Source organism: Thiorhodococcus mannitoliphagus, from assembly GCF_010915725.1.
GTDB classification, from domain to species: domain Bacteria; phylum Pseudomonadota; class Gammaproteobacteria; order Chromatiales; family Chromatiaceae; genus Thiorhodococcus; species Thiorhodococcus mannitoliphagus.
On the sequence record NZ_JAAIJR010000024.1, the window covers coordinates 1 to 57,671 of the forward strand.

Here is a 57,671-nt window from a genome sequence, read left to right on the forward strand (position 1 = left end):
GCCAGCTCGGGACTTTTCTTTGCGTCTCACCCAAAATAGGTCGCGACGCTCTCCCTAAATCAGCGCGGGACGTAACAATATCGACCAGCAACCAGACCCCGCCTGTATATTCGGGGGCGACCGCCAACGTCTCAAGCGGAGTCGGTGCCGGGATCTCCATGTCTTCCCCCTCGAAATAGAGTTCGACCGCCTCTTGGATCGCCCCTGGTAAAGCGTCCCAGGCATCTGCGGCGGAAAAGCACCCGGGGAAGTCCGGCAACGTCACGCTGTGCGCGTGCGCCTCGTCTCCCAAATGGACATACGCCGGATACAGCATCATTACCTCCAGTTCCAGCCAGCTTGCCGGTAGATGTTGCGCAGGGTGCCCACGGCCAGATCCTTGCGCGGATGCGGGACCACCACATGGCCAGGACGCTCGGGATGCTTGAATTTCTCGTGATCACCTTTACCGCCCACGCGGACCCAGCCTTGGGCCTTCAGCCGTCGAATTACTTCCGCGCTGTTCATGGTGTGTAGTCTTACAGGCTACCCCAAGGCGCGCCAGAAGAAGGATAGGTGACAAGAAGCAAGGGGCTGACATGTTTTGACCTGCAACAAGCTGTTTCGAAAGGGACTTCGGAACAGCTCTTGCCAAAAAATCAGACTTCATGTTTTGACTCGACAAAAGATCTGTAGCAGGTCAAAACATGTCGTTTAGACTCGAATGGCACCCTCAGGCCGCTGGCAGCACCTGGCGCGAGGTCGCCTCCGTCACGGGGGCTGCCTCGGGTGCCAGACTCGTCCGCAGCGTCTCGTAGCCCTTCCCTCTCTGCGCCGCGCGGTCTCGAAATGCCTTCAAAATCTCATCGTCCAAAAACAGCGTGATGCGGGTCTTGCCCGGCGCGTTCGCTAGGCCCTCCGTGTCCCCTGGAAAAATCCTAGTCGTCTTGCATGATCTCGCCCTCCTGATAGATGCGCCGTTCACGCGGCTCAGCCAACCGCGCGGAGAGACGGAACTGCCTTGAGAGACTGCACCGCCGACCGCGCGCCTTCAATCTCGCCGAGCGGATCATCGCTGTGGTGCCTGACGAGGATTTCCTCGACTGCAATCGCGAGTTCCTGATCGAGACCCTCCGTCATTGCGGCGACTGACTTTTGCTCGCGCTCCATTGCCCTCATGATCCCTGTTGGTTTTGGGTGCTTGTCGGCCATGCGACGATTGACAGTGCAGGGCCGGCAGCTTGCCGCTAACCTGAGCCAACCACACGCTATGGAGATTTATCATGTCCAACGAGGGCTACCACGAGCCAATCGATGAGCTGTCCGACGAAACCCGCGATATGCACCGCGCCATCGTTTCACTGATGGAAGAGCTTGAGGCCGTCGACTGGTACAACCAGCGGGTCGATGCCTGCAAGGATGATGCGCTCAAGGCCATCCTCGCCCACAACCGGGACGAGGAGAAGGAGCACGCCGCTATGGTGCTGGAATGGATTCGTCGCAAGGATCCAAGCTTCGACAAGGAGCTGAAAGATTATCTCTTCACGGACAAGGAGATCGCGCACCACTAGGCATCGCTGATCCAAGCCGGCGTCTTCACGCCGGCTGCCCCCTAGCGTCAAGCCCTTGCCTGGTTTCGCGATCTTCTCGGAACGGGTGTGGGGTGGTGTTCTGATCCTCATTATCGCGGCCAGCGTTTTACCGCTGGCCGCGATGATTCATTGCATGCCCTTCTCGCGAAGGCGCCACTGGAAGTGGCTCAGCAGCCTTGAGCGGACCTTCTTTTCCTTGTGCTTCGCGGATGCCGCCAAGCGCTTCTCGGCGACCCCGATCAGGGTTTCCTGGGCGCCTCGGGCGTTTTCATCGTCCGGGGTGCGCTGGGTATAGATGCCGTTCGCGTCCAGATCCCAGGCGGAGCGGGTGTCGGCGAACTGCACATCCAGAATGAGCCGAAGTTCCTGGCGTAGCTCGGGATTCTCGACCGGTGCGTGGACCTCGACCCGGCTGTTGAGGTTGCGGCCCATCATGTCCGCGGAGCCGATGTAGTACTCCTCCTCGCCGCCGTTGTGGAAATAGATGATCCGCGCGTGCTCCAGGAAACGCCCCACGATGCTGACCACACGGGCCTTCTCGCTGGTGCCCGGCAGCCCGGGGCGGAAGCGGCAGGTGTCGCGGATGATGAGGTCGACCTGAACACCGGCGCGGCTGGCCTTGTAGAGGGCGCGAGTGATGTCGGCGTCCTCCAGGGCGTTCATCTTCATCTGGATGAGTCCGTTGCCGGCGCGGTTCTGATGATCGATCTCGCGGTTGATCTTGTCGATGAGGCTGCGTTTGAGGTTGTAGGGCGCAGCCAAGATCTTGCGGTAGCTCGGCGGCGGCGAGTAGCCGGTCAGGTAGTTGAAGAGTTCGGTCAGATCCTGACCAATGTCCTCGTCACAGCCGAGCATGCCCAAGTCCGTGTAGAGCTTGGCGGTGCCCGCGTGATAGTTGCCGGTGCCGATATGGTAATAGCGGCGCAGCTGCGAATAGTCGCGGCGAACCACGAAGATCAGCTTGCTGTGCGTCTTGAGCCCCATGACGCCGTAGTTCACGTGGATGCCCTCGGCCTCCAATCGGCGCGCCCACTGGATGTTGGCCGCCTCGTCGAAACGCGCCTTGAGTTCGACCAGCACCGCGACCTGCTTGCCGTTGCGCGCCGCCTTGATCAGCGAGTCGAGGATGGCGCCGGCCGAGGTGCGGTAGAGCGTCATCTTGATCGCGAGGACCTTGGGGTCGTCGGCCGCGGTGCGCAGGAAGCGCTCGACCGAGGTGCTGAAGGGCTGATAGGGGTGCTGCAGCAGGATGGGGCCGTTCTCGCGGATGATGTGGAAGATGTTGCGGCGATCATTCGCCAGCAGTGGGTGGTCCACCGGGCGGTGCGGTTTGTCGTGCAGCTCGGGGATGTCGATGGAGGCGATCTCGAAGAGGTCGCGCAGCGCGAACATGCCCTCGACCTCGATGACGTCCTCTTCTTCGTTCAGTCCCAGCTCGGCGGCGAGCATGCCGCGGTGCGTCGGCTCCATGCCGGGTTGGACTTCCAGTCGCACGATGGGCGCGAAGTGGCGCTCGCGCAGCTCGCTCTCGATCATCTCAAGGAGGTCGTTCGCGACCTCCACGTCCGGCTCCACGATGGCGTTGCGGGTGACGCGGAAGAGACCGCAGGAGACGAACTCCATCCCGGGGAAGAGCATATCCAGGTTGTTGACGATGAGGTCTTCCAGGGTGACGTAGGTGTGGGTGCCGTCGACCGAGATGAGCCGCTTTGAGACGTCCTTGCTCACTGGAACCTTGACCCGCGCCATATAGACCTCGTTGCCGCCCGGGTAGCGCAGGGTGACGAGCAGGTTGAGCGCCAGGTTCGAGATGAAGGGGAAGGGGTGCGCCGGGTCCATGGCGAGCGGTGTCAGCATGGGGAAGATGTTGGCGCGGAAGTGTTCGCGCAGGCGCACGCGCATGTCCTCGTCCAGGTCCTTGTAGAGGACGAGGCGGATGTCGTGATCCGCCAACTCCTCCATCAGGGCGACATAGATGCGTCGTTGTTCGCTCTGCAGTTCGCGCACAGCGCTCTGACATTCCTTGAGCTGCTGGGTGGGCGTGCGCCCGTCGAGGCTCTGGGTGTGGACGCTCGCGGCGATCTGCTGCTTGAGACCGCCGATGCGCTTCATGAAGAACTCGTCGAGATTGTTGCTGACGATGGCGAGGAACTTGACCCGCTCCAGGAGCGGGTTGCGCGGATCATTTGCCTCGTGGAGCACTCGCTGATTGAACGCCAGCCACGTCAGTTCGCGATTCAGATAGAGGCTGGGGTCGTCGAGGCTGATTTCTTCCGGGACCGCCGCTGGGATGGCTGTTGCGGTGTCGTTCTCGACCTCGATCGATTCTTGCATTGCGCTTGTGCTCATGGCGGGTCTCCGGGCTCCTCGAGACGGGTGGCTGGCTACCTCTAGATTCTAACAACCGTTTGCTGTCTCCGATGGTGGTTTTGGGGCGACGGCCTCCATTGGGGCGACTACCGCGGTGCGGGGTAGAATGGCCGCCATGATTCAGAGCGATCCAGATGACCTTTTCGACCGGCCTGAAGTGTCGGTGCGACCGTTCGAGTTCGATGCCGATGTCGCCCGTGTCTTTCCCGACATGGTGCGCCGCTCGGTGCCCGGCTATGCCGAGCTGGTGGGGCTCTCGGGGCTGATCGCGCGCCGCGTGGCGCGGTCCGGGACGCGCTGCTACGACCTTGGGTGCTCGCTGGGGGCCGTGACGCGCTCCATCCTGCGGCAAACCGGCCCGGATGTCGTCATCGTCGCCGTGGACAATGCGCCGGCTATGGTGGATGGACTGCGCGTGCGGCTCCAAGATGTGCCAGGCGCGGATCGCGTGGAGGCGGTCTGCGCGGATATTCAGGCGGTTGCCATCGAGCAGGCGTCCGTCGTGGTTCTGAATCTCACGCTGCAGTTCGTTCCGGTGACCGAGCGGTTGGCGCTCTTGGCGCGGATTCGCGGTGGCCTGGTGCCAGGCGGTGTCCTGGTCCTGGCCGAGAAGATGGCGGTCCCGGACGATCGCGGCGGCGCCTTGCTCACGGCCCTGCACGAGGATTTCAAGCGCGCCAACGGCTACAGTGAACTCGCCATCAGCCGTAAGCGCTCGGCCTTGGAGCAGGTCCTGGTCCCGGAACGCATCGAGACGCACGAGCAGCGGATCGAGGATGCCGGGTTCGCGGGCCATTGTCGCTGGTTTCAGAGTCTCAATTTCGTCGCCTGGGTGGCATGGACCTAAGGATCTTTCAGCCTTTCCTCGAGCAGCTCTCGCGCACCCCTCTGGCGCCCTGGCGAGCCGACCTGGCCAAGGCAGTCGAGCGCCGCCTCGGACCGGGCGCGCACGGTGATCTCCCGCGCTGGGAGGCCGCCGTCGCGGCGCTGCCCGAACTGCCGGGGGGCAGTGTCACCCTCGATCAGCCCTGCGTCGGCCTTTGTTCCGCAGCCTCCGTGGACGCAGCGACCGAGTCCCGCCTGCGGGATGCCCTGATGGGGCTGCACCCTTGGCGGAAAGGCCCCTTCTGCCTGCATGGGGTGCGCATCGACACCGAATGGCGCTCCGACCTCAAGTGGGACCGGCTGGCCGGCGCGATCTCGCCCCTGGATGGACGTTTGGTGCTGGACGTCGGCTGCGGGAATGGCTATCACGCCTGGCGCATGCTGGGCGCTGGCGCGGAGCTTATCCTCGGCGTCGACCCAACCCTGGTCTTCGTGGTCCAGTTCCAAGCCATCAACGCTTACCTGGGGCAGGATCGACTGAGCGTGCTGCCGCTCGGAATCGAGGACCTCCCCGGCGATCTGACGGGGCTGGATACCGTCTTTTCCATGGGGGTGCTCTACCATCGGCGCTCGCCCATGGACCATCTCGCGGAGCTGCAGCGCCTGTTGCGTCCTGGCGGTGAGCTGGTGTTGGAGACGCTTGTTCTGGAGGACTCAGGACAGCAGCTCTTGGTCCCGCCCGGGCGTTATGCCAGCATGCGCAATGTTTGGTTCATCCCGACCGTGGATGCCCTCGCGGTCTGGCTGAGGCGCTGTGGCTTCAAGGGTGTCGAGGTCGTCGACGTCACGCGTACCAGTGTCCAGGAGCAGCGCGCGACCGACTGGATGCGCTTTCAGTCGCTTGCGGATCATCTGGATCCGCAAGACCCGAGTCGGACCCTGGAGGGGCATCCCGCGCCGACGCGCGCGATTCTAATCGCCACGAAACCTTGAGGTGCCGTTATGAAGACAGTCGCCGAGGCATTTAAACGCAAGGAGAAGGTTGAAGAGGACCTCTACTTCGCGAAGCGTGATCGTGAACTGCTGAAGGCTTCGAACAGCCAGCAGGTCAGGCCATGGGCCGGGGAGCCCATCGTGATTGTCTCAGGGGGGCAGACGGGGGTGGATCGGGCTGCGCTGGAGGCGGCGATGGCCTTGGGGCTTCCGGTTGGCGGCTGGTGTCCCAAGGGGCGTCGGGCCGAAGATGGGGCCATTGATGCGCGTTATCCGCTGCGCGAGACCCCGAGTCTGGACTATGCCCAGCGGACCGCTTGGAATGTCCGCGATGCCGACGCCACGCTCATTCTCTACCGTGAAGCGCTCAGCGGCGGCACCCTGCTGACCGCGCAGCTTGCGCGCCGAGCCGGGCGGCCCCTGCTGACCCGTGATCTCAGCGCGGGCTTCGATGAAGTCTCCGCAGCGAGATGGCTTACAACCAACCATATCGATGTGCTCAACTGCGCCGGCCCTCGCGAGTCGGGCGTTCCAGGCATTCAGGCCGAGGCCCTTGCTTGCCTCGGTCGACTCTTCAGCGCTTGGCGGGAGTGTCTTGCGGTCGTCGACTAGAATCCTTGAGGGCGCAAAATGCTTGCAGATGCGTCAAATTTTGATGAAGCGTCCGACCATCCAAGGCCGTCGGTATCGGTATCGGTATCGGTATCGGTATCGGGATCGAACCGACGATAGCGATCCCGCTAGCGATCCCGATGGCATGACTCGTCGGTCTGAGGCGAAGCCTCGCTAGAGTTTAAGACCCACCGCCAGTCCCGCAAAGAAGGAGGCCGCGCTCGTCAGGTTGTCTCCGACATAGCCGAAGAAGCTGCCAGCCGCGGCGCCCAGCCAAGTGGCTAAGCCGTCGTAGTGGATCTCCATCCCGCTCCAGTTGACGTCGATGACACCGGCGAGCTGCAGCCCAAAGAGCGAGAGCAGGAGCAAGCCGACGACGAAGAGCGCGATCTTAAAGGCGACCTTGAGCGCGAATCCCATGGCCAGTCCGACCATGAAGGAGAAGCCGAGCTTCAGGAAGAAGTATTGGCTGAAGAGCGCGCCGCCATCCGTTGATGCGCCAGCGCCCGGCATTGGCTGGGCGGAGACGCTCAGCGGGCCAAGGGTCATGAGTGCCGCGGAAGTGCAGCCGCGTCCTGGCCTGAAACGCGATCTTGTCCAAGCGGAAAGCCAGCAATCAAGCATGTGCGAAGGTCCCTCAATGAAATTTACGCGCAGGTTGCCAGGAATGGACGCTGCTGTCATGGGTGCAATGCCTTTTCAATCTCCAGTGGCGCTAAGTTCTGGTCCTAATCTTGCTCTGGACGCTTGCGTGCGTGTCGGGAGTCCGCGGTGCCGGATCTCGAATGGACGGGGTCGCGTAAGCCGGACGCCCGCTAAATCATTGCGTGGCTTATGGTCTTTGCTGCTGGCGCGCACCGAAAGAAGATGTCGTCGATGCCGAGTTGGCTGTGTCGCAAAGATGAGTTTGTTGCTAACACGACAATCGGGCCTGTCCGCACCCAAGCCAGCGGCTCCAACCCTTGGCGGCACTGAGGACGACGACGGCCATGATGACGATTTCGATACTTTGGAGATTCATTTGCGATGTTGCTCGACAACTACGAGAAAGAAGAACGCTTCTGGCTGAAGTCGGTGCTCGGCGCCACAAGCACGGATGGGCAGTATGCATTCCGGGGTGAGTTCGTCGTTTTGGAAGGCGAGCTGAAGGCGAGCGCGGGAAAGCGCGCACCGCCCAAGGCGATGATCAAGCAGGCCGTCATCCTGACTGAAGCGGACAAGTTGCGCATGGTCGCCGGCAACTTCGAGAGTGTCGATGAGCTTCCGGAGTTCGTGGCGCGCTTCAAGGATGATCTGGCGGAGAATTGCGTGCTGATCTTCTACATCGACAACCTGGCCGAGAGCTGTCAGGTGGAGATCGAGGGCAGCAACTATGTGCTCATCGAGTTCCGCGAAGGCATGGTTTGGAACGAGCTGATCGACGCCTTCTACGTCGAAAAGGCGGACCTGAAGGGGATGTCGGGCGAGGACAAAGTCGCTGTCCTTTGCGAAGCGAGTAAGGACTACAAACCTAGCTTCCCGACCAAGACCCTGGACGAGGTGCTGGCCTCCAAGACGGACGCCAAGCGCGAGGTTTGGGGGGCAGTCTGACCGAGGCGGCTAAAGGCATAGACGAGGTTCCGTCCTGGCGCTCTCGCGCCAGGACGGAGCCTCGAGGTCGCCCGGGACTTTGAGATCAGCGCGCTACCGCGCGGCGTCCCTCGTTGTCCCAGATGGCGTCGAGGGCAGCATGCCCTTTGTTACTTAGCGGGCCGGGGCTGCCTGGGGCTGAGCTGCCACAGGGGGCTGTGCAGGCATGCCGCCATAAGGTGCGCCGTAGGGTGCGCCGTAGCCATAGGGTGCGCCATAACCATAGGGTGCACCATAGCCATAAGGCGCGCCGTAACCGTAGGGGGCGCCATAGCCATACCCATTACCATAGCCGTACCCATTACCGCGGCCATAGCCACGCCCGTAGCCGCGTCCGCTGCCGCCGCCGCTCATGTTCATGTTGAAGTCGCCGTAGCCGTCGCCGTTACCGAACATGTCGCCCATGTTGTCCCACATTCCATTGCCGCCGCCCGGGCCACCCCACCAAGCACTCGCGGTGAAGGATGCTCCGGCGAGCATGGCGGTTGCAGCAAGACCAGCGAGCGTTTTGAGTGTTGTCATCGTTATGTCCTTCTCTGTGTGAGACGTAATAAATGGCGTTGGCCACTTTGGCCTAGGCGCCAGGGTGCGTGCCAGGGGTCGCGACGGTCGACGTGCGAATAGGATCATTGGGAGCGGGACGCTACTCCGATAGGAATCGGCAAAGCCTTTGCGTCGGTGCAGCTCGCCGGATGGGAAGGCCGCGCGGTGCGAGCCTCTGATCCGGACGGCTGCCTGGAGGGCGTCCGATTTGCGTCTCTTAAGGAATGTGAGTTCCGGGGCGAGACACCAAGACCGTTCGGATCCCGTATGGCACGCGCAGTATATGGGGCTGTCTCTACAGAACGCAAATCCTTGTCATTTCGCTCGATGCGTCCGCACCTGATGTCTGTCTCAGGCGCCTTTCTTGGCGGGCGTGCTTGGGGCGTGACCGTCGATGGACAGCCGACGCCCCGCAAGCCAAACCAGGCCGATCACCGGGATGCCGATGAGGCAGGTGAAGACGAAGAAGCCTGGGTAGCCGATGCCGTTGACGATGGAGCCCGAGTAGCCGCCGAGGAGCTTTGGCAGCAGGGTCATGAGTGAGCTGAAGATGGCGTATTGCACCGCCGTGAATGAGACGCTCGTGAGACTCGAAAGAAAGGCGACGAAGGCGGCACTCGCCAGTCCCGCGACCAGATTGTCAGCGCCCACGGCGATGTAGAGCAGGGCCAGGTTTGGACCCGCGAGCGCGAGGGCGACGAAGACCAACTGCGCGGCCGACGACAAGGCGGCTCCCAGCAGCAGGATGCGCATGACGCCGTAGCGGCTGGCGAGCAGCCCGCCCAGCAGCCCTCCGGCGATGCTGACGAAGACCCCGAAGGTTTTCACCGCGGTGGCGATCTGTGGCTTGGTGAATCCCAGGTCCTGATAGAAGACGTTAGAGATCACGCCCAGGACGATGTCCGAGATCCGGTAGAGCCCGATGAGTGCCAGGATGAGCAGTGCCGTCTTTAGACCATAGCGGCTGAAGAAATCGAGCACCGGCTCGATCCAGGTCTCGTGCGCCGTACTGCGATTGATGGCGCCGAGCTGGATCATGGACCAACCGGCGAGCACGGCCGCGCCGATGGCCAGGGCTAGATGCAGGATCTCAAAGACGAAGTTGGTGAGGTTTGCGTTGCCGGCGATGGCCTTGAGCTGAGTGAAGAGATTGTCGCTGAGGAAGAAGCCGGCGACGAAGGTGCTGGCCACGACGATAAAGGTCCCGGTCAAGCGCAGGTATTCCGACGTCGGATAGGTGTGGGAGCGGGTCGCATGCGTCTCTGGCTCGCGCACCAAGAGGGTGGTGAAGACGCCGATCAGCATGACTGCGGCCATGATGTGGTAGGTCGACTGCCAGGCAGCATAGCTGTAGCTGCCGGCCTCGGAGCCGAAGGAGGCGGCCAGAACGAGCGCGCCTGCGCCGGAGGCGACCATGCCGACCCGGTAGCCGGCGATGTAGGTCGAGGACATGAGGGCCTGCAAGCGCGGCGGCGCCGACTCGATCCTGAAGGCGTCGATGACGATATCCTGGGTCGCCGCTGAGAACCCGAGCATGCCGGCCGCCACGGCCATGCGGACCAAGCTGTCGGGGTCGGCGGCCGGATCCACGGCGGACATGAGCAGGACCGAGCCGATGATGCCGAGCTGTGCCGTGAGCATCCAGGCCCGGCGCCGCCCTAGCCACTGAGTGAGAAAGGGCAGTGGGAGCTTATCGATCAGTGGGGCCCAGACGAATTTGAAGGAGTAGGCCAAGGCCGCCCAGCTGAAGAAGGTCACCTCGTTGCGCTCGACGCCGGCCTCGCGCAGCCATAGGGAGAGTGACGAGAAGATTAGCAGCAGCGGGATCCCGGCGGAGAAGCCGAGAAAGAGCATGCTGATGACGCGGCGGTCGATGAGGTTCCGCGTGGTGCTCCGCCAACCGTCGTCGGCCTTGGTCATTTGAGTCATTGCTCGATGGGCTGTTGGGTCGCGATGGCCGTGGAGACGCCTCGGCACGGCGACGTGCTGGCCGGCGCATCAAACGGGGCCAAGCCACGGCTTGAGTCGGGGAAGGGCGCGAGCATACAGGGCGGGGTGGGGCAGCTCAAGCAGACATCCAGGTTGTCTCAACACCTATCGGTTTCCCGAAATCAACCGGAACAGCCGCTCCAAGCCTACGTAGCCAGGCCATCCTGGCCTGGTTTGCCAGGGCTGGAAGCCCTGGCTACATAAAACCGATAGGTGTTGAGCACAGCGACAATGCCGGTTGCAATCGAATGCGATTCATCCGCATCAGTGGATCCTCAGCAAACAGTGGTCCAATGTGGGCCATTTGTCGGCGAAAAACTGACTTGGCTGAAGAAACTTGCTAATCAGGAGCCGGGAAGCAATGGATGCACATCTGACTCAGCTGGATGACCGATGCGTACCGAACGATGGCAATACTCCAAAGATGAGCGCAATGATCTCCACGTCCTCCGCCAAGACCTCACCAAAATGGGTTGCCTTCGTGGTCGGGTGTTTGTTTTTCCTGGTGGTTGCCGTCTTCACGGCCCTGCTGGAGGACGTTTTCAGGCAAGGGAAGGTAGAGACCGCGCGGCAGCTGTCCGAGCGGATGGCGCGACAGATCGACCAGGATCTGGCGCGCAATCTGTCCGCGACCTACGCCCTGGCGGCGCTGGTTCGAGAAGGCAAGGGGACGATCCGGGACTTCGATGCGCTCGCCGCCGAATTCATCAAGATCAATCCAGGGGTCTCCGCCCTGCAGCTCGCGCCCGGTGGGGTGATTCGTCAGTGCGTGCCGCTGTCCGGCAATGAGGAGGCGATTGGTCACGATCTGCTCACCGACGAGCCGCGCAATCGCGAGGCCCGGCTGGCCCTGGAGACCGAAACACTGACCCTGGCCGGGCCTGTTGCCCTGATCCAGGGCGGCGTGGGGGTCATCGGGCGCCTGCCGGTCTTCCTGGACGCACCGCAGCCGCATACCTTCTGGGGCTTCACCAACGCCCTGATCAACTTCCCCGAATTCCTCGAGGCCGTGCGTCTTGCCGACCTGGAGGCGGAGGGCTACGGCTACGCGCTGTGGCAGATCCACGCCGATGGTGAACGCCACGTCTTCGCGGCCTCCTCGCGGCCCTTGAGCGCGACTCCAGTGACAGCGGTCATCGACGTACCCAACGACCGCTGGACGCTCGGCATCGCACCCGCCACCGGCTGGTTCTCCGTGCCGCGCCTGATCGCGGAGGCCATCGTCATCCTGATCCTGTCGATCCTGGTGGGGTGGATCCTGCAACGCTATCTGGAGCAGCAGCGTCAAATCGAAAACAACGCCGGGCTGTTCCAGGCGGTGATGGACGCCTCCCCCATTCCCTTTGCCATCACGGAAAGGGACGCGGTTCGCCATTTGAATCCGGCCTTCGTGTCATTGCTTGGCTACACCTTGAGCGACATCCCGACGCAGGAGGATTGGTTTCCCAGGGCCTATCCGGATCCGGCCTATCGGGAGCAGGTGGCGCAGGAATGGCGGCGCCGGATCGAGCAGGCAGCGCGCGCGGGCGAGCCGTTCGAACCCATGGAGGTGCGTGTTCATGGCAAGGATGGCAGCGTCCGCACCATGCTCGCCTCCGCCCAGCCCTTGGGAGCCGCCTTTGACGATCGCGTGCTGATTTCCATGGCCGACATCACCCAGGTCCGCGCGACGGCCGAGCGACTGAGGGTCTTGTTGGACAGCGCTAGCGACGGCGTTCACATCCTCGACACGGATGGCAATGTCGTTGATTGCAGCCAGTCTTTCGCCCGCATGCTGGGCTATTCCTTCGATGAGGCACTGCGTCTCAATGTCGCCGACTGGGAGGCCCAGCTTCCCCGCGACCAGTTGGTCCCCGAGCTGCGTCGGCTGATCCGCGAGCCATCGACCTTCGAGACCCTGCATCGTCGCAAGGATGGCTCCACCTTTGCCGTCGAGGTCAATTCGACCCGCGTCGTTCTCGATGGGCAAAGCTATCTCTATGCCTCCTCGCGCGATGCCTCGGAGCGGCGTTTTTATGAGTCGGCACTCAAGAACAGCGAGGCCCGTTTTCGCAGCATCTTCGAACGCGCCAATGCGGGCATTGCCTTCGGTGATCCAGTGGGCAATCTCATTGTCTGCAATGCGAGCTTCAGGGCGCTGATGGGCTACAGCGAAGACGAATTGAAAGGGATGAATTTCGCCGATTTCACCGACCCCGAAGACATTGAGCAGGAACAGGTGTTCTTTAACGACATTGTCGCCGGTACGCGCAGCGACTACCGCATGGAAAAGCGTTATCGGGTGCGCGACGGCGGAATTGTATGGGTCGACCTGGCCGTGACGGCGTTTCGTGACGACCAGGGCGAGGTGATCAACTTCGTTGGCCTGGTGGTGGACATCACCGAGCGCAAGGCGGCCGAGAAGTCCTTGCGCGAGAGCGAGGAGAAATTCCAGAAAGCGATGTTATACGCCCCGATCGGCAACGCGCTGGTTGCACCGGATGGCCGCTTTCTGGAGGTGAATCCGGCCTTGTGCCAGATCGTCGGCTACTCGCGGGACGACCTCCTGGCGTGCGACTTCCAATCCATCACACACCCGGACGACCTCGACGCCGATCTCGATTATTTTCACCAGTTAATTGCGGGGGAGATCGAGAGTTACCAGATGGACAAGCGCTATGTCCACCGGGACGGGCACCTTGTCTGGGTACAGCTCAATGTCGCAGTGGTGCGTGATGAGGGGAAGGCGCCGCGTTACTTCATTGCTCAGATCCAGGACATTACCGAGCGCAAGCAAGCGGTAGCGACCATCCAGGCGAGCGAACAGCGCTACCGAGCCCTGATCGATGCCTCCGCGCAGATCGTCTGGAGTTGCGATCCTGACGGGCTTGTCGCCGAGGACTCGCCCAGTTGGCGGGCCTATACCGGTCAATCCTTCGCGCAATGGAGCGAGCACGGCTACGCCGACGCTATCCATCCCGACGATCGGCCCGCAGTCATGGCGCGGTGGCGCGACGCCTTGGTCAAGGGGGATGTTTGCACCAACGAATACCGCCTCCGGCATGTCTCGGGTGAATGGCGTTGGAACCTGGCGCGCGGCGTGCCGATCAAGGACGAAGCGGGAAGGGTGCTGTCCTGGGTGGGCATCAACTCGGACATCCACGACCGACGCATCGTGGAAGAAGAATTACGTGATAGCCAGGAACGCTATGACCTCGCCGTGCGCGGTAGCAACGATGGTCTCTGGGACTGGAACATCCAGACCAATGCGCTCTACCTGGCGCCCCGCTTCAAGGAACTCATGGGATATCAGGATGACGAGTTCGAAGCCACCGTGGCGTGGTGGCGGTGCCGAATTCATCCCGAGGATCAAGACGCCGTCTTGGCCGCCGTCGAGGCCCATCTGATCAACGAAGCGCCCTTCGAAGAGGAATATCGCCTGCGCCACAAATCGGGCGACTACTTCTGGATCAAGGCACGCGGTGCGGCGATCTTCGACCCCGCGGGCCAGCCCCTGCGCATGGCCGGCTCGATTCGCGATATCACGGCGCAGAAAGAGGCCGAGCTGCGGCTCCAGGAGGCCTTGCGTTTCAACGAGTCAGTCCTGCTCAAGTCGCCGCTGGCGATGGCGGTGTATCGCGCGGCGGGTCCATGCGTGGTCGCCAACGAGGCACTCGCGATCCTCGTGGGCGCGACGCGCGAGCAACTGCTGACGCAGAATTTTCACCAGATCGACTCATTCCACGAGACAGGGCTGTACGGCGATATCCTGGACGCGCTGGCGGACGGTCGCTTGAGAGAGCGGGAGATCCACGCTAAGTCAACATTTGGCAAGGATTTTTGGGTCACCTGCCAGATCATGCCGACGGTGCTGAACAATGAACCGCATCTCGTTCTGCAATTCTCGGACCTGACGGAATTATATGCACGCAATCTCGCACTCCGCTCGGCGATGGGTCGTTTGGAGCTGGCGGCCAAGGTGGCGGCGATCGGCGTCTGGGTGTGGGATCTGGTCGATGGCAGCCTGACCTGGGACCAACGGCAGTACGAGATCTATCAGGTGCCTGAGGACGTCCAGGCCAGGGGCATCGACTATGACTTCTGGCGTTCGCGCTGCCACCCGGAGGATTTGGCGCGTACCGAGGAGGCGCTGGCGGCCGCCGTGCGGGGGGAAAGCCCCTTCGACAGCCCATTTAGGATCCTGTTGCCGGATGGATCCATTCGTCATTTGCAGGCGGCTGCGATCGTCGAGGAGGACGCATCAGGCAATCCGCGTCGCCTCGTGGGCATCAATCGCGACCTGACCGACCAAAAGGCCACCGAAACCGCGCTACGCGAGAGTGAGGCCCGTCTGCGCGGTCTCTTCGAGAACGTCCCCATCGGCATGTTCCAGTCCACGACCGAGGGCCGCTTCGTCTACGTCAATCCCGCCATCGCCACCATGCTGGGCTATGCCTCGCCGGCGGAGATCATCCAGGCCGTCAATCGAACGTCCGTCGCCGAGGCGCTCTATGAGGATCCTAGCCGCAGCCCGGCGCTGGTCCAGCAGGTGGGAGAGGACGCTGACGCCATCAGCACCTTTGAAAACCGCTACCGATGCAAGGATGGCAGGATCATCGACGTCATCCTCTCCTTTGGCGAGCGTGCCGATCCGCTCAGCGGACAGCGCTTCTTGTTCGGCTTCGTGCAGGATATCACCGCCCGCAAACAGGGGGAGGCGGCGCTGCTGGCCGCTAAACAAGAAGCCGAAACCGCGGCGCGCATGGCGGAGGCTGCCAACCGCGCCAAGAGCGAATTCCTGGCAAACATGAGCCACGAGATCCGTACCCCGATGAATGCCGTGATGGGACTCGCGCAACTGCTGCTGGATACCGAACTCAGCGCCCGCCAGCGCGACTATCTGACGAAGCTGCACAATGCGGCGCGCTCCCTGCTTGGCGTCCTCAACGATATCCTCGACTATTCCAAGATCGAGGCCGGCAAGCTGGATCTGGAGGCGGTTGATATCGAGATGGCCGAGCTGCTGGAGGGCGCTGCGAATCTGTTCAGCCTAGCCGCGGAGGATAAGGGCCTAGAGCTGGTCTTCGAGGTGGACCCAGGGATCCCGTCGGTGCTGGTCGGCGACCCCCTGCGGCTGCGCCAGATCGTCAATAATCTGCTCGGCAACGCCGTCAAGTTCACCCACCAGGGGTACGTCCGGTTGTCGATGCGGCTGTGGGAGCGGCAGGGCGACGAGGTCACCCTCGAGGTCGAGGTCCAGGACACTGGCATCGGCATGACGCCCGAGCAGCTTCACCGCCTGTTCCGCGCCTTCGAGCAGGCCGATACCTCGACCACGCGCCGCTTTGGCGGCACCGGACTGGGGTTGGTCATTACCAAGCGTCTGGTCGAGGTGATGGGCGGCGAGATCTCGGTCGTGAGCGAAGCCGGGCGAGGCAGCACCTTTACCTTCACCCTGCACCTCAAGGTCTCGCCCACCCCCACCAAGCGCCACACCGCCGTCCACCTGCGTGGCATGCGCACCCTGATCGTGGATGACCAGGAGATCGCCCGAGACGTGCTGAAAAGCCTGATGGATGACTGGTCCTTCGCGGCCGACGTGGCCTGCTCGGGCGAGGAGGGCTTGGAGAGGGCATTGGAGGCGCTGCGCGAGGGACGGCCCTATGAGCTGATCCTGGTCGACTGGAGACTGCCTGGCATCGACGGGATCGCGCTCGCGCACCGGCTCCGGGAAGAGGAGGCCAAGCTGTCTACGGATACACGTCATGCGATCGTGATCATGGTGACCGCCCATGGGCGCCTGGAGGCTCAGCACGCGACCCAGCAAATCAAGGTCGATGCCATTCTGGACAAGCCGGTCATGCCCTCCCAGCTCTTCGACCTGGTCTCCGGTTTGCAGGATGGAGGACTCGACTCAGAGTCGGTCCAACAGTGGAGCGTCTTCCAGCAAGTGCGCGCCCGCACGCAGGCGATTCGGGGTGCCCGCATCCTGCTGGTCGAGGACAACCCGACCAACCAGTTGGTCGCCCGTGACCTGCTGGAGAAGATGGGGCTTGCGGTGACGGTGGCGAGCCAGGGTCGCGAGGCCGTCGAGCAGGCAGCCGCGCAGCGCTTCGATGCCATCCTGATGGACTTGCAGATGCCGGAGATGGACGGTATCGAGGCGACACGGCGGATTCGCGCCTTGCTGCAAGGCCGCGAGGTCCCCATCATTGCGATGACCGCCGCCGCCATGCTGGCCGACCGCGAGGCCAGTCAATCGGCCGGCATGAACGACTTCTTGTCCAAACCCATTGATGTCGCCGAATTGACCTCCGTCCTATTGCGCTGGATCCTGCCGCCGGGGGCCGAACAGGCGTCTGCCGCCGAGATGGTCCTGCCCGAGGGTGCGGGCACCCACTTCCAGGCGCCTGGTTTGGACCTGGACGAGGCGCTGCGGCGCATGGGGCGGGACTGGGCTCTGTTGCGACGCTCGCTGGACGGCTTTGCGCGGGACTTCGCCGACAGCGCAGCGGACTTGGATAGCCATATCGCCCAGGGGCGATGGGCGGAAGCCCGTCGTCTGATCCATACGCTCAAGGGGATCGCCAAGACCATCGGCGCGACCCCGCTGCACGAGGCGAGCGAGCAGTTGGAGGTCGAACTGGAGGCCGAGCATAGCGACTCGAGGGCGTTGCTCAAGACGGCGCTGGCGGACACCCTGAGCGCCATCGCGGCCCTGCCGCCGATCGCATGCGCCGCGCCGCTGTCGGATGACCGCGAACGGATCGCGGCGCTGTTGCACGAGATCCAGGTGCGGCTCAAAGGCTCCGGGTTCGTGTTGCCTGAATGGCTGGACGAGATCGAACAGGGATTGGCCGCACCACAGACCCAGGCGGCGTTTCGCAAACTTAGGGGCCGGATCGAGGCGTTCGACTACCCGTCCGCCGAGAAATCGCTTGCCACGCTGGCTGCACTCCTCGACATCCCGCTCGATGCGTGAAGCCCGACCAGGACATGAAGACGATGCCGCAAACGCACCCCCGAAGCAGGTTCGCCGACGACACCCCGCCCGCCCCCCCCTTCGCTGCCCAGGCCGACCCTGCGCGGCCCTGTCGAGCGAGGATCCTCGTCGTCGACGATACAGCGGCTAACATTCAGATCGTTGCCGCGGCGCTCTCGAAGCAATATGAGATCATGGTCGCGACCGGCGGTGAGGCGGCCCTGGCGTTGCTGCGCGAGACCGACAAGCCCGATCTCATCTTGTTGGACATCATGATGCCGGAGATGGACGGCCACGAGGTCTGTCGGCGCATCAAGGAGGATCCCGCTACCTGGGACATCCCGATCATCTTCCTGACCGCCAAGGGTGCGGTAGAAGATCAGCAGAGGGGGTTCAATCTCGGTGCCGTGGATTACATCACCAAGCCGATCGAGATCCCCCTGCTGCTGGCGCGGGTCGGCGTCCATATCCAGCTGAAACGCAAGTCCGAGCAACTGGAAAAACTGGCGATGCTCGATGGTCTGACCGAGATCGCCAATCGTCGCGCACTGGATGTCAGGCTTCCGCAAGAATGCCAACGGACGGCGCGGGAGGGCGTCCCGCTCGCGGTCCTCATGATCGACATCGACCACTTCAAGGCCTTCAATGATCGCTATGGGCACGGTGCGGGGGATGAGTGCCTGCGGCGCGTGGCGCAAACCATCGAGGCCGTTCCGCATCGACCAGGGGACTTCGTCGCCCGCTATGGCGGCGAGGAGTTTTGCGTCATTCTGCCCAACTGCGATCGGGCCGGGGCCTTGCAGGTGGCGGAAAACCTGCGCTCGGCCGTCGCCGCCCTCGACATTCCGCATGCGTACTCCAGTGCTGCGAGACATGTCACCATCAGCATCGGGTTCTCGGCAAGATGGGTCGCGGGGGAAGAGACAGGCCCGTCCGCGATCCAGCGAGAGGCCGATGCGGCCCTCTATCAAGCCAAGTCGCAGGGGCGTAATCGGGTCGTCGGCCACGAGGACGGCACCTGACTTGCGCATGCAGGCAGCGGCTCCCACGGAAGGTCGCGAGCGGATTTGGTGAGTCGGTCAGGTCCTCGCGTTGCGGGTTAGCGTGGAACAGCAGCGCAGCCGCTCGATTTGGTGGCAGCGACGCCCCGCCGCGACGGACGCTTGATCGTGGCGGGGCGCCGCTTCCGCATGGCTCGACCTGGTTGATGCGCAAGGCCCATTCAACCCAGTGGCGGCCGCAGCGGTGTGCGTTTCAGCCCGCCTGCACGGCCGCGAGCGCCGTCATGTTGAGCAGTCCGCGGACGGATGTGCTGGGTGTCACGATGTGCGCCGCGGCTGCCGTGCCCAGCAGCATGGGCCCGAAGGCGCCACCTTCGTTCATGGTTTTCAGCAGGTTGAAGGCAATATTGGCCGCATCCTGATTGGGCATGATCAGCAGATTGGCGCGGCCTTCCAGGCGCGATTCAGGGAAGCGCGCCTGACGACCGATGGCGTCGAAGGCGAGGTTGGCGTGCATCTCGCCCTCGACCTCCAGCTCGGGGTCTTGGCCACGCAGCAGCCTCAGTGCCTCGGTCATCTTGGTCGCGGTCGGCGAGTCGTGGCTGCCGAAGTTGGAGTGCGAGACGAAGGCCACCTTGGGCACCAGTCCGAAGCGTTTGACCTCGGCGGCGCACAGGCGGGTGATCTCGGCGAGATCTTCCGCATTCGGGTCGGTCTGGACATAGGTGTCGGCGATGAAGAGCGGGCCGGAGCGCAGCACGACCGCATTCATGGCCGTGAGCTTGCGCACGCCAGGTGCCGTGCCGATGGCCTCCTCGACGTGCTTGAGGTGGCGGGCGTAGCGCCCGACGATGCCGCAGATCATGGCGTCGGCGTCGCCGCAGCGGACCATGGCCGCGGCCAGCACTGTGGGGTCGTTGCGGATGTATTCGCGTGCCTCGTCCGGGGCATAGCCGCGACGCTTGACCCGGTCGTAGAAGGCCTGCCAATGATTGTCGAAGTTGGGGTTCTCGCAGGGGATGATGAGATCGAAGTCGCGATCCGGGCGAATGCTCAGTCCCAGCTCGCCGAGCCGGTTGCCGATGACCTCCGGGCGGCCGATCAGCATGGGTCGCGCGATGCCTTCCATGACCGCCTGCTGGGCGACCTGAAGTACGCGCTCGTCCTCGCCCTCCGCGAAGACGATGCGCTTGGGTGCGAGCCGGGCCTGATCGAAGACGGGCTTCATGGTCATGCCCGTGCGGTAGGCGCGATGGCCAAGGGTCTGACGGTAGGCCTCCAGGTCCTCGATCGGACGGGTCGCGACCCCTGATTCCATGGCCGCACGGGCGACCGCTGGGGCCAGGTGCTCCATGAGGCGCGGATCGAAGGGCTTGGGGATGAGATATTCTGGGCCGAACTGGAGCTGGTGCCCGCCGTAGGCCGCGCGCACGATGTCCGAGGGCTCGGCCATGGCGAGATCCGCGATGGCGCGGACGCAGGCGATCTTCATGGCCTCGTTGATCTCGCTCGCGCCGCAGTCCAGGGCGCCCCGGAAGATGAAGGGGAAGCAGAGGACATTATTGACCTGATTCGGGAAGTCCGAGCGGCCGGTGGCGATGATGGCGTCCGGACGCGCCGCGCGGGCGAGGTCGGGCATGATCTCGGGGACCGGATTCGCCAGCGCCATGATGATGGGACGCTCGGCCATCCGCTCCAGCCACTCCGGCTTGAGTACGCCGGCCGCCGAGAGCCCGAGGAAGATGTCCGCGCCGTCGATGGCCTCGGCGAGCGTGCGTTTGTCGGTCGCGATGGCGTAGCGGCCCTTGTAGGGGTCCATCTCCTCGGTGCGGCCTTCGTAGACCACGCCGGCGATGTCGGTGAGGGTGACGTTCTCCTTCGGCAGCCCCATCTCGACCAGCAGGTCGACGCAGGCCAGGGCCGCAGCGCCGGCGCCCGCCGTGACCAGCCGTACCTGGCCGATGTCCTTGCCGACGGTCCGCAGGCCGTTGAGGATGGCCGCGTTGACCACGATAGCCGTGCCGTGCTGATCGTCGTGGAAGACCGGGATGCCCATGCGCTCCTTGAGCGCGCGCTCGATGATGAAACAGTCCGGGGCCTTGATGTCTTCCAGGTTGATGCCGCCGAAGCTGGGCTCCAGCCGGGCGACGGTCTCGATGAACTGCTGCGGGTCGCGCTCCTCGATCTCGATATCGAAGACGTCGATGTCGGCGAACTGCTTGAACAACACCGCCTTGCCTTCCATCACCGGCTTGGAGGCCAGCCCGCCGATGGCACCTAGTCCGAGCACCGCGGTTCCGTTGCTGATGACGGCGACCAGGTTGCCGCGCGCCGTATAGTGCGAGGCCGTGAGTGGATCCTTTTCGATCTCGCGGCAGGCCGCCGCGACGCCGGGAGAATAGGCGAGCGCCAGATCGCGCTGATTACCGAGCGGCTTGGTGGCCTTGATTTCCAGCTTGCCGGGCTTGGGATAGCGGTGATAGTCGAGGGCACTCTGGTCGAATTCTTCCGACATTGGGGTCTCCGGTGGTAGCGCTTGCCGGGGACAAGCGGTCTCCCGGCCATTATTGTCCTGTCATTATGCTGCAGCGCAATATTCCTGCAAAGCCTGGAGTCTGTCCGAGGCGATGACGACTCCGCGCCGGGCGCTTGTTGCTCAGGCGAATGCGATTCCGGCCTCGATGGCGATCCTCGCCGCCAGCCGCTGGAAGTCGGCGTAACAGCTCTTGACCGCCTCGATGTGCGCGCCGATCGCGCCGTCCGCCGACTTCAGGAAGAAGATCGGCTTGCGCGCTTCCATCGCCATGGGCATCAGGCTGCGATAGTGCTTGAGCAGCGAGAGGCAATAGGGATCTTGGTCGACCGGTGGATAGGGATGCGCGTCCTCATCCAGCACGGCTTCCCGGTAGACGACGGGGATGCGGTCCATCCAGCGCTTGTAGGCAAGACCGGGCCGGCTGTCGCGCAAGCCATGCTGCATAACGATGTAGCCGATCGGTTGCATGCTGCCTCTTGGGAGTGACAGATCCGGTGGCGCCTTGGTCACCAGATGGCTCCAGATACGTCCCCAATCGCGCAGGGTTGGTCCAAGGTTCTTGAGTCCCTGGAGAGAAAAAAGGTCGGGAGCGAGCGGGATACAGACTTGGTCCGACGCGATCAGGGCCGCGCGGTTGATGGCGCCCAGGTTTGGTCCGACGTCGATCAGCACCAGCTCCGCCCCCCGCTCGGCCCCGGCCAAGATCAGCCGGTGGAAGGCGGTCATCGTCCTGTAGGCACCCTCGTCGTCGTTGTGGCAGCGCGGCCAGGCATCCGATAGCTTGTCCTCGAATCGAGACAGACCGAGGTCGCCTGGGATCAATCCAAGGTGTGCGGTGATGGGCTCGACATGGGGTGTCGCGATGTCACCGACACCGCGCAGGATCGGCCGGATACTGCCGAAGACCGTATCTGGATGGTCGTCGTCCGACCACAAGGTCTCCAATCGAGCCTCGTCGAGGAACATGGCGGTGAGGTTGGCCTGCGGATCCAGATCGACGGCCAGCGTGTCGATGCCATGATCGGCGAACATCCAGGCCAGGTGGTAGACGAGTGAGGTCTTGCCCACGCCGCCCTTGTTGTTGAAGAAGGCGATGGTCTTCATGCCGGTCTCCGGAGGATTCCGGCGTGCGTGAGACTGGCCGATTCCGGGGCGTAAAGGCGCAGGGACGCCAGTTGGAGTTCGAGGGGGCGGTGATTCTCCGCGATGGTGTCCGCGTCGAGGGCTTCGCGGCGGTAGGCGTCAAACTGGCCCAAGGCAAGGTCGCTCAGAGCGGACTCGCGGCAGGGGCGTGCGTCGAAGGTGCGGGCCAGCGCGACACGCCGCTCGCTGAGGATGCGCTCTTCTTGCTCGTTCGCGATGCCTCTCCTCGGGCCGACACGGATGTAGACGCGCCCCTTGTAACGCACCGGCGGCAGGTCTGAGGGCAAGACCTCCACGACGGCGAGTTCGCCACCCTCCAGCCTGTATTTCTGTACGCTGAGGACGGGCTGAGGCAAAACGTTGCCGTCGGAGCGGATTGCGCTGAGATTCTTCAGCAGTTCATCCGTGACCTCGAGCCCGGACAAGGTGCCGTCGTCATAGGCTCCGACCAGTAAATAGCCAGGCTGCCGCCGGTTGGGCAGATCATTGGCAAAGGCGCAAATGGCCTCGGCGAACTTGTCGGTCTTGTTGACGGATATTGTGCGCTCGATGTTGTCGGCTTCCAGATCGCCGAGAAGCTCGGCCAGTCGCTCGTGGGTCAGCATGGGGAGTAATACCTGTGTCAGTATCGACGCCGCGGCCTGGCTTCGGCGGGCTGGTCTTCGTCCCGCAGGCTTGGTGGGAAGCCGGTCCCTGCGACCCGGCCGCGCCAAGCGCTCGGTGCCTTCGCAGTATAGCGAGCCGCGCACGCCGATCGAGATCCTGGTGCAGAAGCCGATTGGCGGCTCAGTCTCCAAAGGCTAGCATCAACGTCCACGAGTCCAGGTGCGTCGATCCAATCAAGGAGCCCGCTGTCGTGAAGATCGTCATTTTGGGTGCGGGCCAGGTCGGCAGCTCGGTCGCCGAGCGATTGGTCTCCGAGGCCAACGACATCACCGTCGTCGACCTCGACGCACGCGGTCTTCAGCAACTGCAGGAGCGGCTGGACCTGCGCACCGTGACGGGCAATGCCGCGCTGCCCTCGGTGCTGCGTGAGGCGGGGCTGCAGGACGCCGACCTGCTCATCGCCGTCACCCAGAGTGATCAGACCAACCTCTGCGCCTGCCGCACCGCCGCGACCCTGTTCAAGGTGCCGACCAAGATCGCCCGGCTGCGGTCCGGTGACTACATTCGCCACCCGGAGCTGCTGGACGACAACGGCTTTTGTGTCGACTTCAACATCTGCCCCGAGCAGATCATTACCGATTACCTCATCAAGCTGATCGAGTTCCCCGAGGCGCTTCAGGTGCTGGAGTTCGCCGATGGGTTGGTCAGTTTGGTGGCGGTGCGCGCGGTCGAGGGCGGACCCATGGTCGGGCATCCGGTCGCGGATCTGCGCGAGCACATCCCGCGTATCGACGCCCGTATCGCCGCGATCTATCGCAAGGACCAACCGATTACGCCCACGGGCGACACGCGCCTGCGCCCCGGTGACGAGGTCTTCTATCTCGCGGCGCGGCGCGATATTCGCCAGGTGCTCAACGAGTTGCACGGCCGCGACCGGCCGACGCGCCGCATCATGATCGCCGGCGGCGGCAACATCGGCAGTCGGCTGGCGACCGCCACCCAGGATCGCTACCAGGTCAAGGTGATCGAGATCGATGAGGATCGGGCCAAGGCGCTCGGCGCGAGCCTGAACGGCTCATTGGTGCTCTGGGGCGATGCCACGGACGAGAATCTGCTCAATGCCGAGAACATCGAAGACATGGACCTCTTCCTGGCCCTCACCAACGACGACGAGAACAACATCATGGCGGGCTTGCTCGCCAAGAGTCTGGGCGCGCGCCGGGTTCTGGCGCTCATCAACAGGCGTGCCTATGCGGATCTCTTGCAGGCCGACCGTCTGGATATTGCCATCTCGCCCGCGCAGATCTCAATCGGTACGCTGCTGGCGCGGGTGCGCCGCGGGGATGTCGCGGCGGTGCACAGTCTCCGGCGGGGCGCCGCGGAGGCGCTCGAATTCGTCGTCCATGGGGACATGTCGACGTCCAAGGTCATCGGGCGCCGCCTTGCCGCGCTGAACTTGCCCGATGGCGTGAGTGTTGGTGCGATCGTGCGCGCGTCCAGCCAGGACAGCCTGGGCAGCGGACAGGCCCGGGTGCTGATCGCGCATGACGACCTCGTCATCGAGCCGGAGGATCACGTCATCCTCTTTGTCGCGCGCAAGGGCTTGGTCCGCCAGGTCGAGCGCTACCTTCAGGTCGGGCTTGCCTACTTCTGATGGCAGAGCTGTTGTCGGTCGCCAATGTCCTCGGGCGCCTGCTGATGGTGTTCAGCCTGACCTATTTGCTGCCGATCATTTGCTCGCTCATCTATCGCGATGGCACCTTCTTGACCTTTCTCGTGAGCCAGGTTGCTTGCCTGGCTGCGGGCGGACTCATGACGCTGGCGACCCGGGGGTTCCAGCGCGCGCTCAAGCCGCGCGACGGTTTCATGCTCGTCACCCTCGCCTGGCTCCTCACGGCGACGATTGCGACCTTTCCCCTGCTCCTGCATCTGCAGCTCTCGTTCACGGACGCCTTCTTCGAGGCCATGTCAGGCATGACGACCACGGGGGCGACCGTCATGATTCACCTGGATGTCTTGCCGCCCTCGATCAATCTCTGGCGCCACGAGCTGAACTGGATCGGCGGCATGGGGATCATTGTGCTGGCGGTCGCGATCCTGCCTCTGCTCGGCGTCGGTGGGATGCAACTCATGCGCGCCGAGGTTCCAGGACCAATCAAGGGCGCCAAGCTGACGGCGCGTATCGCGGATACCGCCGTCGTCCTCTGGGGTGTCTATCTCACCATCACCATCGCCTGCATGCTGAGCCTCAAGGTTGCCGGCATGGGATGGCTGGACGCCATCTGTCATGCCTTCTCGACCTTGAGCCTGGGTGGCTTCTCGACCCGCGATGGCAGCATCGGGGAGTTCGACTCGCCCCTGATCGAGACTGTGCTGATCCTCTTCATGACGCTGGCCGCGCTCAACTTCGCAACACACTTTGCGGTGTGGCGTGAGCGCAGCTTGCGACCCTTCTGGCTGGACGGAGAGGCCCGCGCCGTGGTGGGGCTGTTGGTCCTGAGCTGTGTTGGATGCGCGCTCTATCTCTGGGAGGCCGGGACTTACGGCGGTTTCCTGACCGCGCTCAGATTCGCGAGCTTCAACCTGGTCTCGCTCGCGACGGATTGCGGCTTCGTGAGCACCGACTATGGGGTCTGGCCGGCCTTCGTGCCCTTTTGGATGCTCTTTCTGTCCTCCTTCACGGCCAGTTCGGGCTCAACGGGAGGGGGTATCAAGATGTTTCGAACCTTGATCCTGGTCAAGCAGAGTTCGCGGGAGCTGACCCGTCTCTTGCATCCGTCTCTTGCCGCGCCGGTGACCATTGGGGGCATAGTTATCCCCAATGGCGTCGTTGTCGCCATCCTGGGATTCCTGTTCCTTTATTTCATGAGTATCGTCACCCTAACCTTTCTGCTCATCTTCGGCGGTCTGGACTTCATTTCGGCCTTTACTGCGGTCATCGCCTGCATCAACAATGCGGGACCAGGTCTCGGGGTCGTCGGACCCGGGACCAACTATGCCAGCCTGACGGACTATGAGATTTGGGTCCTGAGTTTTACTATGCTGCTCGGTAGGCTTGAAGTGTTCTCCCTGCTCGTGCTCTTCACTCCACAATTCTGGCGGAAATAGCCGGCCTCCAATGCCTCCTTCTGAGGACATGAGATGTACTTGATCAGTTTTCTGATTCTCTTTTCTCTCATCGCGGGTCTCGCCATCGCTGCGGCGCCGACCGTCGGTGCGCAGGCGCTTCGTATCCGTTTCTCGGTTGGCGCCTTGGCGCTTGCCTCGGTGTTGCTGGCCTTGCTGCAGGCGAGCAGGGGGCCTGAATTCTACGCCCTGGGTGACGGGCTCACGCATGTGCTCGACTGGCTCTTCATGGCGGGCGGTGTTGCGCTCGCGGCCCTGCTGCTCTGGTTTTGCCGGCGGATCAAACCCCGCGAGTGGTATATCCCCGTCCTGATCGTCGTGCAGACGGGGCTGATGCTCTATGCGGAGCTGTTTGGTCAGCATCCGGAGATCGCGCATCCCTTCTACGTCGACAGCTTCTCCGTGCTCATGGCGCTCATCATCGCCATCGTTGGCGGACTCATCTGCATTCACGCCATCCGCTACATGCATGACTACCTCGCCCATGCGGCGGGTCAGCACGAGGCCGGCGACGTCGATACGGCGCAGCAGCGGCCAGAGCGCAGCCGCAGCCTCTTTTTCTTCGTGCTCTTTCTCTTTCTGGCGGCCATGTTCGGCATCGTCTTCGCCAACAACCTACTGTGGCTGTTCTTCTTCTGGGAGGTGACGACGCTCTGCTCCTTCTGGCTGATCTCTTACTCAGGCACGGATGAGGCGATTCGCAACGGTTTCAGGGCGCTGGGCTTCAACCTCATCGGCGGGGTTTCCTTCGCCGCAGCCATCGTCTGGCTGACCCATGGGCCTGGTCTGCACACCTGGGAGCTGGATCAACTGGTGGCGGGCGGCAGCGCCCTCGCGCTGATTCCCGCGGTGCTGATTGCGGTGGCAGGGCTGTCGAAGTCGGCGCAGATGCCCTTCTCCTCCTGGCTGCTGGGGGCCATGGTCGCGCCCACGCCGGTTTCGGCGCTGCTGCACTCGAGCACCATGGTCAAGGCGGGCGTCTTTATCCTGATCAAGCTTTCGCCCGTCTTCCATGACACCTTCGCTGGATTGCTGCTGTCGCTGATCGGCGGCTTGACCTTCCTGGCGACCTCGCTGATCGCAGTCAATCAGCGCAATGCCAAGCTGGTCCTGGCCTATTCGACCATCGCTAACCTCGGCCTCATCGTCATGTGCGCCGGCGTGGGCACGGCGGCGACCATGTGGGCGGCCATCCTGCTCATCCTCTTCCATGCCGTGGCCAAGGCGCTGCTCTTCCTCGCGGTCGGGACCACGGAGCACCTCATCGGCAGCCGCGACATCGAGGACATGGAGGGGCTGGTCTATCGCCGGCCCACGATCGCGGCCATGCTGCTGGTCGGGATGCTAGGCATGTTCTTGGCGCCCTTCGGCATGCTGCTCGGCAAGTACACCTGCTTCCAGGCCTTCCTCAGCATGGATGTCATGTGGGGCGACGGTGTGATGCTTGCAGTCATCCTCGCCTTCGGCAGTGCGCCGACGCTCTTCTTTTGGAGTAAGTGGATGGGCAAGCTGGTCGCCGTGCCGCGCAGCGCGCCGCCGGGTTCGGCGCCGATCCCGCGCGACGAGGCCATCGCGCTGTTCTCACTGACGGCATTGACCTATATCGCCTGCGCACTCTTCCCGCTGGCGGATACCGGCTTCGTCCTGCCCTACACGCAGCATCTGGCGAGCCTGGGGCTGATCGCCGCGCCGAGCTTCGCCATGCCCTGGGAGACCATCATGCTGATGAGCATCATGCTCGCGGGACTCTTCCTGATGCCCCTGGCCTTTTGGTTGCGGCCGCCGCGATACGCCGAGGTGAGCGCCTATCTCAGTGGGGCCAATGTAGACGGCAGCGCCTCCTACCGCGGAGCCATGGGCGCGGAGCGCATGGTCGAGAGCCGCGGCTATTACCTGTCCGGTTTCCTTCAGGAGGCCACCATGGTTAGGGTCGGGCTGATCGGCTGCGGCGCGTTGATGTTCTTGATGTTGATAGGGGCCCTGCTATGAAGCCTTACGCCTGGTCGCTTGGCTTTGCATTCATCCTTCTGGGACCCGTTGTGGGGGCCCTGCTCGCCGGCATCGACCGGCGGCTGACCGCGCGCATGCAGGCCCGCAAGGGGCCACCGATCCTGCAGCCCGTCTATGACGTGCTCAAGCTCTTCGAGAAGGACACTCTGGTCGTCACCCCGCTGCAGACGCTCTATCTCTGGGGTTTTCTCTTCTTCATGGTGGTCTCGGGCTTCATCCTCTTTCTGGGGAGCGACTTGCTGCTAAGCCTGTTTGCGCTAACGGTGTCGGGTATCTTCCTCTGCCTGGCCGCTTACGCAACCAACTCGCCCTTCAGCAACATCGGCTCTTCGCGTGAACTCATGCTCATGATGGCTTACGAGCCCATGCTCATCCTGGTGCCGCTGGGCTTTTTCCTGGTCACCGACAGCTTCCGGGTGTCTGACATCGTCTCGGGGAGTCCCTGGCAGGTGATTCAGCTCGCGGGGATTCTGATCGGCTTCCTCTTCATGCTGACCATCAAGCTGCGTAAATCGCCCTTCGATCTCAGTTCCTCGCATCACGGCCACCAGGAGCTGGTCAAGGGGATCACGACCGACCTCTCGGGCAGTGATCTGGCGATCGTCGAGATCGGGCACTGGTACGAGAACAGCATCCTGCTCGGCTGGCTCTACCTCTTCTTTGCGCCCTGGGGGCCGTGGATCGCATTACCCATTACAGTCGTGCTCTTTTTCGCCGAGGTTCTGGTGGACAATACGAATGCACGGCTCACCTGGTCGAGCACGCTCAAGGCGTCCTGGTTGGTGACCGTCGTCTTCGGGGTGACCAATCTGGCGCTGCTGCCATTCATCTCTTGATGCCGATGCCGATGGCGAGCCTCGAGCCCACTTCCATGCAAGCGTCCCTGTCCATGACGTCCGTGCGTCTAGCCGCAAACGGCATGGGCGCCTCACTTGGGTCACGATCATGAGCTTTCTCAAGAAATCCCCCTGGGTCCTGCACTATGCCGCGACCAGCTGCAATGGCTGCGACATCGAGCTGCTGGCCTGCCTCACGCCGCTCTATGACGTCGAACGCTTCGGGATCGTCAATACGGGCAACCCCAAGCACGCGGATATCTTCTTGGTCACCGGCTCGGTGAATGAGGAGTCCCGCAAGGTGGTCGAAAACCTCTACGCACAGATGCCCGACCCCAAGGTGGTGGTCGCCATCGGGGCCTGCGCCCTCAGTGGCGGCATCTTCAAGGATGCCTATAACGTCTATGGGGGAATCGACAAGGTGATTCCCGTGGACGTCTATGTGCCGGGCTGCGCGGCGCGGCCCGAGAGTATCATCGACGGTGTGGTGCAGGCGCTCGACATCCTTGAGCAGCGCGCGAAAGACCGTAAACGTCAACGCAAGATGGTGGCAGTATGAGTTTGGACGAGCCTTTCAACGATCTGGCACTCGGCGACTGGTTGTCCACGGCGGAGCGGCATCGCGCCGAAGGCTATCGCCTGGTGCAGATGACTGGGACGGCGCGGCCGGACCACTTCGAGATCATGATCAGCTACGACAAGGACTACCGCTGCACCAACTACCGCACCTTGCTCCCGCGGGATCGGGCCGAGCTGCCGAGCCTCAGTGGGATCTTCCCCGCCGCCTTCACCTACGAGAACGAGCTGAAGGATCTTTTCGGCATCGCGGTGCCTGGGTTGACGGTGGACTACGGCGGTAATTTTCTGCGCACCAAGACCAAGATCCCCTTCTCCGGTGACGTCACCGTCAAGAAAGAGAAGGTCAAGCCAGCGGCGGCTGGCGCATCTGGCTCCGAGGGCTGACCCATGTCCAATACCACCATTGTCCCCTTTGGTCCTCAGCACCCGGTCCTGCCGGAGCCGATCCATTTGGATCTGGAGCTGGACGACGAGCGGGTCGTCCAGGCATTGCCCTCGATCGGCTACGTCCATCGCGGCCTCGAGCTGCTGGCGGAGCGCCACGACTTCATCGAAATGGCCAATGTTGCCGAGCGTATCTGCGGCATCTGCAGCTTCATCCACGGCCAAGGCTATTGTCAGGGCATCGAGCAGCTCATGGGCGTCGAGGTCCCGCCCCGCGCGGTCTACCTGCGCACCATCTGGGGCGAGATCTCGCGCATCCAGAGTCACTTGCTGTGGTTGGGTCTGTCGGCCGACGCGCTCGGCTACGAGAGCCTCTTCCAGCACAGCTGGCGCATCCGCGAGATGCTGGTCGACATCATTGAGGAGACGACCGGCGGTCGCGTCATTTTCGGCGTCTGCAAGGTCGGCGGTATCCGCAAGAATGTCGACGACGAGGTGCTCAAGGCCGTCAAGGGGCGGATGCGCGACATCCAGGCCGCCTTCAACGAGATTGCGGACGTCTTTCGCGAGGATCCGACGGTCAAGAAGCGCACTGTTGGGGTTGGTGTCCTGACGGCCGAGGACGCGCATATTCTCGGCGCGGTCGGTCCGGTACTGCGCGGCAGCGGGGTGCCCCAGGATACCCGCAAACTCGGCTATGCCGCCTTCGGCGAGCTGGACTGGGAGCCCGTGGTCGAGCAGGAAGGCGACTGCTACGCCCGCTGCATCGTGCGGGTGCGCGAGATCGACCAGTCCTTCGACATCATCGCCCAGTGTCTCGACCGCATGCCGGCCGGTGAGGTCGAGGTGTCGGTCAAGGGCAAGCGGCCGAAGGGTGAGGCCATGTTCCGGCTGGAGCAGCCGCGCGGCGAGGTTTGCTACTACATCAGCGCCGACGGCAAGAAGAACCTGGAGCGTTTCCGGGTGCGTACACCGACCTTTGCCAACATCGCGCCCCTGGTCCACATGCTGAAGGGCTGCGAGCTGGCCGACGTTCCGGTGATCGTGCTCACCATCGATCCCTGTGTGAGCTGCAACGAGAGGTAAGCCGATGTCCTGGTCCTGGCTCCCGATTTCATCGCTGGTCACGCGCAGCGCGCTGAGTAAGCCCGTGACACGGCTCTATCCCTTCGAGCGCCGCACACCCTATGCCCGCACCCGAGGACACATCCTCTTCAAGGTCGACAACTGCAACTTTTGCACGATCTGCGCCCACAAGTGTCCGACCGACGCCATCGTGGCCAACAAGAAGGACAAGACTTGGGCAATCGACTACAGCCTCTGCATCCTCTGTGGGAACTGCGTCGAGGACTGCCGCGAGGGTTGCATCACGCTGAGCAATGACCCGCATCCACCGATGCTGGCGAAGGAGATCTGGAGTGTCCGTAAGGACTACGAGGCCCCGCCGCCGCCGGAGAGTCCGAAGGTTGTACTGCCGGGTAAGGACTCACATCCGTCCTGATCACTTCGGTGCCGCCGTCGCCCTGGAGGGCGACGCTCCCAGCCATCTTCCTGCCCGAGTTGGCCTCTAGGCCAACTCGGGCAAGGCGCCAGGCTAGGCGCATTCGGTGTTTCTGGGGATGCAGCGCCAGGGAGGGACGCCGATGCCAGACGGCGAGCACCGAGGCTGGTACAAGCACGACAAGCTTCCGCATTTCGACCAAGGCGGTCTTTACCAATCGATCACCTATCGTCTGGATGACAGCTTGCCGCGTGCGGTTCTCATCGAGCTTGAGCGAGAGCTTGGCGAAATCAACGCGACCAGAGCCACTCTGGAAGCCACGCGGCCTAGGCGGATCGAGACCTTCTTGGATGCCGGCTACGGCTCATGCATTTTGCGACATCCATACAACGCGAATCTGGTCATGGAGGCTTGGCGCCGTTTCGATGGCGATCGTTATGACCTGATCATTGGCGTGGTCATGCCGAATCATGTGCACGTCCTGGTAAGGATCTATCCAGGCACACGGCTGGGTGATTTGCTCGGCTCTTGGAAGAGCTTCACCTCACGACGCTTCCGCGCCGACGAAGCGCTGGGGTATGCGCCGCATTGGCAACGGGGCTACTGGGATCGGTTCATCCGGGATGAGGCCCATTATCGAACGACGGTGCGCTATATCGCGTTCAATGCAGTGACAGCCGGGTTGGTCGAAGCGCCAGCGGAGTGGCCCTATCTTGCCTTTGGGTGTGGTATCGAGCTCGCAAGTGTCGCCCTGGAGGGCGACACTCCCAGCGCCGTTTCGCTGGGAGTATTGGCTTCCAGGTCAACACGATTTGGACGTAGGTCTGACGACACCAAGTGACAATCTGCCCCCCTTATGAATCTAGATTCTGTGCTCCCATTTGTACCCTGCTGTAAACCTTGCCGTCCTGAGCGAACTCTCCGGCTAATGGGATGGCACAAATCGCGTCTAGGATTCTCATTGTGCGGCGCCGTTGTGCTCCTGCTCGCCGCCTGCACCCAGCAGCCAGATCCGGTACTCGAGATCAACGGCCCCACCATGGGAACCTACTACTCGGTCAAGATCGCCCGGCCTGCCGAGGGACTGACGGCCGAGGATCTGCGTCCGGAGATCGAGGCGGTTCTAGACGCGGTGGTCGCCGAGATCTCGACCTACGACGAGACCTCCGAGCTGTCTCGCCTCAATCGCAACCCGAGCACCGACTGGATTCCCGTCTCCCAAGATCTGCTCGAGGTGATCGCCGAGGGGCAGCGCATCGCGAAGCTGACCGGCGGTGCCTTCGATATCACCATTGGTCCGCTCGTCAATCTGTGGGGATTCGGCCCCGAGCGGCCGCGTGACCGCCTGCCGACCGAGGCTGAGATCCAGGCCGCAAAGGCTCGGGTCGGTTGGAAAAAGCTCGAGCTGAGGACCCGTCCGCCCGCTGTCCGTAAGGCGCGCGGCGATCTCTATATCGACCTTTCTGCCTTGGGTGAGGGCTATGGCGCGGACCGCGTCGCGGCCTGGCTGGATGCTCAGGGTCTCACTGACTACATGGTGGCCGTTGCCGGTGCGATTCGGGCCAAGGGGCTGAACGCCAAGCGGGAGCCTTGGGCGATCGCCATCGAGCAGCCGATGCCGGACCGTCGCGCCGTGCATCGTGTCATCCCCATCTCGGATCGCGCGCTCTCCACCTCAGGCGACTACCGCAACTTCTTCGAGCAGGGCGGCAAGCACTACTCGCACGAGATCGACCCGCAAACCGGCGCCCCCGTGGGTCGGCAGCTCGGTTCGGTTACTGTCGTCGGGGAGGTCGGGATGGTCGTCGATGGTCTCGCGACCGCGCTCATGGTGCTAGGCGCCGAGAAAGGGCCTGCCTTGGCCGATGCATCCGGGATCGCAGCCTACTTCATCGCCCGTGAAGGCGAGGCGATTCGCGGGATCGGGTCGCGGGATTTCCAGTCCTTCTTGGAGGGGGCGCCGGGTCCGGAGTAGGGCATGATGCGCCTGATGCCATTTCAATAGAGAGCATTTAGGAATTTTTCCTCGCCCAGATTCGTCGCCCCAGGTCGCGAGGCTTCCGAGCCGCGATGCACAGGTCGCTTGCTCTAAGTCCTTGAAAGATTCTGGTCGGCAGTGGATGTCTGGGCGGCTGTTGAGGCTGCCTTGAGCCTATGAAATGGCCGATGCGAGGACTCTGAAGCTCATCACATCTGCCGCGCGGGCGAAAAATAGGGTCGACAGGGCAAAACGGCAAGACCTTTATGTTAAAGTTCCGTGCCGTTTTTCGCGGCTAGTCGGTCCGTCTGCTGCAGTATCCCGACGTTGCGATTGGTCGCCTTCTTTGATCGGCTCAAACCAACAAATCCCGTAACGGGGGGATGTCAATGTCAACAGATTTTGTCCTTTGGTTCGCGATCGGCGCCGGGGCACTGGCGGTGATCTTCGGACTTGTCGTCGTGGCCTGGATCAATTCGCAGTCGGCTGGCTCCGAGCGCATGCAGGAAATTGCGGCGGCCATCCAGGCCGGCGCGCAGGCCTATCTCAATCGCCAATACAGCACCATCGCCATCGTCGGTGCCGCACTCTTTGTCGTGCTCTGGCTGGTGCTCGACCTGGCAACGGCCGGCGGATTCGCGATCGGCGCCTTGCTCTCCGGGCTGGCCGGCTACATCGGTATGAATGTGTCGGTCCGCGCTAACGTGCGCACCGCGCAGGCCGCAACCGTTAGCCTCGAGTCCGCGCTCGCCATCGCCTTCCGCGGCGGCGCCGTCACCGGCATGCTGGTGGTCGGTCTGGGCATCATCGGGGTTGCCGGCTACTTCCTGTACCTGGGCGCAGACGAAGCGGCGCTGCATGCGCTCATCGGTCTCGCCTTCGGCGGCTCGCTCATCTCCATCTTCGCCCGACTGGGCGGCGGTATCTTCACCAAGGGCGCCGACGTCGGCGCGGACCTCGTCGGTAAGGTCGAGGCCGGCATCCCGGAAGACGACCCACGCAACCCGGCGGTCATCGCCGACAACGTCGGTGACAACGTCGGCGACTGCGCCGGCATGGCGGCGGACCTCTTCGAGACCTACGCCGTGACCATCATCGCGACCATGGTCCTGGGTGGTCTGCTATCGAAGGCCGCTGGCGGCTTCGACATCAACTTCGTCATCTACCCGCTCGCGCTGGGTGCGGTCTCCATCATCGCCTCCATCGTCGGCGCCTACTTCGTCAAGGCGACCGACGGCGGCCGCATCATGACCGCGCTCTACAAGGGCACGGCGGTTGCCGGTGGGCTGGCGTTCATCCTGTTCGCGGTCGTGACCGCGCTCCTCATGGGCGAGCACTTCTTCGCGATGCTGTTCTGCGCCCTCATTGGTCTCGGCTTGACCGCCGCGCTGATGGTCATCACCGAGTACTACACCTCGACTGAGTTCCATCCGGTGCAGTACGTTGCCCAAGCCTCGCAGACCGGTCATGCGACCAACGTCATTGCGGGTCTCGCCATCTCCATGAAGTCCACGGCCATGCCGGTTCTCTCGGTCTGTATCGCCATCTGGGCCTCCTACATGGTCGCCGACCTCTATGGCATCGCGATCGCTGCGACCGCCATGTTGTCCATGGCCGGGATGATCGTCGCGCTCGACGCCTATGGCCCCATCACCGACAACGCCGGCGGTATCGCCGAGATGTCCGGTCTGCCCGAGGACGTGCGCAAGACCACCGACGCCCTGGATGCCGTCGGCAACACCACCAAGGCCGTCACCAAGGGTTACGCCATCGGCTCCGCCGGCCTGGCCGCGCTCGTGCTCTTCGCCGACTACACCCACAATCTGGAAGCGGCCGGCAAGATGCAGGACTTCATGCTCTCCGACCCGGCCGTCATCATCGGTCTCTTCATCGGCGGTCTGGTGCCCTACCTCTTCGGTGCCATGGCGATGGAGGCCGTTGGCCGTGCCGCCAGTTCGGTCGTCATGGAAGTGCGCCGTCAGTTCAAGGAGATCAAAGGCATCATGGAAGGGACGGCCAAGCCGGACTACACCCGTGCCGTCGACCTCCTGACCAAGGCCGCCATCAAGGAGATGATCGTCCCCTCGCTGCTGCCGATCCTGGTGCCCGTCGCGGTCGCGATCGGTATGAACATCCTCATGGGCGACGGCGCCGGTATCCGCGCCTTGGGCGGCATGTTGATCGGTACCATCGTCACCGGTCTCTTCGTCGCCATCTCCATGTGTACCGGTGGTGGCGCTTGGGACAACGCCAAGAAGTACGTCGAGGAAGGGAACTTCGGTGGCAAGGGCTCCGATGCCCACCATGCGGCCGTCACTGGCGATACCGTCGGCGACCCCTACAAGGACACCGCCGGTCCCGCCATCAACCCGCTGATCAAGATCATCAACATCGTGGCCCTGCTCTTGGTGCCACTGCTTTGATCTGACGGGCTTGAGCCTGGGAGCAAGGATGCTCCAACACGACGCAAAAGGCGCAGCTTCAAGCTGCGCCTTTTGCGTTGCTCAGGGGCCAAATCGCTTAGGAACTGTCCATCAACAACTTCCCCCCTTTCGCAAAGGGGGGCTAGGGGGGATTTCGGGCGGTATCGCTCGCATCGGGAAACAATTGATGGACACTTTCTTACACGTTAGGCCGCTGGCGATTTCAGGCCTCCTCGGTCACCTCGATCCAGCCGCGATCCACATAGTGCTTGCACAGGATGTCGTAGGCAAAGAAGGGATAGACGAGCCAAGAGAGCCCTGCGGTCACGATAGCGAAGAGGATGCTGCCGAGCACGTGATTCCAGATGCCTTTGTAGGCGAAGTAGAAGACGCCGAACAGCAGGACCCAGAGCGGTGCTAGCGCAGGGACCTCTTCGATCGCCCCAGTTTCTGGGTTTTTGAACTTCATCATCAGGTTCTCCAATACGCGGCTGGACATCAGCCGTCTTGCGTCCGCGACTCGCTCAGGGTAGCGCATGCGTGCTTTGATCGGGGTCGTCGCGATGTGCCAGCTCGACGCGCCGCATCGCGCGGCTTGCGGCAGGGCTGGCCGGTGATTGGGGCGGCCTGCCCCCGCGTCCGCTGGTCTCAAGGGGTTGGCGCCTCAAGGCGCGATGCGCTTGGGACGCTGCGCGACCGCCAGGCCGAGACCATACTGGAATCTCGCCCGGAGCTCTACTCGCTTTGCGCCTGGTCGCGGCATTTTGGGGCCCTCGCCAGCGGGTCTATTCCTCATGAAGGGGACGCCCTCCGGGGGGAGACATGGCTGCGCAGCTGGCCCTTTCAGGGCGCAGCGATCAACCAGGCCAGGCTGCGCGGAGCAAATGGGGGAGCAGCTGTGCGGCCGTGCCTCGCAGATTGACGTCGGCCAATGGGTCGAGGGAGGTCGGCTCTGGGTTGATCTGAACCAGCTTGGCGCCCTTTCGATGTGCGATCCGCGGCAGGGCTGCCGCCGGGTATACCAGCGAGGATGTCCCGACGCTCATCAGCAGGTCACAGCTGCCGGCCGCCTTCTCGGAGGCCGTCCAGATGTCGGCCGGCAGCACCTCTCCGAACCACACCACGCCCGGGCGGATGTGATCGCCGCAGGAGGCGCAGGCGGGCGGCGGCATCGGCTGACCCTTGGGCGGTCGGCTGGCATCACGCTGGGGGAGGCGGTGCGGCTCGCCGCAGGCGCGGCAATAGGGGCGATGCAGACTGCCGTGCAGGCAGAGGACATCAGGGCTGCCAGCGCGCTCATGCAGCCCGTCGACGTTTTGGGTAATGAGGGTCAGTCGCTGAACCTGTACCGCCAGTTCGGCGATCGCGCGATGGGCTGCGTTCGGCTGGCACTCGAGCACTTGGCTGCGCCGCCATTCGTACCAACCCCAGACGAGGCTCGGGTCCGCGTCGAAGGCCTCAGGTGTTGCAAGCTGCATGGGGTCGAAGCGCGACCAGAAGCCGCTGAGCGCGTCGCGAAAGGTCGGGATGCCGCTTTCCTGAGACACGCCCGCGCCGGTGAGGATGGCGAGGTGCTTCGAGGTGCGCAGCCAGTCGAGCAGCGCAGGCGGGAATTGATCCTTTGTCATGAGTGGCTGCGCCGTCGGATCGGGCTGTGGCTCGGTGGGGTGCATGAGCCGCACCAGGGGACCTTGGGGACCTTGCGATCTGGCCGTGACCGCATCTGGCGCTTTGGTGAACAGATCGAACTTCTTAGAAAGTGACCATCAACAACTTCCCCCCTTTCGCAAAGGGGGGCTAGGGGGGATTCCGAGCGGCATCGCTTTCTTAGAAAGTGACCATCAACAACTTCCCCCCTTTCGCAAAGGTGGGCTAGGGGGGATTCCGGGCGGCATCGCTTTCTTAGGGCCATCGCTTGACGATCCTTAAGGGGCAGAGCCCTATTGTTCTCCGGCAGCCGGTGCGCCGTGAAGCTCGCCGCAATCTGCGGTACGTCGCGTCGGACCTGCGTGCGGCGAGAGCGGTGGCCAGCTGTCTCAGTGCCCGCTGAAGACCAGGGTCTGGATCGGCATGAGCAGCGCCTGGATGCGGAGAATCATCGCGTGCACGAGGCCGACTGTATCGATGGCGTGGAGCCCAAGCCATTGCAGGGTGCCGAGATCCTCCGACTGCAGTGCCTCGTGGTTGCTGGTGTAGGCGTTGGCGATGCAACTGCCGCCCTGGGGCAGATCGTCGAGCTGGCCAGGGTAGAGCGGCTCCATGACGACGGTGATCGAGCCGGGCTTGGCGAAATTTTGCACATCCATCAGCGTGTCGGTCGCGCGTACCTGGCCGGAGGCGATGACGTTCTGGACCTCGGTCACGACCATCGGCACGATCCGCCAAGGCATGGCGATGCAGGTCACCTCGCCGATCATGCCCACCTTTAACACCTGTGCCTCGATCTGCCCGAAACCGGCCATGAGGGCCGTGGCATGGCGCTCCGGCACCAGGACGCCGGCGGGTCTGAGCATGGGGTTGACGATGTCGCCCGGGCGCAGCGCGAACTGCTGCACGACGCCGTCCGTCCCAGCCACGACCAGGGTCTTCTCGAGTTCGACCTCGGCCTCGTGCAGCGCCGCCTCGGCGCTCGCCTTCTCCGCCGGGAACTTGAACTCGATCTCCGAGACAGTGGCCTCGCGGCTCGCGAGGGCCGCGTCCAGCGCACCTTGCTGGGTGTCGACCTGCACGCGCATCCGCTCGACTTCGCGTTCCGCGATCGCGCCGGCACTCTTGCGGTTCGCTTCGGCACGAGCCTCATACTCGTCCCTGGCCTGCTGCAGCGCGCCGCGCGCCTGGACGATGCGTCCGTCCGCTTCCGCAAGCCGGGACTTGGCCACGACGATAGCGGCCTCGATCTCCGCGACGCGCCGGCGGGCCGTGTCGACGTCCGCCTCCTGCGCGGTGCTGTCGAGCCGGAACAGTGGCTGCCCCTCCTCGACCCGCTGGTTCAGCTCGACGAAGGTCTCAGCCACCCGGCCGTTGATCTGCGGCAGCACGGTCACGGTGCGAAACACCGAAGTAGCGGACTTGGTCGAGGGGTGAAAGTAGAAGATCGTCGTGATTAGGGCCACCGTCAGGATCAGGCATAGGGTGATCCCCCAGCGCAATTCGAACCAGACCGAGAACAGCGTGATCTCCTGTCCGAACCGCTTGCCCTGCGCGTAGCGGCGATACAGATAGTCAGGCAGGATGGTCAATGTCGAACAGAAGAGCAGCTCCAACATCGCTTAGGTCTCCTGTTGCACGACGGGCGGATCATGGGGTGGGGCATCGGCCGGTCCTGGTGCTTCCGGCAAGGGCGTGGGCTCGGGCGCCGAAGCCGCGGGCTCGGCGCTGGCGGCGAGTCGGTCCAGCGAGCGGGCCATCGAGACCAGCGGCGTCGAGAAATCCGGCAAGGGCACGAAGGCGAGCAGCAGCCCGGCGACCCAGAACAGGTGGTTGTGCGTGAAGAGCGCCAGCAGGGCCAGCACCGCGACGAGTTCGAACTGTACCTTCTGGCCGCGATGCGCCATCTGCTCCGGCAAGGCGTGGATCTTGAAGTAGAAGATGCCGATGCCGATCACGGCAAATAGCACGAAGATGGCCATCACGAAGAACAGCACGTCGGTTTCCCCTGGTGCCGTGATGAAGGGGGGCAAGTGATGGATTGCGACCGGGTGTAGCGACTCCGCCATCCGCGAATCTCCGACTCGATGTTGTTTAGCGTTCAGTTACTCGATAGCGAGCAGTTACTCGTTAGCGAGTCGCAGTCTATCACTCTTGACAGCCTCAATAAGTTGGGTTTCAACTGCAGGGCGTGCTGATCCGCTGGCGCACTTAGGAAGTGTCCGCCAACAACTTCCCCCCTTTCGCAAAGGGGGGGCAGGGGGAATTTCGGGCGGCATCGCTCGCATCGGGAAACAATTGATGCGCATCTTCTTACGTACGCATCTTCATTAGTGCGCATCTTCTTAGAGTCTTGATTCCTGGATTCCTGGAGAAGAGGCATGATGAGGATCGCCGCGCCCGCCGCAATTCTGTTGGCCATTGTCGGCTGGGCCTTGACGCTGTTTGTTGGCAATGCCTTGCTGTCCGGAACCTCACCACCTATCGGTTTTATGTAGCCAGGGCTTCCGGCCCTGGCAAACCAGGCCAGGATGGCCTGGCTACGCAGGCTTGGAGCGGCTGTTCCGGTTGATTTCGGGAAACCGATAGGTGTTGAGGTCCGGAACCGCCATTGCAGCGCGTGCTTGCCAGACGCGCGGCGTTCAGGGGGCGTTTTTTGAGCATTGGAGCGCTCGTCCTGGCGGCTCCATTGTTTGCCGTCTATGCCGGCATTGTTGTGATTGGGGAGCTGGCCTGAAATCAGTTACGTAAATCGTATCAATATTGCTCCGGGCGTCGATCATCCCTTCATCCAAGTCGGCCAACGAATGCGTCGTCAGGCCAGCGATTCCCGCTCAGAAAACAAATAAACCATTGATTTAAATTATATTCATCCTGGCGGGGACCACTGTAGTCAGGCCATCCTGGCCTGACAGAATCAGGGCTGGAAGCCCTGACTACGAAGGGATGGCCAGCCGCTGGACCGAACGATGATCAAGGCCTTGCTCCGCATTGCCGTCCGCTTGGCGGATCAGGCAAGGTTGATCGAGCGATGATTCCATGCCACCTCGGGTGTTCGTTCAGATGGAAGCCTTCGACATTCACAGCCCCATCCATCGCATCAGCGTGGATCAGTTCCACCGGATGATCGACGCCGGTGTCTTTGCCGACGGTGACCGGGTGGAACTCATCGACGGGGAGATGCGCGATATGTCGCCAATTGGTCCACCGCATGGCGGTAGTACCAATAGTCTGACGATGATTTTCGCGCCTCCCCTGGCGGGCGTGGCCATTGTCAGCGTTCGGGGTCCGCTGGTGCTGGACGACGGCACCGAGGTCTATCCCGATCTGATGGTCCTGAAGCAACGTGATGACCGCTATGCCAGATCCAATCCGACCGCCGAGGATGTCCTGCTGTTGGTCGAGGTCGCGGATACCAGCCTCGCCCTGGATACGGGCGTGAAGCTCGCGAAATACGCTCGCGCCGGGATTCGCCGTTATTGGGTGGCCGACATCCCTCATCGCACCCTGCACGATTATCGCGATCCGGACCGCTTCGGTCAGCGTTACCGACAACTGCACTCGCTCCGCGAGGGATTGCTCGACATCCTGATCGAGGGCATCGAGATCCGGGTCGAGACCGCGGAGCTGTTTCCCGGCTGAGCGGCTATCGCAAGAATCCCGTCGGATCCGCTGCGCGGACCGCGAACGAGATCACCGACTGCGGCCGGTCATCTTTGACCGTACTGGAGCAACTCAAGGAGTGGGTGGAAGCAAGCCCTTTGCTCACGGCAGGTCGAACAGCAGAACCTCGGCATCTTCGATACCCACCAGCTCTAGCAGCGCATGCTTCTGTAGCTTCAGGCCGTCACCTTGTCTTAGGGTGATGCCGCCGACCCGAAGCTGGCCGCGTGCCAGGTGCAAATAGCCTTGCCGATCCTCCTCAAACCGGTAACCCAAGGTCTCACCCGGCGCCAGCAGGGCGCCGAACATCCGTGCATCCTGGTGCGTCGCGATGGAGCCATCCCGGCCGTCGGGCGATACCAGCGCTACCCAGCGACCACGGCGGTCCTCCAGCGGGAAGTGCCTCTGGTCGTAGCTCGGTGCGACGCCAATGGCATTCGGTTGCAGCCAGATCTGCAGGAAATGCACGGGTTCGCTCGCGGACGGGTTGTATTCGCTGTGGGTGATGCCGGTGCCGGCACTCATGCACTGCACATCGCCGGCACGGATCACCGAGCCGTTACCCATACTGTCCTTGTGCTCGAGCGCGCCTTCGAGCACGTAGCTGATGATTTCCATGTCCTTATGGCCGTGAGTCGGAAAGCCGCCGCCTGGAGCCACGGTGTCGTCGTTGATGACGCGCAGGTTGGAGACACCCATGTGCCGTGGATCGGAGTAACCGCCGAACGAGAAGCTGTGATAACTGTCCAGCCAGCCGTGATTGGCATGGCCCCGATCATCTGCCTTTCGTAGTCTCAACATGGTCTTGCCTCCAGCGTGGACGTCGTCGATGGCGATACCTTAGTGAAATACTCGATGAGGAAAAACCGCATGAAACGACATGAACTGTTACGTCAATCGAAATAATATCGGGTGCAGCTGGACGAATGGGGGCGTCGCCCATGGACGACAGAGAGGTCTTTTTCAGGGTGGTGGAGGCAAATGGCTTTGGCGCGGCGGCCCGACGCCTGGAGACCACGCCGGCCTCGGTGAGCCGTCGGGTCAAGGCCTTGGAGCAGCGCCTGGGGGTGCGCTTGTTGCAGCGGACCACGCGCAAACTCAGCCTGACCGACGCTGGTGAGCGCTACTTTCGCGAGGGGCGGGGCCTGCTGCATGCGTTGGGTGAACTCGAGCAGGCCCTGGCCGCCTCTGCGCGTGAGCCAGAAGGAGAACTGCGAGTTATCGCGCCAATGTCGTTCGGACAACGGCGTCTTGCGCCATTGGTTGCGCGGTTTGCGGCGTTACACAGCAAGCTGCGGATGTCGTTGCTTCTCGAAGATCGTGAAACCGACCTCTTCGACGAGGCGGCCGATCTGGCGATCCGCATCGGTTATCCCACCGACTCATCGATGATCGCGCGTGCCATTGCTCCGGTGCCACGCCATGCCTGCGCGTCGCCCGCATACCTTAAAGGGCGCGGCCATCCGGAAACGCCAGAGGACCTGTTGCACCACGATTGTCTGCATTACAACCTGATCTCGGAGCGCGAGGAGTGGACTTTTCGAGGCGACGACGGCGAGCAGACCCTGGCCATCAAAGGCCGCTTTTGCAGCAACAATGGCGATGTGCTGGCGGAGGCGGCCATGCAGGGCTTGGGAATTACCTTACTGCCAGATTTCATCGTTGAAGAGGGCCTGGCAGCGGGTCGATTGGTCAAGGTGCTCGAAGCGTACGAGCGCGCACCCATGACCTTGTTCGCCTTGTACCCCTCGCGCCAGCATGTTCCGGCAAAAACGCGCAAGTTCCTGGAGTACTTACTGGAGCACTTCGCCGCCAGCGGGTGAACGTCCTGTCGCGAGCGGCGCGTGCCGTGCCGGCGGTTCGAATTCAGCTCGCGGCGGGCTGCTGAGGGGCTGTGCATGGCAGGCTGAGCCTGAAGGTCGTGCCCTGGCCCGCGCGGCTGTCGATCTCAATGGTGCCGCCGAGCACGCTGGTCACGAGGTTGTAAACGATGTAGAGCCCCAGCCCGCTTCCGCCCTGTCCCAAACGGGTGGTGAAGAAGGGCTCGAAGATACGGGTTTGAATGGACTCCGGAATGCCGCTTCCGTTATCCCTGTAGCTGAGCACAACCTGCGCTGGCCGCTCCGACTGCGCCCTGATCTCGACGCAGCCGGCCTCTATGTCGGCGAAGCCATGGGACAGCGAATTGTCGATCAGATTGGTGATGATCTGCTCCAGGGGACCTGGGTAGCTGTCCAGCTCCAGCTCGGGAGGGATCCTGACCTCGATGCGGTGCGCCGTGCGTTTGACGGTCGGTCCCAGTGTCGCGAGCACCTCTTCCACCGTCTTACAGAGGTTGAAGCGGCGCCGGCGCACGCTGGTCTGATCGACGGCCACCTGCTTGAAGTGACCGATCAAGTCGGCGGCGCGCACCGTGTTGCGTTCGAGCAGGGCGACGGCCTCCCGCCCCTGCTCCAGAAAAGCGGTGAGTTGGGAGCGGCGCAGGGTGCCGGCCTCCACGACGGCGGCGAGCGTCTGGAGGTGTTCGGCAAGCGTACTGGCGACCATGCGCGCGTTGCCGAGCGGGGTGTTGAGTTCATGGGCCACGCCCGCGACCAGGTGGCCTAGGGCGGCCAGTTTCTCGGCCTGGACCAGCTGGGTCATGGCCTGTTGCAGCGCGGCGGTGCGCTCGGTCACGAGTTCTTCCAGGTGTTCCCGATGTTGCCGCAGCTCCTCTTCGGCGCGCATGCGTTCGGTGATGTCGATGGCGACCCCAATGACACCGTTCGGTTGGCCGTCTCGATCCAAGTAGGGCGAGTAGAACGTATCGAAGATGGCATCGCCCACATTGTTCGTGACATGCGCAAACTCGCCAGATAGTGCGTTGCGGATGCTATCGACGACCGACGGATAGGCTTGATAGAGATCGAAGGCCGACTGGCCAAGCACCTGGCCTGGAGTCAGCCCGAGACGGGAGAGACTCTGGCCTTCCGAGAGCAGGAAGACGCCGTGGCGGTCGAGGATGAAGGTGATCGCCTGCGCGTTCTGCACGACCGCGCGGAACTTGTGTTCACTCGCCCGCAAGGCTTCCTCCGCACACTGCCGCTCGCTAATATCGCGCACGAAGGCAAAATCGTATTCCTGGCCCTCGTAGTCGACGTAGTTGGCCATGACTTCGACAGGGAAGATGACGCCGTCCCGACGTCGATGCCGGGTTTCGAACCGGCGTCTCTTGATCGCGCAGGTGCGTTTCCAGTGCTCTGACCATCGCTGCGGCGAGAAATCCGGATCGATGTCCCACACGCCCATGCCCAACAGCTCGTCACGCGTATAACCGAGTGACTCGCAGGCTTGGTCGTTGACTTGGATGAAACGGCCTTGCGGCGTGATCCAGAACACCGCGTCCGCGGAGCGTAGGATGGAGAGCTGCGCCAGGCGCAATGCCCGATCGGCCCGCTTGCGCTCGGTGATGTCCTGAACCGCCGAGAGCAGAACAGGCTGGCCGTTGAGGCTGATAATCTCGGCGGACCACAGTTGATCGCGCTCCTCGCCCGTCTTGCCTCGTATACGGACCGGGACATCTCGCATCGATCCATCTGCCTTGAGGGCCGAGATCAGCTCGGCACGCGCCCCAGTGTCGACCCAAAGAGCGATTTCTTTCGTAGTGCGCCCAATCACCTCTTCCCGTCGATACCCCATGGTATCCAGCCAATGATCGTTCGCATCGATGATGCGCCCGTCTTCGAGCGTGGAGATGACTGTCGGCGCTGGGCTGGCGCGAAAGGCCTTGGCGAAGCGCTCTTCGCTCGCCCGCAACTCGGACTCGGCGGCCTTGCGCTCGGAGATGTCCTGTACGAAGGAGAAGGCATACTCCTCGCTTCCCATGCAGATATAGTTGCTCGTCCCCTCGATCGGGAAGAGGGTTCCGTCTGTGCGCCGATGGCAGGACTCGAAGGTGTGCGATTTCAGCCGTCGAAGCTGATCCCATATTTCGTCGGCCATCTCGGGAGCAACATTTGGATCGAAGTCCCAAACGTAGAGCCCAACCAGTTCCTCGCGGCTGTATCCCAGGCTGTCGGCGGCGGCCTGGTTGACATCGATGACCTGTCCCTTTGCGCTGAGCCAGTAGAAACCGGTGCGACTCATGTCGATGGCGGTGCGGGCCAATTGGAGCGCTCGCTCAGTGCGCTTGCGTTCGGTGATATCCACCATGCAGGCCAGGAGGTTCGTGAAAGGACCATGAGGCTCGGGCAGGGCGACCGAGAGCAGCAGATCTAGGTGCTCGCCTTGCAGGGTGCGATGGACCATTTCCATCTCGACATGGCGGCGACCCTCCGCGAGGGCGACCAGGATCTCTCTGACTGCCGGGAGCGCTTCCGGCTGCGCGATCGCGTCGATCGCGTCGATCGAGCCGATGAGCTCGTCCTTGCGCGTCGCGCCGAACAGACTCAGCGCCTGCTGGTTCACGTCCACCGTTCGTGAGCGCCGCAGAATATCGGCCACCAGCTCGGGATGCCGCTCGAGGTGGCCGCGAACATCGCTGATGCCTTGCGCCCGCAACGCATCGACGGCGGCCTTGCCGGCAGCCATATCACCCTCCCAGATGGCCACGGCCGCCGTTTCGAACATCGCGCGATAGCGCCGCTCGCTTGCTTGCAAGGCTCGCTCGGCGTGCTTCTGCTCGGTCAGATCATGGACCGAGGAGAGGATGACGGATTCCTCTCCGAGGGTGATGATCTCGGCCGACCAGAGGACGTCCCTCAGGTTGCCCTTACGGGTGCGAAAAACGACCGGAACGTTCTGAAAAGTCGCCGTTTCCCGCCGATGGGCAATCATGCGGCCCCGCTGTTCAGGGTCGATCCACATGTCGAGCTCCAGGGTGGTCCGGCCGATGAGCGTCTCTGCCTCGGCCTCCAGCAAGCCGCACCAGCGCTGATTCACGTCGAGAATACGACCTTCATCGATCGTCGCCACGAGCATGGGCGCAGGACTGGAGCGGAAGGTCTTGGCGAAGCGCTGCTCGCTCGCCTGGAGCCGCTGGAGCAGCAGATGAACCGAGAGCGCCTCGCTCGCCCGTTCCGCGATGGCCTGGAACAACCGCTTCTCCGCGCTGGTCCAGTGCCGCGGGGCGGCGCATTGCTGGAGGCCCAGTAGCCAGGGTTGGTCCGCTTGCGGATAGAGCACTGTCGCTAACTGGCTTTGGATGCCATAACGCTGGGCCATGGAGACAGACTCGGAGGCTTCGGCGAACTGAATCGTCAACGGCCCTCGGTGGCTCAGCGCCTGGCGGAGATGATCCCTGAAGTCATCGCCCGGAACGAATTCAACCCCGTCCGGGCCGACATTCCTGTCCGCGAAGACCCCGGGCCATTCGGGCCGGAACGCCTCGATTCGGATCCGGAAGGTAGCGGCATCCGGATCGCAGGGATGCAGAAAGAAGACGCGGTCGGCCTGGAAAATATCCAGAATCTCGCTGGCCAGCTCGGTGATGAGACCAACATCATGCAGGCGTCCCGTCAGGATGCGCGAGATCCTGTCGAGTTCCTCCAGGAAGCGGCCGTGGTCGCGCAGGCTTCGCTCGGACTCAATGCGCTCGCTGATGTCCAGCAGGGTGCCGATCAGGCGCAGGGGCCGGCCGACGGCGTCGCGTTGAACGACCTGGGCATGCGAGCGAACCCACAACCAATCGCCGGAGCGCATACGCAGACGATGCTCGGCGGCGAAGTCCGCACGCCCGCCATCGAGGCAGTCCTGGTAGAGTTCCAAGACCCCATCGCGCTCATCCGGATGCAGCCAACTCTCCCAGAGGGCCGGCGTCAGCTCCAACTCGGACGGCTCGTAGCCCAGCATCCGGGCATAGGCGTCGCTGAAGACGCTCGTGCCGCTGATCACATCCAGGTCGAACAGCCCCTGGCCGGACACCGCCAGCGCCAGCGCCAGGCGCTCCTCGCTCTCGCGCAGGGCGTTTTCCGCAAGGCGCTGAGGCGTCAGCGGGTAGACGAGGGCGTAGTTGTAGTGGCGACCTTCGAGTTCGACAACTTGGGCGAGGATCTCGACTTGCTGCCGCGAGCCATCCCGGTGCCGGTGAGTGGTTTGAAAGCGGAGCCTCTCGACCCGACACAGCTCGTCCCAATGCGCAGGCCAACGCTCGCGCGGAAAGTCGGTGTCCAGGTCCCATACCGTGAGTCCCCGCAGTTCCTCGCGAGAATATCCGAGCGCCTGAGCAGCAGGCTCGCTCCCATCGAGGATCCGGCCATCGGCGCGAATCCAAAACACCTGGGCCTCGCTGGGCAGATCGTTTGCGAAGGCATTCAAGGGCAGCACCTTCTAAACCGCGTCCAGGTTGTCCCGCGCGGTCAGCCAAGTCTCCAATTCGGTTGCGGGCATTGGACGGGCGAAGAGAAAGCCCTGGCCTTCTTTACAGCCTAACTGCAAGAGATGGCTGCGCTGCGCTTCGTTTTCGACGCCCTCGGCGATGGTGATCAGATCGAGCTGACGCCCCAGCGCGATGACCAGCTCTGCGATGCCGCTGTTATCGCCGCGCCCGTCGATCTCACTGATGAAGCTGCGGTCGATCTTGAGTCGGTCGACTTTGAGCTGCTTGAGGATGCTCAGGGACGAATAGCCGGTCCCGAAGTCATCCAAGGCTAAGGATATGCCCATGTCGCGGATCTCGGCGATCTTGGCGGCGGTCGAATCGATATGGCCGATCGCAACCGACTCAGTTAGCTCCAGCTCAAGCAACTCGACATTGACCCGGCAGTCCTCAAGCACGCGCTCGAGCATGGGGACGAACCCGGGCTCACGGAACTGGGTGTGTGAGACATTGATGGCCATCCGGAAATCGGGGTAACCCAGATCAGCCAGATGCCTCAACTGGCGGCACGCCGTGCGCAGGACCCATTCGCCAATGGGGATCATCAAGCCGGACTGCTCGGCCAGCGGAATGAATCGGTCTGGAGGAATGGAGTGGCCTTCTTGCGTCTGCCAGCGCAACAGTGCTTCTGCCCCCAGCACCTTGCCGCTGATCAGATCGACCTGCGGTTGATAGGCGAGAAAGAGGCGCTCGGCGGAAAAGGCGGCACGCAGGTCGGTCAGCAGGTGGATGCGCGCGCGCGCCGCCTCGCTCAGGTCGGCGGAGAAAGGGGTCGCTCGACCCCGGTTAAGAACCTTGGCCTGCTTCAGGGCAATGCTCGCATCCTTCAGCACGTCCTCGCCCTTAATCGAGCCATCACCGAGTTCGATCAGGCTGGCGGTTGCCGAGACGCGGATGACTTCACCCTGCACCGCGAAAGGCGCCGCGAAGATTTGCTCGATAACGTCCTGGGTCAGTGTCCCCGACGGCCCGAGCACGCCGAAGGTATCGCCCGCGAAACGCGCCAGAACCGAGGATGGGCCAAAGGTTTCCGCCAGGCGATCCGCTACGGTCCGCAGCACCAGGTCGCCGAAACGATAGTCGAGCACCGTGTTGATCTCGGCAAAATCATCCAGGTCGATCAAGGCGAGGCTGATGTCTTCATTGCCGACCCGCTCGGTGATGAGCTGAATGAAGCGATTGCGATTCGGCAGGCCTAGCAGTTGGTCGTAATAGGCGAAGTCGTGCAGACGCTCTTGCAGAAGGACATTCTCGAAGCCGACCGTGACATTGGCGCAGAAGACCTGCAGCAGATTGTGATTGACCGGGTCCAGGGTGGAGACGTTGACGAAGGCGGCAATGCCCTGCGTCTCGCGGACACCGAAGTAGAGGCAGGTACCGCTCGAGAACAGATGCTCCTGACGGCTGATGCACTGCTGCAGGATCCCACGCAAACCGACATCGGGGAGATCGTCCAGCGGACAGTGGATCAGCTCGCGATAGCGACCGGCGGCGGCGATGACGCGGGTTGGTCCGGTTTGCGGATTCGAGGCGGCGCAGATCAGGCCGTCTGGGGCGATTCCCAGGAGGGCTGACAGCTGGGTGACGACCCCCTCGGCATAGAGCCTTAGGGCGCGAATCTTGCTGAGACCGGTGCTGCCAGAGACGATCAGCTCAAGCCCCCGACGGCTCATCTCAAGCTGACGAATCTGCCGATAGGAGCGGATTGCCACGGCGAGGGTGGTGAAGAGACGTACCCGCGTGAGTTCCGACTTGGTCTTGTAGTCGTTGATGTCGTAGGTGCGGATGGTCTCGATCTCAGGCGCGTAGCCAGGCTGGCCAGTGCGCAGAACGATGCGGACCGCGGCATTGCCAAGCTCCTCGCGAATGCGCTTGACCAGGCGCAGACCGGCGTCTTCCGACTCCATGACCACGTCGAGCAGAACGACCGCAAAGTCGGGCTCGCTCGTGAGAATCTGATAAGCCTCCAGCGCCGAACCCGCGTGAGAGAACCGAAGCAGCTTTCCCTCGACGGACAGATTGCGCAGCGCCAGCTCAGTGGCCTCATGGACATCCGCCTCATCGTCGACGATCAGGATGTGCCATGACTCGGTGGTCGTTGGTCGCTCCTCAACCTCATCCTCGGCGAAACTGAGGAGGTCGTCATCCTTGCAGATTGGGTAGCTCATGAATTTTCCGCTATCTTGATTCGGTCTCGACCTTGGGGCGAAATCTTGTAGCGCGTCCAGTACGACAAGCGTATTTCGTAGGTGCGGCTTCAGCCGCACGACAGGAACCGGTTTTGCCAGTGCGGTTGAAACCGCACCCGCACTAAAACGGCGCGTCCCATCCGTGACGCAGTCTCAGTCGAGCCAAAGAGATCGCCAGGAAGGTTACCCGAGGTGCGTCGGAAAGTCAGAAAAGTCAAGCACCCCAGATGCCGGTCACCACTCTCAAATGCTATGAAGAACCTGTAGACTCCCTGGCCCTATTTTCGTTTACGCCAGCTGTCCAAGAGGCGAGACAATCCCCTGCGCCGCTCTTCTGCCAGTCAAATCGGCTTCCAATCGTGCACCGTGTCAAACGGTAGCATCTGGTCCGCATCGTGGCCGTGACGGCCAACACAGCTCGCGGACCTTGGCGCGTCCTTGTTGCCGCGCGCCGGGCGGTTCGTTCGCATCACCCCTGCGTCAGGTCAGGCGGGCGCATGGCAAATCCCGAGTCGACCGCTTGCGATCGACGGCCCGCGACGGTGCTGGCTGCTTGTGCGGGGATTGCGGGAGACTCAATGCCCGGATCGGATCCTCGATGCCAAAAGACATTCGAACACAATACTCTTGCGGAATGTGCTTGATACCCGACGCGAGCCCCCATTCTGCCCCCGCAACTCCGTTTCGTGATCAGTTGCTGAGATTAAAGCCTTCCCCGAGACCAGACTATGCCCGTTGCCTTAGACACTCAGTGTCAGCATTGCCGATGCCCGCGCACACGTTGCTGAATAGAGATGACGAGCCGGTATTTCCAGTTTGAGGAACGGAAACGACCGAAGTCGTCATGACTTTATCTCAATAATACTGCTTTGCTACCTTAATGCGTCTGATTTAGAAAATGGTCACTCTGCGTGACCTGGAAAGCTGGCTGCTCTTGGTGGCGCAAACGCCTCTTTGACATGCCCTGGGACCCCAGTGATCAGGGGTTTGATCTTGATTAAGGCTTTTTGGGTCAGAGGTATAGATCAAATTGGAGTCTGGCAAAGTAGAAATAAGGATACCAGGAACATGCAACGCTACCTTCTGACCGACTATAATAACGCCTCTGCAGAAACACGAGATGTTTATGACGACTTCATGCGGACAACGGGGGAAAGCTCGGTCCCGATCTGGCTACAGAGCCTCGGGCACAGCGCTCCGCTCGCCCGCGCCTATTGGGAACGCGCGAAGGGAACGCTCTTCAGCGGCAGCCTGCCCTTGCCGCTCAAGGAGATGATCGTCTTCGTGGTGTCGGCCAGGCATGGGGCTCGATACTGCTCGGCCTGCCACGCTCAGAATGTCCTCAGTCTCGACCAGGCACTTGAATTCAAGGATTTGCACGCCTTCGTCACGGCCGGCGCGGAGCGAAACCTGCCGCCCTACTACGAGCATGTCGTCGCCTTTGCCGAGAAGGTCGTCGCCGACGCCAATCAGGTCACGGACGAGGACTTCGAGATGCTGATGGACGAGGGCTTCAGTCGGGAGGAGATCTGCGAAATCATCGCAGTCATCGATCTGGCATCCATGTTCAACATCTACACCAGCGCATTGAAGTTGGATTTGGATCCAAACTATCGGGCGATTCTCTAAAGCCTGGCATAAGATCGGATCATGGACAGGAATCCGACCTCGCCCTGGCAGGAGCGCACCACGCAACAGCTCGTGCGGTACGAGGCTGTCTTCAAGCTGCTCGACGATATTCAGCAGACCGAGAGTGTCGAGGAGATTGCACGGCGGGTCTCACGGCATTGGAAGTATTTTGCCAATGTCACCTGCTGGCGGCTCGTGCTACCCAAGGATGAGGGCTTCCAGGTCATCGACAGCTCACGCGGGGAGGCGCAACTGGCGAGTGTCGTGGCGCTCGACGCCTGGGACGCCTTCCACCTGTCCCAACAGAAACCACGCCTCGTCAGGCCGGCGGAGCTGTCCGAGCCGCCGTATCCCCCCGAGCACCTGGCCGGCAAAGCGATCACCGAGATCCAGGTGCTGCCCTTTGTCCGTCTGGGCCAGTGCATTGGGCTACTGAGCACCGCGGCACGCCACGAGCCGTTCAACGAGCTGGACATCAAGTTCATTCGGCTCTTCGGCAGCCACTTGACCGATCGTCTGTCCAGCATCGAGCTGCGCCGACAGGCGATGAACGCCCTCGTCGACAAGGCGACCCGCGATGCCCTGACGGGCCTGCTGAACCGCGGCGCCATCATCGAGCGGCTCGACAGGCAGCTCGCGCAAGCGGCCGCTTGCGGCGAGCCGCTCAGCGTCATCCTGGCCGACCTCGACTTCTTCAAAGCCATCAACGACAACCATGGTCACCTCGCCGGTGATCAGGTGCTGCGCGAGGTGTCGCGCAGATTGCAGGCACAGACCCTCTCCGGGGACAGTTTGGGACGCTATGGAGGGGAGGAGTTTCTGTTCATCCTCTATCCGTGCAGCGCGGAAGACGCTGAACAGGCGGCCGAGCGCCTGCGTCGGATCGTCGCCGAAAACCCGATCAAGATTGACGCGGAGCCGCCCCGGGCTCTTGGCGCCACCATCAGTTTGGGAGCGGCGAGTACGCGTGGACATGACCGTTGCAGGCTCGAGGAGTTGATCAAGCGCGCCGACGACGCGCTCTACCAGTCAAAGGCCGCTGGGCGTAACCGGGTGACGGTTGGATGAACGGCAGCCCATTCTCGCGTGCGGCCAGTCTAGCGCGAGCGCCTTGGGGGTCCCGGCGGGCGTTGTTGGATCTGCTGATCGAAGCAGGCGATCAACCGCTGTTTCTAGCCATTCAACGCGGACTGGCGCTGGTGCTGCCGCTGATCATGGTCGGTGCCCTCGCCATCCTGGTCCGGGACTTCCCGTCCGCCAGCATCCAGCAGATGCTCGACGCTGCCTTGGGTGCGCAGTGGCGGACCCGGTGCGGAAACCTGATCGACGGCACCTTCGGCATCGCCTCGCTCGCGTTGCTGTGCGCCCTGAGCGGAACCATGGCGACGCTGCACAACCAACGCCATTCTGGCCCCCATGTCAGCCCGATCATGGCGGCGGTCGTGGTGTTGTCGTGCTTTTTCGTGATCACGGCGGCGGGAGATACGACGACGTGGCGCGAACTTTTTTCGCTGAACCGCGGTCTGCTGGTGGCAATGGGCGTTGCCGCGCTCGGTTCCTGGATCTTCCTGCGCCTGGCCCAGATCGAATGGCTGCAGCTGCGGTTCCGCATGATGGGCAGCGATCCGGTGGTGCGCGATATCCTGATGATCACACCGGCGGGCATGCTCACGATCCTCTGCTTTGGCGGCCTGCAATGGGCGCTCACGGCGGCTGGAGTTGTCGATCTCTATGCGAGCACGCGCGAGTGGGTGGAATCTCCGTTCACGGATGCCGGCAGTGGTCTTGGTTCCGGACTGGCCTATGTGAGCCTGTCCCAAATCCTCTGGTTCTTCGGCGCCCATGGTCCCAACCTGCTCTTTGCCGTCGAGGAGCATCTGCTCATTCCGGCCGGGCTTGCGAATGCCGCCGCGCTGCAGTCGGGCGCCGAGCCAGCCTTCATCATCACCAAACCCTTCATTGATGCCTTTGCACGCCTCGGTGGCTCGGGCAGCTCGCTCTGTCTCATTATCGCCATCCTCTTCGCCAGTCGTGATGTCGGCAGCCGTAGGCTCGCGGTCTTCGCACTCTTCCCGGCACTCTTCAATGTGAACGAGCCGCTCCTCTTTGGTATCCCGCTGATCCTGAATCCGAGCTACCTGATTCCCTTTCTCCTCACGCCCGTGATCCAGACCTTGACGGCCTTTGGCGCGACAGCGCTCGAACTGGTCCCCCATACGACGATCGTGATGCCCTGGACGACACCGCCCCTCATCAGTGGATTCGTCGCGACCGGCTCTGCGGCAGGCGTGGTCATGCAGCTGATCAACCTCGCATTGGGGGCCATCATCTACGTGCCCTTTGTGCGCTTCTCCGACCGCGTGCGCGAGCACCGTGGCAAGCGTGTGATGAGTGGGCTCCTGCGCGCGGCGGAGAGCAGCGAAACCGGGGTCGGCGGCCGCAAGTGCCTCGATCGGCTCGGTGATGAAGGTCGGCTGGCGAAGGCATTGGCGGACGATCTTGCCCTCGCGCTCAAGGGAAACACCCAGCTCTTCCTCGAATACCAGCCGCAGATTGGCGCCAAGCGAGACGTCGTGCATGGGGTCGAGGCGCTGCTGCGTTGGAACCATCCCGTCTATGGACGCGTCCCGCCTCCGGTGACCGTGGCCATCGCGGAGGACATGGGCATGATCGATCGGCTCGGCGCCTTCGTCCTCGCTGCGGCCTGCACTCAGCGGGCGGCGTGGTGCGGACAGGTGCCGGACACGCTGATCCTCTCGGTCAACGTGTCGCCGCGAGAGCTGTTGAGCCCTGTCTTCGCCCGCACCGTGATCGCGGTTCTGGAGCAGAGCGGGCTTGCCCCGCACCTGCTCGAACTGGAGATCACCGAATCGACGGTGCTCATTCCAGACAGGCTCGCGCTGGACTCCCTGCGACACTTGCGCGAGATGGGTATTCGCATCGCAATTGATGACTTCGGCATGGGGCATGCCTCACTGCGCTATCTGCAGGAGCTACCCATCGATACGGTCAAGATCGATCGCTCCCTGACAAGCGGCGGCCCGGGCGGCCTCAACGAACACATCGTGCGCAGCATCAACGAGTTGAGCCGGTCTCTCGGTATCCTCACCATCGTCGAAGGCGTCGAGCTCGACACGCAGCTGTCACGATTCCTCGCGCTGGGGTGCGACACCTTTCAGGGCTATCTCTTCAGCCGACCGCTCACGCCTGGCGATTGTCTGAGCTTCATTGGCGCGAGGCAGAACAACAGGCAGCCGATCGGTGCCCCCAACACTTGCGATCACTCCGTCATGGTCTCGCGAGAGACCCTTTGAAGGAGCATTGCTGACTCCCGAACGCGCGCTGTTGGACCTCGGTCGAGGTCGGACAGCACGCCCGCATGCTCGGATGGTCAGCCTATGCCGCTGATCGATCCTCGCCGACCAGGATGGTCGTATCGTTCAGGTAGGTGTGCTTGGGGATGACCAAGTTGGTCGGGGCGGGCACGTTCTTGAAGACGCGGGCAGCCAGGTCGAAGCGCGAGCCGTGGCAGGGGCAGAAGAAGCCGCCTTTCCATTCTGCTCCGAGGTCTTCGGGCGCGAATTCCGGGCGATAGATCGGCGAGCAGCCCAGGTGGGTGCAGATGCCGATGGCGACGAGATACTCCGATTTGATCGACCGGGTTGGGTTCTGGCAGTACTCGGGCTGCTGCGGGACTTCCGAGCTGGGATCAACGAGCTTGGGGTCGTTGCTCGCCAGGGCCTCCAGCATTGTGGGCGTGCGGTGGACGATCCACACCGGCTTGCCGCGCCACTTCACCCGCAGCAAGGCACCAGGCTCCAACTTGCTGATGTCGGCCTCGACCGGTGCTCCCGCCGCCCGGGCGCGGGCGCTCGGGTTCATGGATGCGACGAAGGGGACGGCGGCATAGGCGGCGCCGACTCCCCCGATGGTTGCTGTGGCTGCCACCAGAAGCCGCCGTCTCGTCTTATCTACGCTTTGGATGCTCATGAGCCACTTACTCCAGGCTTGGTTGCGGCCGGCCTCGGCCTCGTTCTGACTCGACCGTGCGGCACGCATCACTACGGTGGGTTTTGATTACTGCCAGCATTCTCCGAGATTGTCCGACCAAAACACCCTGACATCTGTCAATGCAAAACGCACATATGTGCGTTTTAATCGAACCCTGCTCGGCGCTGGACGGCGCCATGTCATTGGTGCGGGTGCTTTGCCTGGGTCGAACGCCCAGTGACGAGCCGCTTCTGCCATCCGCGCCCCTGAGGGCGCCAGTGCCCAAGGGAGAGTCCATGCCAGGTCGACGCAGACGGGCGAGGTGCATCGACTTCGCCCCGACTCATCTTTGCTTCAAGCCCTGCGGTCGGCCTGGCCGGGACAGGGAGCGGATCAGTTTGCGCGCGGATGAGTTCGAGGCGGTCCGCCTGGCGGACCTCGAGGGGCTCTATCAGGAAGCGGCGGCCCGGCGGATGGGTATCTCACGGACCACCTTATCGCGCACGCTCGCCGAGGCACGCCGCAAGATCGCGGAGGCCTTGGTCGAGGGCAAGCGGCTCGTCGTGGAGCTGGATCAGAAGCGCTCCTCGGCCGATGCCGAAGTTGACGGCGACTATGCAGACAACCGGCCGTCCTTAGCGGCCGAAGCGACTAAACAACATCGAGGACGAAAGCATGAAGAAGATTGTCTTGACGGCGAATGACGACCGCGGCTTGGATGGCGCCATGTCCATGCATTTCGGCCACTGCACGCATTTCGTGCTGGCCAGCGTGGACGCGGACAACCAGGTCACCTCTACCGAGGTGCACGCGAATCCCTACGCCGAGCGCCATGAGCCGGGTCAGATCCCGGAATTCATCAAGGGCTTGGGGGCCGACGTGGTGGTTGCGGGCGGCATGGGCGGAAAGGCCCTGCAGTGGTTCGAGCAGCTTGGAGTCCAGGTGGTGACGGGTGCGCGCTCGGGTGTCGGTGAGACGCTCGACGCCTATCTCGCGGGTGCCGTCTCCGGGGTATCCGAATGCAACCACGAGCACTGATGCAGATTGCGCGCAGCCCCGGGAGGGCCAGAGCATGAGCAAGATTCTTGCGACATCCACGGGTACGGAGCTGGACTCGGCCATCGATCCGCGCTTCGGCCGCAGCGCCTATTTCGCCCTGATCGACCAGGGCACGGGTGCGCTCGAGGCAATCCCCAACCCCTTTCTCGATGCAGCGAGCGGCGCCGGTACCCAGGCCGCCCAATGGGTTCTCGAGCAGGGCGTAGACGTGCTCGTGACTGGACGTTGCGGTCCCAAGGCGGCGGCGGTGCTGGAAGGCTCCGGCGTCCGCGTGATCGAGGGTGCCTCGGGCAGCGTGCGCGAGGCCGTGGTCGAGGTCGCTGCTGAGCCATGACGGCGCTCACCATCGCGGTCGCCAGCGGCAAGGGTGGAACCGGCAAGACCAGCGTCGCGGCCAGTCTGGCGCTCGCGGCGCCGAGTGCCCAGTACATCGACTGTGACGTCGAGACGCCGAACGGGCACCTCTTTCTCCATCCGGAGATTCGGCAGCGCGGTGAAGTGCGCATGCGCACGCCGCAGATCGACGCCGACAGCTGCACCCTCTGCGGCGAATGCGCTCAGGCCTGCGAATTCAATGCACTCGCCGTGACCAGGGATAAGGTGCTGGTCTTCGCCGAGCTCTGCCACGGCTGTGGTGTCTGCTCCTACGTCTGCCGTGTGGAAGGCGCTATCACGGAGGTTCAGCGCGGCATCGGTCTGCTCGAGATGGGGGAATCCGCGCGCGCGGGTGAGGCGCCGCTGCAATTCGCCAAAGGCACGCTCAATATCGGCGAGACCGGCTCGGTCGGTGTCATCAAGGCGGTCAAGCAGTATGCGACCCATGATGGCTTGCGGGTGCTGGATGCGCCGGCTGGAACGGCCTGTCCCATGGTGGAGACGGTGCAGGGTGTCGACTACTGCCTGCTGGTCACCGAGCCGACCCCCTTCGGGCTGCATGACCTCAAGCTGGCGGTCGAGGTGGTCCGCAGGCTCGGCGTACCCTGCGGCGTGGTGCTGAATCGCTGTGATATCGGCGACGATCGGGTCAAGGACTACTGCCAAGCCGAGGAGATTCCGCTGCTGATGGAGATCCCCTTCGAGCGTGGCCTGGCCGAGGCCTACGCGCGAGGTATTCCCTGGGTCGAGGCCAGGCCCGAGTACCGCGACAGGTTTCAGGGGCTAGTGCGGGCGATCCAAGAGGAGCTGGACTCATGAAAGAGCTGACCATCCTGAGCGGCAAGGGCGGCACCGGCAAGACGACGGTCAGCGCCGCCTTCGCCTCCCTAGCGCCGAGCAAGGTGATGGCCGACTGCGATGTCGATGCCTCCAACCTGCATCTCTTGCTGGCTCCCGAGCCGCGGCAGAGTGCCGATTTCATGGCCATGCGCAGTCCGCGCATCGATGCGGAGCTGTGCGCCGACTGCGGCTACTGCGAGTCCTGGTGCCGCTTCGACGCCATCAAGCTGGATTTCGACGACGGCTATGTCATCGATGAACTCGCCTGCGAGCATTGCGGCCTCTGCGCCCTGGTCTGTCCCGAGACC

Annotated in this window: 46 protein-coding genes (1 of these 46 running past the window's edge); 28 read left to right on the forward strand and 18 right to left on the reverse strand. The window is 62.9% G+C overall.

Features of this window, described 5'->3' with window-relative positions; all coding sequences use genetic code 11:
• The 3 genes from G3480_RS07850 to G3480_RS07860 all read right to left on the reverse strand — a co-directional run.
• On the reverse strand, positions 1-316 hold a 316-nt coding region (locus G3480_RS07850; RefSeq protein ID WP_206171568.1), incomplete at its 3' end, for a type II toxin-antitoxin system HicB family antitoxin.
• A gap of 2 nt (positions 317-318) precedes the next feature.
• Complete coding sequence (locus G3480_RS07855; RefSeq protein WP_164653331.1) at positions 319-507, reverse strand: type II toxin-antitoxin system HicA family toxin; 189 nt, start codon at positions 505-507, stop codon at positions 319-321.
• Positions 508-969: 462 nt separating this feature from the next.
• Positions 970-1,191, reverse strand: coding sequence for a hypothetical protein (locus tag G3480_RS07860; protein ID WP_164653332.1), 222 nt, complete (start codon positions 1,189-1,191; stop codon positions 970-972).
• 71 nt (positions 1,192-1,262) lie between these two features.
• Between G3480_RS07860 and G3480_RS07865 the strand changes: the two genes are divergently transcribed.
• Positions 1,263-1,550 (forward strand): encapsulin-associated ferritin-like protein, encoded by a 288-nt coding sequence (locus G3480_RS07865; RefSeq protein WP_164653333.1) that lies wholly within the window; start codon positions 1,263-1,265, stop codon positions 1,548-1,550.
• Between the two features lie 147 nt (positions 1,551-1,697).
• Here the strand turns inward: G3480_RS07865 and ppk1 are convergent, their stop codons facing one another.
• Positions 1,698-3,920 carry a polyphosphate kinase 1 gene (gene ppk1 / locus G3480_RS07870; RefSeq protein WP_164653334.1) on the reverse strand — a complete coding sequence of 741 codons (2,223 nt, stop codon included), beginning with the start codon at positions 3,918-3,920 and terminating at the stop codon, positions 1,698-1,700.
• A 127-nt stretch (positions 3,921-4,047) separates the two neighbouring features.
• Between ppk1 and cmoA the strand changes: the two genes are divergently transcribed.
• From cmoA to G3480_RS07885, 3 genes are read left to right on the forward strand one after another with little or no spacing between them, the layout of a single operon-like run.
• The gene (gene cmoA, locus G3480_RS07875; RefSeq protein ID WP_240905667.1) at positions 4,048-4,788 is read left to right on the forward strand and encodes a carboxy-S-adenosyl-L-methionine synthase CmoA; all 741 of its coding nucleotides are present in this window, start codon (positions 4,048-4,050) and stop codon (positions 4,786-4,788) included.
• Positions 4,779-5,759 (forward strand): tRNA 5-methoxyuridine(34)/uridine 5-oxyacetic acid(34) synthase CmoB, encoded by a 981-nt coding sequence (gene cmoB, locus G3480_RS07880; RefSeq protein WP_164653335.1) that lies wholly within the window; start codon positions 4,779-4,781, stop codon positions 5,757-5,759. The genes cmoA and cmoB overlap by 10 nt, the downstream gene beginning before the upstream one ends.
• 9 nt (positions 5,760-5,768) lie before the next feature.
• Positions 5,769-6,371, forward strand: a complete 603-nt coding sequence (locus tag G3480_RS07885; protein ID WP_164653336.1) for a putative molybdenum carrier protein — start codon at positions 5,769-5,771, stop codon at positions 6,369-6,371.
• A 174-nt stretch (positions 6,372-6,545) separates the two neighbouring features.
• On the opposite strand, the gene G3480_RS07890 is transcribed toward G3480_RS07885, so the two are convergent.
• Entirely contained in the window at positions 6,546-6,920 is a 375-nt protein-coding gene (locus G3480_RS07890) for an FUN14 domain-containing protein (protein WP_240905668.1), read from the reverse strand.
• A 477-nt stretch (positions 6,921-7,397) separates the two neighbouring features.
• On the opposite strand from G3480_RS07890, the gene G3480_RS07895 reads away from it, so the two are divergent.
• Complete coding sequence (locus G3480_RS07895) at positions 7,398-7,961, forward strand: hypothetical protein (protein WP_164653337.1); 564 nt, start codon at positions 7,398-7,400, stop codon at positions 7,959-7,961.
• Positions 7,962-8,114: 153 nt separating this feature from the next.
• On the opposite strand, the gene G3480_RS07900 is transcribed toward G3480_RS07895, so the two are convergent.
• Positions 8,115-8,522 carry a sulfur globule family protein gene (locus G3480_RS07900; protein ID WP_164653338.1) on the reverse strand — a complete coding sequence of 136 codons (408 nt, stop codon included), beginning with the start codon at positions 8,520-8,522 and terminating at the stop codon, positions 8,115-8,117.
• Between the two features lie 372 nt (positions 8,523-8,894).
• Positions 8,895-10,463, reverse strand: coding sequence for an AmpG family muropeptide MFS transporter (locus tag G3480_RS07905; RefSeq protein WP_240905671.1), 1,569 nt, complete (start codon positions 10,461-10,463; stop codon positions 8,895-8,897).
• 502 nt (positions 10,464-10,965) lie between these two features.
• Between G3480_RS07905 and G3480_RS07910 the strand changes: the two genes are divergently transcribed.
• Together G3480_RS07910 and G3480_RS07915 are read left to right on the forward strand one after the other, a co-directional pair.
• Positions 10,966-17,493 carry a PAS domain S-box protein gene (locus tag G3480_RS07910; RefSeq protein WP_164653340.1) on the forward strand — a complete coding sequence of 2,176 codons (6,528 nt, stop codon included), beginning with the start codon at positions 10,966-10,968 and terminating at the stop codon, positions 17,491-17,493.
• A gap of 23 nt (positions 17,494-17,516) precedes the next feature.
• Positions 17,517-18,515 carry a diguanylate cyclase gene (locus G3480_RS07915; RefSeq protein WP_167752459.1) on the forward strand — a complete coding sequence of 333 codons (999 nt, stop codon included), beginning with the start codon at positions 17,517-17,519 and terminating at the stop codon, positions 18,513-18,515.
• Between the two features lie 232 nt (positions 18,516-18,747).
• On the opposite strand, the gene G3480_RS07920 is transcribed toward G3480_RS07915, so the two are convergent.
• From G3480_RS07920 to G3480_RS07930, 3 genes are all read right to left on the reverse strand, one after another.
• Positions 18,748-21,009, reverse strand: coding sequence for an NADP-dependent malic enzyme (locus G3480_RS07920; RefSeq protein ID WP_164653342.1), 2,262 nt, complete (start codon positions 21,007-21,009; stop codon positions 18,748-18,750).
• 141 nt (positions 21,010-21,150) lie between these two features.
• On the reverse strand, positions 21,151-22,134 hold the full coding sequence (locus tag G3480_RS07925; protein WP_164653343.1) for a ParA family protein: 984 nt from the start codon (positions 22,132-22,134) through the stop codon (positions 21,151-21,153).
• Complete coding sequence (locus G3480_RS07930; RefSeq protein ID WP_164653344.1) at positions 22,131-22,778, reverse strand: AlbA family DNA-binding domain-containing protein; 648 nt, start codon at positions 22,776-22,778, stop codon at positions 22,131-22,133. The genes G3480_RS07925 and G3480_RS07930 overlap by 4 nt, the downstream gene beginning before the upstream one ends.
• Before the next feature lie 251 nt (positions 22,779-23,029).
• Between G3480_RS07930 and trkA the strand changes: the two genes are divergently transcribed.
• The 11 genes from trkA to G3480_RS07985 all read left to right on the forward strand — a co-directional run bounded on the left by trkA (position 23,030) and on the right by G3480_RS07985 (position 35,616).
• Positions 23,030-24,433, forward strand: coding sequence for a Trk system potassium transporter TrkA (gene trkA, locus G3480_RS07935; protein ID WP_164653345.1), 1,404 nt, complete (start codon positions 23,030-23,032; stop codon positions 24,431-24,433).
• Positions 24,433-25,887, forward strand: a complete 1,455-nt coding sequence (locus G3480_RS07940; RefSeq protein ID WP_206171572.1) for a TrkH family potassium uptake protein — start codon at positions 24,433-24,435, stop codon at positions 25,885-25,887. Before trkA ends, G3480_RS07940 begins: the two co-directional genes overlap by 1 nt.
• 33 nt (positions 25,888-25,920) lie before the next feature.
• Positions 25,921-27,894: a proton-conducting transporter transmembrane domain-containing protein gene (locus G3480_RS07945; RefSeq protein ID WP_164653346.1), complete on the forward strand. Its 1,974-nt coding sequence runs from the start codon at positions 25,921-25,923 to the stop codon at positions 27,892-27,894.
• Positions 27,891-28,751 (forward strand): respiratory chain complex I subunit 1 family protein, encoded by an 861-nt coding sequence (locus G3480_RS07950; RefSeq protein WP_164653347.1) that lies wholly within the window; start codon positions 27,891-27,893, stop codon positions 28,749-28,751. The genes G3480_RS07945 and G3480_RS07950 overlap by 4 nt, the downstream gene beginning before the upstream one ends.
• A 109-nt stretch (positions 28,752-28,860) precedes the next feature.
• Positions 28,861-29,310, forward strand: a complete 450-nt coding sequence (locus tag G3480_RS07955; RefSeq protein WP_164653348.1) for an NADH-quinone oxidoreductase subunit B family protein — start codon at positions 28,861-28,863, stop codon at positions 29,308-29,310.
• On the forward strand, positions 29,307-29,714 hold the full coding sequence (locus G3480_RS07960; RefSeq protein WP_164653349.1) for an NADH-quinone oxidoreductase subunit C: 408 nt from the start codon (positions 29,307-29,309) through the stop codon (positions 29,712-29,714). Before G3480_RS07955 ends, G3480_RS07960 begins: the two co-directional genes overlap by 4 nt.
• A gap of 3 nt (positions 29,715-29,717) precedes the next feature.
• Positions 29,718-30,800: a hydrogenase large subunit gene (locus tag G3480_RS07965; RefSeq protein ID WP_164653350.1), complete on the forward strand. Its 1,083-nt coding sequence runs from the start codon at positions 29,718-29,720 to the stop codon at positions 30,798-30,800.
• A gap of 4 nt (positions 30,801-30,804) precedes the next feature.
• Complete coding sequence (locus G3480_RS07970) at positions 30,805-31,215, forward strand: 4Fe-4S binding protein (protein WP_164653351.1); 411 nt, start codon at positions 30,805-30,807, stop codon at positions 31,213-31,215.
• Positions 31,216-31,357: 142 nt separating this feature from the next.
• Positions 31,358-32,056: an REP-associated tyrosine transposase gene (locus G3480_RS07975; RefSeq protein ID WP_164653352.1), complete on the forward strand. Its 699-nt coding sequence runs from the start codon at positions 31,358-31,360 to the stop codon at positions 32,054-32,056.
• Positions 32,057-32,143: 87 nt separating this feature from the next.
• A complete protein-coding gene (locus tag G3480_RS07980; RefSeq protein ID WP_164653353.1) occupies positions 32,144-33,190 on the forward strand; it encodes an FAD:protein FMN transferase in 1,047 nt (348 codons plus the stop codon).
• 392 nt (positions 33,191-33,582) lie between these two features.
• Complete coding sequence (locus tag G3480_RS07985; protein ID WP_164653354.1) at positions 33,583-35,616, forward strand: sodium-translocating pyrophosphatase; 2,034 nt, start codon at positions 33,583-33,585, stop codon at positions 35,614-35,616.
• Positions 35,617-35,839: 223 nt separating this feature from the next.
• Here G3480_RS07985 and G3480_RS07990 read toward each other — a convergent pair whose 3' ends face one another.
• The 4 genes from G3480_RS07990 to G3480_RS08005 all read right to left on the reverse strand — a co-directional run bounded on the left by G3480_RS07990 (position 35,840) and on the right by G3480_RS08005 (position 39,332).
• Positions 35,840-36,088: a hypothetical protein gene (locus G3480_RS07990; protein WP_164653355.1), complete on the reverse strand. Its 249-nt coding sequence runs from the start codon at positions 36,086-36,088 to the stop codon at positions 35,840-35,842.
• A gap of 385 nt (positions 36,089-36,473) precedes the next feature.
• Positions 36,474-37,244: an SIR2 family NAD-dependent protein deacylase gene (locus tag G3480_RS07995; RefSeq protein WP_164653356.1), complete on the reverse strand. Its 771-nt coding sequence runs from the start codon at positions 37,242-37,244 to the stop codon at positions 36,474-36,476.
• Between the two features lie 408 nt (positions 37,245-37,652).
• Entirely contained in the window at positions 37,653-38,882 is a 1,230-nt protein-coding gene (locus G3480_RS08000) for an HlyD family secretion protein (RefSeq protein ID WP_164653357.1), read from the reverse strand.
• Between the two features lie 3 nt (positions 38,883-38,885).
• Positions 38,886-39,332: a hypothetical protein gene (locus tag G3480_RS08005; protein ID WP_164653358.1), complete on the reverse strand. Its 447-nt coding sequence runs from the start codon at positions 39,330-39,332 to the stop codon at positions 38,886-38,888.
• A gap of 970 nt (positions 39,333-40,302) precedes the next feature.
• Here G3480_RS08005 and G3480_RS08010 point away from each other — a divergent pair.
• A complete protein-coding gene (locus G3480_RS08010; protein ID WP_164653359.1) occupies positions 40,303-40,905 on the forward strand; it encodes a Uma2 family endonuclease in 603 nt (200 codons plus the stop codon).
• 123 nt (positions 40,906-41,028) lie between these two features.
• Here the strand turns inward: G3480_RS08010 and G3480_RS08015 are convergent, their stop codons facing one another.
• Positions 41,029-41,727, reverse strand: a complete 699-nt coding sequence (locus tag G3480_RS08015) for a pirin family protein (protein ID WP_164653360.1) — start codon at positions 41,725-41,727, stop codon at positions 41,029-41,031.
• Positions 41,728-41,867: 140 nt separating this feature from the next.
• Here G3480_RS08015 and G3480_RS08020 point away from each other — a divergent pair, with 140 nt between their 5' ends.
• Positions 41,868-42,749: a LysR family transcriptional regulator gene (locus G3480_RS08020; RefSeq protein WP_164653361.1), complete on the forward strand. Its 882-nt coding sequence runs from the start codon at positions 41,868-41,870 to the stop codon at positions 42,747-42,749.
• A gap of 43 nt (positions 42,750-42,792) precedes the next feature.
• Here G3480_RS08020 and G3480_RS08025 read toward each other — a convergent pair whose 3' ends face one another.
• Both G3480_RS08025 and G3480_RS08030 read right to left on the reverse strand, forming a co-directional pair.
• The gene (locus G3480_RS08025) at positions 42,793-47,220 is read right to left on the reverse strand and encodes a PAS domain S-box protein (protein WP_164653362.1); all 4,428 of its coding nucleotides are present in this window, start codon (positions 47,218-47,220) and stop codon (positions 42,793-42,795) included.
• 12 nt (positions 47,221-47,232) lie between these two features.
• On the reverse strand, positions 47,233-49,449 hold the full coding sequence (locus tag G3480_RS08030) for a GGDEF/EAL domain-containing response regulator (RefSeq protein WP_164653363.1): 2,217 nt from the start codon (positions 49,447-49,449) through the stop codon (positions 47,233-47,235).
• A gap of 1,089 nt (positions 49,450-50,538) precedes the next feature.
• On the opposite strand from G3480_RS08030, the gene G3480_RS08035 reads away from it, so the two are divergent.
• The 3 genes from G3480_RS08035 (at position 50,539) to G3480_RS08045 (ending at position 54,413) form a co-directional block, all read left to right on the forward strand.
• Positions 50,539-51,099, forward strand: a complete 561-nt coding sequence (locus G3480_RS08035; protein ID WP_164653364.1) for a carboxymuconolactone decarboxylase family protein — start codon at positions 50,539-50,541, stop codon at positions 51,097-51,099.
• A 21-nt stretch (positions 51,100-51,120) separates the two neighbouring features.
• Complete coding sequence (locus G3480_RS08040) at positions 51,121-52,167, forward strand: GGDEF domain-containing protein (protein WP_164653365.1); 1,047 nt, start codon at positions 51,121-51,123, stop codon at positions 52,165-52,167.
• 65 nt (positions 52,168-52,232) lie between these two features.
• Positions 52,233-54,413, forward strand: a complete 2,181-nt coding sequence (locus G3480_RS08045) for an EAL domain-containing protein (protein ID WP_240905672.1) — start codon at positions 52,233-52,235, stop codon at positions 54,411-54,413.
• A gap of 82 nt (positions 54,414-54,495) precedes the next feature.
• Here the strand turns inward: G3480_RS08045 and petA are convergent, their stop codons facing one another.
• Positions 54,496-55,089, reverse strand: coding sequence for a ubiquinol-cytochrome c reductase iron-sulfur subunit (gene petA, locus G3480_RS08050; protein WP_164653367.1), 594 nt, complete (start codon positions 55,087-55,089; stop codon positions 54,496-54,498).
• A 296-nt stretch (positions 55,090-55,385) separates the two neighbouring features.
• Here petA and G3480_RS08055 point away from each other — a divergent pair, with 296 nt between their 5' ends.
• The 5 genes in view from G3480_RS08055 to G3480_RS08075 are tightly spaced (at most 34 nt apart) and all read left to right on the forward strand, a layout consistent with a single transcriptional unit that may run on beyond the window.
• Positions 55,386-55,793: a DUF134 domain-containing protein gene (locus G3480_RS08055; protein ID WP_164653368.1), complete on the forward strand. Its 408-nt coding sequence runs from the start codon at positions 55,386-55,388 to the stop codon at positions 55,791-55,793.
• Entirely contained in the window at positions 55,765-56,127 is a 363-nt protein-coding gene (locus tag G3480_RS08060; RefSeq protein ID WP_164653369.1) for a NifB/NifX family molybdenum-iron cluster-binding protein, read from the forward strand. The genes G3480_RS08055 and G3480_RS08060 overlap by 29 nt, the downstream gene beginning before the upstream one ends.
• 34 nt (positions 56,128-56,161) lie before the next feature.
• Entirely contained in the window at positions 56,162-56,482 is a 321-nt protein-coding gene (locus G3480_RS08065) for a NifB/NifX family molybdenum-iron cluster-binding protein (protein WP_164653370.1), read from the forward strand.
• The gene (locus tag G3480_RS08070; RefSeq protein ID WP_164653371.1) at positions 56,479-57,342 is read left to right on the forward strand and encodes an ATP-binding protein; all 864 of its coding nucleotides are present in this window, start codon (positions 56,479-56,481) and stop codon (positions 57,340-57,342) included. Before G3480_RS08065 ends, G3480_RS08070 begins: the two co-directional genes overlap by 4 nt.
• A protein-coding gene (locus G3480_RS08075) for an ATP-binding protein (protein WP_164653372.1) crosses the window boundary here: on the forward strand, positions 57,339-57,671 show its 5' portion. Its footprint extends 558 nt past the window's final position; the window shows 333 of its 891 coding nt (coding positions 1-333); it begins with the start codon at positions 57,339-57,341; the stop codon falls past the right edge of the window. Before G3480_RS08070 ends, G3480_RS08075 begins: the two co-directional genes overlap by 4 nt.

Coding starts and splice junctions, on each gene's coding strand:
- cmoB (WP_164653335.1), top strand. CDS start 4,779: ATGGACCTAAGGATCTTTCAGCCTTTCCTCGAGCAGCTCTCGCGCACC.
- G3480_RS08060 (WP_164653369.1), top strand. CDS start 55,765: ATGAAGAAGATTGTCTTGACGGCGAATGACGACCGCGGCTTGGATGGC.
- G3480_RS08015 (WP_164653360.1), bottom strand. CDS start 41,727: ATGTTGAGACTACGAAAGGCAGATGATCGGGGCCATGCCAATCACGGC.
- G3480_RS07890 (WP_240905668.1), bottom strand. CDS start 6,920: ATGACCCTTGGCCCGCTGAGCGTCTCCGCCCAGCCAATGCCGGGCGCT.
- G3480_RS07910 (WP_164653340.1), top strand. CDS start 10,966: ATGATCTCCACGTCCTCCGCCAAGACCTCACCAAAATGGGTTGCCTTC.
- G3480_RS08010 (WP_164653359.1), top strand. CDS start 40,303: ATGCCACCTCGGGTGTTCGTTCAGATGGAAGCCTTCGACATTCACAGC.
- G3480_RS07940 (WP_206171572.1), top strand. CDS start 24,433: ATGGCAGAGCTGTTGTCGGTCGCCAATGTCCTCGGGCGCCTGCTGATG.
- G3480_RS08035 (WP_164653364.1), top strand. CDS start 50,539: ATGCAACGCTACCTTCTGACCGACTATAATAACGCCTCTGCAGAAACA.
- G3480_RS07985 (WP_164653354.1), top strand. CDS start 33,583: ATGTCAACAGATTTTGTCCTTTGGTTCGCGATCGGCGCCGGGGCACTG.
- petA (WP_164653367.1), bottom strand. CDS start 55,089: ATGAGCATCCAAAGCGTAGATAAGACGAGACGGCGGCTTCTGGTGGCA.
- G3480_RS07950 (WP_164653347.1), top strand. CDS start 27,891: ATGAAGCCTTACGCCTGGTCGCTTGGCTTTGCATTCATCCTTCTGGGA.
- G3480_RS07900 (WP_164653338.1), bottom strand. CDS start 8,522: ATGACAACACTCAAAACGCTCGCTGGTCTTGCTGCAACCGCCATGCTC.
- G3480_RS07885 (WP_164653336.1), top strand. CDS start 5,769: ATGAAGACAGTCGCCGAGGCATTTAAACGCAAGGAGAAGGTTGAAGAG.
- G3480_RS08055 (WP_164653368.1), top strand. CDS start 55,386: ATGCCAGGTCGACGCAGACGGGCGAGGTGCATCGACTTCGCCCCGACT.
- G3480_RS08030 (WP_164653363.1), bottom strand. CDS start 49,449: ATGAGCTACCCAATCTGCAAGGATGACGACCTCCTCAGTTTCGCCGAG.
- G3480_RS07960 (WP_164653349.1), top strand. CDS start 29,307: ATGAGTTTGGACGAGCCTTTCAACGATCTGGCACTCGGCGACTGGTTG.
- G3480_RS07995 (WP_164653356.1), bottom strand. CDS start 37,244: ATGACAAAGGATCAATTCCCGCCTGCGCTGCTCGACTGGCTGCGCACC.
- G3480_RS07945 (WP_164653346.1), top strand. CDS start 25,921: ATGTACTTGATCAGTTTTCTGATTCTCTTTTCTCTCATCGCGGGTCTC.
- G3480_RS07965 (WP_164653350.1), top strand. CDS start 29,718: ATGTCCAATACCACCATTGTCCCCTTTGGTCCTCAGCACCCGGTCCTG.
- G3480_RS08000 (WP_164653357.1), bottom strand. CDS start 38,882: ATGTTGGAGCTGCTCTTCTGTTCGACATTGACCATCCTGCCTGACTAT.
- G3480_RS07980 (WP_164653353.1), top strand. CDS start 32,144: ATGGGATGGCACAAATCGCGTCTAGGATTCTCATTGTGCGGCGCCGTT.
- G3480_RS08065 (WP_164653370.1), top strand. CDS start 56,162: ATGAGCAAGATTCTTGCGACATCCACGGGTACGGAGCTGGACTCGGCC.
- G3480_RS07955 (WP_164653348.1), top strand. CDS start 28,861: ATGAGCTTTCTCAAGAAATCCCCCTGGGTCCTGCACTATGCCGCGACC.
- G3480_RS07915 (WP_167752459.1), top strand. CDS start 17,517: ATGCCGCAAACGCACCCCCGAAGCAGGTTCGCCGACGACACCCCGCCC.
- G3480_RS07970 (WP_164653351.1), top strand. CDS start 30,805: ATGTCCTGGTCCTGGCTCCCGATTTCATCGCTGGTCACGCGCAGCGCG.
- G3480_RS07855 (WP_164653331.1), bottom strand. CDS start 507: ATGAACAGCGCGGAAGTAATTCGACGGCTGAAGGCCCAAGGCTGGGTC.
- G3480_RS07895 (WP_164653337.1), top strand. CDS start 7,398: ATGTTGCTCGACAACTACGAGAAAGAAGAACGCTTCTGGCTGAAGTCG.
- G3480_RS07865 (WP_164653333.1), top strand. CDS start 1,263: ATGTCCAACGAGGGCTACCACGAGCCAATCGATGAGCTGTCCGACGAA.
- cmoA (WP_240905667.1), top strand. CDS start 4,048: ATGGCCGCCATGATTCAGAGCGATCCAGATGACCTTTTCGACCGGCCT.
- G3480_RS07925 (WP_164653343.1), bottom strand. CDS start 22,134: ATGAAGACCATCGCCTTCTTCAACAACAAGGGCGGCGTGGGCAAGACC.
- G3480_RS07990 (WP_164653355.1), bottom strand. CDS start 36,088: ATGATGAAGTTCAAAAACCCAGAAACTGGGGCGATCGAAGAGGTCCCT.
- G3480_RS07920 (WP_164653342.1), bottom strand. CDS start 21,009: ATGTCGGAAGAATTCGACCAGAGTGCCCTCGACTATCACCGCTATCCC.
- G3480_RS08005 (WP_164653358.1), bottom strand. CDS start 39,332: ATGGCGGAGTCGCTACACCCGGTCGCAATCCATCACTTGCCCCCCTTC.
- G3480_RS08020 (WP_164653361.1), top strand. CDS start 41,868: ATGGACGACAGAGAGGTCTTTTTCAGGGTGGTGGAGGCAAATGGCTTT.
- G3480_RS08070 (WP_164653371.1), top strand. CDS start 56,479: ATGACGGCGCTCACCATCGCGGTCGCCAGCGGCAAGGGTGGAACCGGC.
- G3480_RS08040 (WP_164653365.1), top strand. CDS start 51,121: ATGGACAGGAATCCGACCTCGCCCTGGCAGGAGCGCACCACGCAACAG.
- ppk1 (WP_164653334.1), bottom strand. CDS start 3,920: ATGAGCACAAGCGCAATGCAAGAATCGATCGAGGTCGAGAACGACACC.
- G3480_RS07975 (WP_164653352.1), top strand. CDS start 31,358: ATGCCAGACGGCGAGCACCGAGGCTGGTACAAGCACGACAAGCTTCCG.
- G3480_RS07860 (WP_164653332.1), bottom strand. CDS start 1,191: ATGGCCGACAAGCACCCAAAACCAACAGGGATCATGAGGGCAATGGAG.
- G3480_RS07905 (WP_240905671.1), bottom strand. CDS start 10,463: ATGACCAAGGCCGACGACGGTTGGCGGAGCACCACGCGGAACCTCATC.
- G3480_RS07930 (WP_164653344.1), bottom strand. CDS start 22,778: ATGCTGACCCACGAGCGACTGGCCGAGCTTCTCGGCGATCTGGAAGCC.